The sequence below is a fragment of the Chryseobacterium sp. P1-3 genome, from assembly GCF_000738495.1.
Taxonomy (GTDB): domain Bacteria; phylum Bacteroidota; class Bacteroidia; order Flavobacteriales; family Weeksellaceae; genus Chryseobacterium; species Chryseobacterium gallinarum.
In genome coordinates this window covers 1-57,671 of sequence record NZ_JPEQ01000003.1, presented here as the reverse complement: position 1 = coordinate 57,671, position 57,671 = coordinate 1, and the positions used below count along the sequence as shown (strand labels likewise).

The following is a 57,671-nucleotide window of genomic DNA, read 5'->3' as shown; positions in this document are numbered from 1 at the left end:
TAGCAGTCTGGGAAGAACTCTTCCATAGCCACTTGAGTCAATTACAAATTTGGCATGGATTTCTTTGGTTTCCCCATTTTTATTTTTAACGGTGGTCACAGAATCTGTTCCGTCAAACCTGATATCTATAACTTCTGTTTCAAATTCAAGATCGATTCCTTTATTAATGACTTCCTGTGCCAATGTATTGTCAAAATCAGCCCTGGGAACCTGCCAGGTCCAATCCCATCCTTCGCCGAATTTATTACTGAAATCAAAAATGCAGACTTCATCGCCGCGGAGGAAACGTGCTCCTAGTTTTTTTTCAAAGCCCATCTTGTCCAATGCCGGAAAAAGTCCTGCTTCATCAAAGTGGTCCATTACTCTTGGAATTAAGCTTTCCCCAACAACAAGTCTGGGGAATTTTGCCTTTTCGACAACTTTTACGTTGACATTATTCTTCTTTAGATATGAAGAAGATACGCATCCCGAAGGCCCGGCTCCGATTACGAGAACGTCAACAAATTCTTTGCTCATCTTTGATTTTTTATTTTAATAATAACTTCTATCTTTGCCGCAAAATTAGTGACAAATAATTAATATTTTACAAAATTATCAACTATTACTTTTGATTAATGAAAATAAATAACTTTTTAGGACTGAAAGACTTTCAAAAAATTATCATTGGGAATGAGAAAATCGAACTGAATGAATCACTTTTATCAAGAGTGAATGCAAGTTTTCAGTTTTTAAAGGAATTTTCAAAAAATAAAGTAATATATGGTGTGAATACCGGTTTTGGGCCGATGGCCCAATTCAAGATCAGTGACGAAGATACCCATCAGCTTCAATACAACCTGATCAGAAGCCACTCTTCAGGAATCGGCAATCCTTTACCTGCGCAGGAAGTGAAAGCCTGTATGCTGGCAAGATTGAATACGCTGTCTTTAGGGAATTCAGGAGTGCATGAGTCTGTTATTTATCTTCTTAAAGAGCTGATCAACAGGGATATTGTTCCCTTAATTTTTGAACATGGAGGAGTAGGAGCAAGTGGAGACCTGGTTCAGCTGGCTCACCTGGCTCTGGTGCTGATCGGAGAAGGAGAAGTTTTTTATAAAGGAGAAAGAAAATCAACCCCTGAAGTTTTTCAATTGGAAGGATTGGAGCCTATCAAAGTTGAAATCAGAGAAGGCCTTGCCTTAATGAACGGGACTTCCGTAATGTCAGGAATTGGTATTGTGAATGCTTATAAAGCCAATCAGTTAACAGATATTTCCATTAAACTGTCCTGCGCAATCAATGAGATTGTCCAGGCTTATGACGATCATTTATCAGAAGTTTTAAACGGAACCAAGAAACACTACGGGCAACAGAAAGTTGCAGAAAAAATGAGGGCGCATCTGGCAGACAGCAAGCTGATCAGAAAAAGAGCAGATCATCTTTACACTCACTTTGAGGAACAGGAAAAAGTATTTAAAGAAAAAGTTCAGGAATATTATTCTTTACGTTGTGTTCCGCAGATTTTGGGACCTGTACTGGATACATTGGAGTATACGGAGAAAGTTCTTGAAAATGAAATTAACTCTGCCAATGATAATCCGATTATCAATGTAGAAGACCAACATGTTTACCATGGAGGAAATTTCCATGGAGATTATATTTCTCTGGAAATGGACAAGCTTAAGATTGTGGTAACCAAGCTGACAATGCTTGCGGAGAGACAATTAAATTATCTTTTAAATGCTAAAATCAATGAAATCTTGCCTCCTTTTGTAAATTTAGGTAAATTAGGTTTCAATTTCGGGATGCAGGGAGTCCAGTTTACAGCAACATCTACTACGGCAGAAAGCCAGATGCTGTCGAATTCCATGTATGTTCACAGTATTCCTAATAATAACGATAACCAGGATATCGTAAGTATGGGAACAAATGCTGCGGTTATCTGCAGAAAAGTGATTGAAAATGCCTTCGAAGTATTGGCAATTGAAGCAATTACAATCGTTCAGGCTATTGAATATCTTGATTTTCAGGATAAGGTTTCATCTTCTACAAAGGAGCTATATGATGAAATCAGAAAAATTATTCCTGCTTTCTCTGATGATATGGTGATGTATCCCTATCTGGAAGAAGTAAAGAAATATTTGAAGACCGTGTAATTTCTGAATGAGATTAATTGTCTTTACAAATAAAGCTAACTTAAAAAAAACTAACAACAACATAAACACTAACGCATGAAATGTGCAATCGTAACAGGAGGCTCCAGAGGTATCGGAAGAGCAATCTGTATAAAACTGGCTGAAGACAACAACTATCATATACTGATCAACTACGCTTCTAATGAAGCCGCAGCAAAAGAAACCCTGTCCAGAGTGGAAGAACTGGGGGCTACAGGAGAAATACTTAAGTTTGATGTGGGGAATGCCGAGGAAACAAAAGATGTTCTTACTGCATGGCAGGAAAGAAATGCCGATGCTGTAGTAGAAGTTATAGTCAATAACGCAGGTATTACCAGGGACGGCTTATTTATGTGGATGCAGAAAGAGGACTGGAACAGTGTAGTCAATACAAGTCTTAACGGATTTTTCAATGTAACCCATTTCTTTATTCAGAAACTTCTCCGTAATAAATATGGACGGATCATCAATATGGTCTCTGTTTCCGGAGTAAAAGGAACTGCCGGTCAGACGAACTATTCAGCTGCGAAAGGAGCTCTGGTAGGAGCCACTAAAGCCCTTGCCCAGGAAGTAGCTAAAAGAAACGTTACGGTAAATGCTGTTGCTCCCGGTTTTATTAAAACAGATATGACCCAGGATTTTAATGAGGACGAACTGAAGGCAATGATTCCTGCCAACAGGTTTGGAGAAGCAGAGGAAGTTGCAGATTTAGTAGCATTTTTAGCGTCTAAAAAATCTTCATACATTACCGGAGAAGTGATTAATATTAACGGAGGGATTTACTCATAAATAATATAACAATATACCAATGTACCAGTGTGCCGATATTGATTGATCTCAACAGATAGGGCTACTTACCAGATGATACATTGCTAAATTCAATAGGAACATATGGAAAATAGGGTTGTAATTACCGGAATGGGAATTTATTCCTGCATCGGGACGTCTTTAGAAGAGGTCAGGGAATCCCTATATCAAGGAAAATCAGGAATTGTTTTAGACAAAGAAAGAAAAGAATTCGGATTCAGATCGGGACTTACCGGAGTAGTTCCCAAACCGGACCTGAAAAACCTTCTTAACAGGCGTCAGCGTGTCAGTATGGGAGAGGAGAGTGAGTATGCTTATCTTGCAACAATGGATGCCCTGAAACAGGCCAATCTTGATGAAACTTTTCTGGACACCCATGAAGTGGGAATTTTATACGGAAATGACAGTGTTTCCCAGGCGGTAGTAGAATCTATCGATATTGCAAGGGAAAAGAAAGATACTACATTGATGGGGTCGGGCGCGATCTTTAAATCAATGAATTCAACGGTGACGATGAACCTTTCCACTATTTTTAAGCTGAAAGGGATCAATCTTACCATCAGTGCGGCATGTGCCAGCGGATCACATTCTTTGGGCCTTGCCTATATGATGATAAAAAATGGTTTCCAGGATATGATTATCTGCGGAGGAGCCCAGGAAACCAACAAATATTCTATGGCAAGTTTTGATGGCTTAGGAGTTTTCTCCGTGCGAGAAGATGAACCGGCAAAAGCCTCAAGACCTTTCGATGCGGGAAGAGACGGCTTAATCCCAAGTGGAGGAGCTGCCACTTTGATCGTGGAAAGCCTGGAATCTGCTCAAAGGAGGGGCGTTCCCATCATTGCTGAAATCATAGGCTATGGTTTCTCTTCGAACGGTGGTCATATTTCAACCCCGAACGTGGACGGACCTGCTTTGGCAATGGACAGGGCCCTGAAACAATCCGGGTTACAGGCTTCTGATATTGATTATATTAACGCTCACGCTACTTCTACCCCGATTGGAGATGCCAATGAAGCGAAGGCTATTTATGAGATCTTCGGAAGCGAAGTTCCGGTAAGTTCCACCAAATCGATGACGGGACATGAGTGCTGGATGGCGGGGGCAAGTGAAGTTATTTACTCTATCCTGATGATGCAGAATGATTTTATTGCTCCTAATATCAATCTGGAAAACCCTGATAATGAGGCGCAAAAGATAAATTTAGTCTCCAAAACAAAAAATCAAAAAATTGACGTATTTTTGTCGAATTCTTTCGGGTTTGGGGGAACCAATTCTGCACTAATAGTTAAAAAATTTGATTAAAAAACATGGAAAGGGAGAAAATTGTTGCCATCGTTAATGATTTTTTGGTAAATGAATTCGAGGTAGACGGGGACGAAATCAGTAACGATGCCAATCTTAAAAATACACTGGGCTTAGACAGCCTGGATTATATTGATATGGTCGTTGTGATAGAATCTAATTTCGGGGTGAAATTAGGAGAAGCCGATTTTAAAAAAAATGGTGACATTTGATGATTTCTATACAACGATTGAAACAAAGATTGCGGAAAAGAACGCTTAATTATACATTAAAATGACCAATGTAATGCTATAGCAATCTGTTAATCATACCGAATGGTATTGATACATTGGTATACTGTTATATCGGTAAATTATACATATGAACAAGTGGAAAGGTAAATCTAAAGGGACGGTTTTGGGGTACCAAATATTTGTCTGGTGTATTAGAAATATCGGGATCAGAAGTTCATATTTCGTGCTTTATTTTGTTGCGGCCTACTATTTTATATTTCAGAAAAAAAGCAACCTGCATATTCTTTATTATTTCCGGAAGAGGCTCAATTACGGATATTGGAAGTCCAGATTTTCCATATTTAAAAGCTATTTTACCTTTGGGAAGGTATTGATTGACAAGACTGCGATTTCTGCAGGACTGAGAGAGAAGTATACGTATGAATTTGATGGAATTGAGAACCTCAGAAATCTGCTGGCAGCAAAAAAAAGGAGGCGTACTGATCAGTGCCCACATCGGAAATTTTGAAGTAGCGGAGCATTTTTTTTGCCGATATTGATTTTGATTGCCGGATCAATCTGGTGACTACAGATCAGGAGGTTACAGTGATCAAAGAATACCTTGAAAGTGTTGCCGTAAAAAAGAGCAATATCAAATTTATCTATGTCAAGGAAGATATGTCTCATATTTTTGAAATTAATCAGGCTTTATCCAATAATGAGCTGATTTGCTTCACAGGAGACCGCTATTTTGAAGGATCAAAATACCTGGAAGCCGAGCTTTTGGGGAAAAGTGCAAAATTTCCGGCCGGACCTTTTCTCATTGCATCCCGGTTGGGAGTTCCTGTAGTGTATGTGTATGTGATGAAAGAAGAAAACCTTCATTATCATCTGTATGCCAGAGTCGCTCAGAATATTAAAAACCGCGATTCCCAGGGACTTTTGAATTCTTATGTTCAAAATCTTGAAACGATGGTAAAAAAATATCCTTTGCAGTGGTTTAATTATTTCGATTTTTGGGATGATGTTGATTAATTTTTCTATTTTTACCACATAAATTAATAAAAAACTAAAAACTATTGAGACTTATTGGGAATTTAAGATCGTTACATGCTGTTACACCAATAAGGTTTCTTTGCATAATAAAAATCTCAGAATCTTCTTAATTTCCTCAACTCTTAATTAAAAAACACATGCTCCTTTGAAGAAAGAATATGACATACTTGTAATCGGAAGCGGATTGGGAGGCCTTGTTTCGGCTCTTGTTTTGGCGAAAGAAGGTCTAAAGGTTTGTGTTTTGGAGAAAAATAATCAATATGGAGGAAATTTGCAGACTTTTTCAAGGGATAAACTGATTTTTGATACCGGAGTGCATTATTTAGGTGGGCTTTCAAAAGGACAGAATCTGAACAGGTTCTTTTCCTATCTGGAAATCATGGATGAACTGGAGCTTCAGAAGATGGATGAAGACGGATATGACAGAATTTCTTTTGGAGAAGAGGACTTTGAATATCCACATGCACAAGGCTATCAGAATTTTGTAGAGCAATTATCCAGATATTTTCCTGAAGAAAGAGAAAACCTTGAAAATTATTGTGAAGAAATCCAATATGTCTGCAGCCAGTTTCCAAGATATCATGTTGTAGGAAGAGAAAGCTATAATGAGGAAATTCTGCACCTGAATACCAAAAGGTTCATTGAATCGGTTACCCCCAATAGAAAACTTCAGGCTGTATTACTGGGATCTAACTTTTTATATGCCGGTGATTCTGAGAATATTCCTTTTTACGTACATGCCCTTACTGTGAATTCTTATATCCAGAGTGCTTACAAATGTGTAAAAGGAGGAAGCCAGATTTCAAAACTGCTGATCAGAAAGCTCCGGCAGTATGGTGCGGAAATACACAAACATGCTGAAGTTTCAGAATTTATATTCAATGAAAATAATGTGCTTGCTTCGGTAAAAACACGGGACGGAAAGGTATACAATGCCCGGCAGTTTATTTCTAATATTGAAATTCGTTCTACCATAAAACTCATTGGAGAAGAAAGATTAAAGAAGTCCTTTTTAAACAGGGTTTTGAGCTGGAAGCCGGTTTCTTCGTGCTTTAGTGTTTATCTGGTATTAAAACCTCATTCTATTCCGAATTTTAATTACAACATCTATCATTATTCATCAGAAGACCTGGTTTGGAATGCCTTTCATTATCAAAAGGACGCATGGCCGGAAACGTATATGCTTTCATCTACACCCTCGAAGACCCATGCTGAATTTGCTGAAAGCCTGACAGCCATTTCATATATGGATTTTGATGAGGTGAAAGAATGGAGCCATACTTTCAATACTGTAGCAGACGAGCATGAAAGAGGAGAAGCGTATGAGAAGTTTAAGCTGGACAGAACTGAAAAAAATGCTTAATGCACTGGAAAAAAAGATTCCCGGCCTCAGGCATTCCATCAAAAAAATATATACTTCCTCACCATTGTCTTATCGCGATTACATCGGCAGTTTTGAAGGAAACATGTACGGATACATGAAAAGCTCAGATAATCCCCTGAAAACAATGGTTTCCCCCCGCACTAAAATTGATAATCTTTTTTTGACGGGGCAGTCTGTAAATATGCACGGGATTCTGGGAGTAACGATCGGAGCTTTTAACACGTGCTCTGAAATTTTGGGAAAAGATAAGATTGATAAGCGCCTCAGGCAAATGACCTAATTAAGACTAACCGTGAAAAAAACTATTACCATTTACCTTTCTTCCAAGAGGCTGCTTCTTTACTTTATTTTAGCTTTTATTCCTGTTTCATGCGGGATATCAAAGTCTATTCATCATCTTCCCGATGTAAGCAGATATTCACTGGAGATCCCAAAAGTTACTCAAATCAATGACACGACTTTTTAGTTACAATCAAAATTTTCTGACTAAAAATAAACAGCAGCTGTGGGAGCTTTATATCAAAGGAAACCCTTTGCAACTAGGGTATAACAATGGTGCATTAACACAAAAATTAATGCAGGAACAGGAAGAAATTTTCTTTTCAAAAATAGAAGCATTTGTTCCGTCCAGATTCAAACAGAAATTATTGAACGGCTTTTTAAAATGGTACGGAAGGAAAATGTATCTGAATGTCCGGGAAGATTACCAGACTGAGCTATACGGATTATCGCAATATTCTTCTGACCGGTATGATTTTATAGCTCCAAGGTATTTAAGAAATCTTTACCTGCACGGAGCCCATGATATCGGGCACGCTTTACAGGACCTGGCTATGGTAGGCTGTACTTCTCTGGCTGTATGGAACGAAAATACGGAAGACGGTGACTTGCTGATCGGGAGAAATTTTTGACTTCTATGTAGGCGATGACTTTGCTAAAAATAAAACTGGTAGAGTTTGTACAACCGGAAGACGGAATTCCTTATATGTCTGTAAGCTGGCCGGGAATGATCGGCGTAGTCTCCGGTATGAATAAAAAAGGAATAACGGTTACCATCAATGCCGGAAAATCAAAAATCCCGTTGACGGCCAAAACGCCGATTTCTTTGGTGACCAGGGAGATTTTACAATATGCCCAAAATATTGATGAAGCAATTGCCATTGCCCGCAAGAGAAAAGTTTTTGTTTCAGAATCCATTCTGGTAGGAAGTGCAGAAGATAAAAATGCTGTAATCATTGAAGTCTCACCGAAAAAAACAGGGGTTTATAAAGTCCGGAATACAAACAAAGTTCTTTGCACCAATCACTTTCAGTCAGATGTTTATAAAGATGATCCAAGAAACCGGAAGCAGATTGAAGAAAGCCACTCGGTATACCGTTATGAAAAGCTTCAGGAGCATTTAGAAAAAGATGAGAAGCTCACTCCTGAAAAAATGGCGGCTATTTTAAGAGACAGATCAGGATTGAAGGATAAAAAAATAGGGTATGGCAACGAAAAAGCGCTGAACCAGCTTTTAGCCCATCATGCCGTTATATTTTCTCCCCAGAAAAGATTAGCCTGGGTATCATCAAACCCTTACCAACTGGGAGAATTTGTATGTTATGACCTCAATGAAATATTTTCTGACAATGGTCTCCTGAGACACAATCTTTCGAAATCAACATTGAATATTGCCCGCGATCCGTTTGCTGATTCCGGGGAATTTAAAAATTACGAAGAGTACAGAACTTTAACGGTACAGCTCAATGATGCACTTCACAAAAAAGAAATTCTCACAGATTCTTTTATCAACCACTATCAATCCTTAAATCCTGACTTCTGGAAAGTCTATTATCTGGCAGGGAAATACTATTTTTACCGGAAAGAATATTCAAAAGCAAAGAGTGAGCTTGAAAAAGCAATGAGTAAGGAAATTACAACGGTTCCTGATCAGAGAGAAGTTGAGAAATATTTGAAAAAAGCCGTAAAGAAGTTGAGATGATCCCGAGATATATAAAATTATTGTTCTGTATTCCTATTGCAGTGCTTCTGTATTATACCATTTACTTATGCACCGTATATGGCTCGGTTCCGGAAACCATACCGATTCACAGCTATGGAAATAATCCCGATAACTATGGTCATAAAATATTTCTCTTTTTACCGGTACTGCTGAATATTGTGGTTCTTATACTGGTCTGGAGAATTATCAGCAGGCCGGATAAAATTAAATTTACCTTTGAAATAAGTGCAAACGATAGAACGAAAGTATATCATACAACCCAATTGGCCCTGGTAATTATTGCTATATTCGTGACCATTATGATGGGCCCTTTGTCATTTTCTGATGTTGTTTATAAATAATTGATTATGAAAAAACTAGTAACCTTCTTTTTAATTGTATCATCATTATTCTCATTCTCCCAGGATAGAAAGGAGATTGGAAAAACTTTTATCAACACTTTATTTGTTGACAAAAATGCTGAGAAAGCACATTCGTTTTTTGATTCTTCGGTTGCCAATGAAATTCCGGTGGATCAGCTTAAATCTCTTACAGAACAACTTCAGACTCAGCTAGGAAGCCTGAAGAATATTCTCGAAGTCAACAATGAAGGAAATCTTTATTATTACTATTCTGAATTTGAAAAATCTAAACTGGATGTTCAACTGACTTTTGGAGATGATAATAAACTGCTTGGATTCTTTTTAGTTCCGCATAGAACATTTGAAAAAAGAGATGAAAAAACCACTCTTAGAATAAAAAGTGATGATATCGAGTTGAATGGAACAGTGCTGATCCCTCCTTCCGATAATAAAAAGAAGCTGGTGATTTTTGTTCATGGATCCGGAGCTTCTGACAGGGATGAAACTGTTGGAGAAAACAAACCCTTTAAAGATATTGCAGAATACCTCTTTGCGAATGGAATTGCCTCTTACAGATATGATAAAAGAACGTATTCCAATCCGGAGACTTTTAATGAACAGTCTACAGCAGAGCAGGAGACAGTAAATGACGCCGTAAATGCTGCTCTTTATTTCAAAAATAACAAGGATTACCAGGGATATCAGATTATCATGCTGGGGCATAGTCAGGGAGCTTATATGATGCCAAAGATTGCAGCGCGTGCACAAGCTTCAAAATATATTTTCATGGCGGGAAATGCAAGACCTTTACAGGACTTATTGGTTGAACAGTTTGAGTACATCCACCGCATTGATCCCACTAAAGTTTCCGCCGAAGCTGTTCAGGATATAAAAAAGCAGGTTGCCTTTTTAAATTCGTCACAATTCAACTTAAATTCACAGGCGTCAGATCTTCCGATGGGGCAATCTGCCGCATACTGGAAATATTTAAAAGAATATCATCAATTGGATGAGGTTAAGAAAATAAAAGCCCCGATGTTTTTTGCACAAGGAGGTAAAGATTACCAGGTAACAGAAAAGGACTTTAACCTTTGGAAAAACGAGTTGAAAAATGATAAAAATGTCGTATTCAGATTTTACCCTGATTTGAGTCACTTGTTTATTCCGGCTTCCGGAACACCTTCCCCAAAGGATTATGAAATCAAAGGTAAGGTGGATGAGCAGTTTTTAAAAGATCTGGTTCAGTTCATTGTAAAGTAGACTTACCATTGTTGAAAAAGTAAACGAAGATTGACGGAAATGTTTTGTAAAGATTAATTATTCTCCGGGGTCAGTTTGTTCAGAAACAAAAAAGTGGCTACGCCTGTAAGACATGATACTGTAGTGCTCAGGATAAAACTACCAATCACATACTGAAGCAGGTTATTCCTGATAAGGTCAAAATTCAGGTCTTGGCTGAGAACATTACTTTCACCCTCTACAAAAGGACCGCCCAGGAATAAAGAAGCTGCAATGATGAAAGGAATGAAAGGAGGAAGACTTATATTGGAAGCTACAAATGCAAGGACTTTATTCAATTTAAAAAGGACGGATAGACTGATGACAAGCAGTGTTTGAAAACCCCAAAACGGAGAAAGCCCGATAAAGACCCCCAATGCAATAGAAAAGGCCTTTGTACGGTTGCTTCCGTCACTTTCCAGCACATCTTCTTTTATGAATCTTTTAAAGCTTTTTTTTTTGAAATTATTCACAAAATTTCTCGGAATAATATAAAATAAAGTGATAGTCACCAGAATTGTATTCAGAATACTGATCCTTGTGAAATCTTTGAAGGGCCTGAAATGGGAAACCCTTTCTGCGGGATCATACAAAACTTTTATGGGAACATTCTTTACAGGAACATGCCTCCAGGCTGTCCTTACAATAATTTCGATTTCAAATTCAAATTTAGGTGTAAAGAATTTCTTCGGGATTTTGCGGAGAGGGTAAAGCCTGTAGCCGGATTGGGTATCTTCCAGTCTGATTCCGGTTTCAAACCAGAACCAGAAATTGGAAAAACGGTTTCCGAAGCTGCTTTTTTTAGGAATGCCATCCTGGGACATATTTCTGTTTCCTATCAAGAGGACATCCTCTTTTTCCTCTGTCAAGGCTTTTACAAATACAGGGATATCATCCGGATAATGCTGCCCGTCTGAATCAATGGTGATTGCATAATCATATCCTGATTCCTTTGCTTTTCTGAAGCCCGTTTTTAAGCCGTTTCCTTTACCTTTGTTTTCAGGAAGGCTAATAACTGTAATTTGAGGATATTGTGAAAGAATATGCGGAGTGGAATCGGTAGAACCGTCGTTAACCACAATAATACTTTCGGTATAGTCTAAAACACCGTCAATGACTCTTTTCAGAGTTTTTTCGTTATTATAGGTAGGGATTACAATGCAGATCTTCTTTTCAGAAATTGCATTCTGTACTTCAGCAAAGGACATGGTTTTATTTTAAAGTGGCTCTTTCCGCCTCTGTAATGGTTTTAGATTGCATCGCAAACCTTTTGATATAGTTTTTTAACGCTGCATTCTGTTTGTTGTAATTGTTCAGAAGAAATGCCTTATCATCTTTCATGCTTCCCCTGTATCCTACTATTTTCGGAATATTTTCCTGAACACTCAGTCTGATCAGTCGCAGTTCCGCATTATTCGGATTGCTTTTGATAATACTTTCAAGGCTTGTAGCTCCTGTTTTTACCAGTGCTTTTCTGTTTCCTTTGGTAACCTTCGCTTCCATGATTTTTGCAGCCGCTTTATAGCCCAGGGTAACAGGATCAGAACCGGGCTGCTTTTCTGCTGCATCAATAAAGCTTTGCGTGTTGGTACTGGAATCGTTGGCTTTAGCATAGCTGCTTCTTAGCGTTTCAAGGTCAGACTGGAAGAAAAAAAGAAAAGCTGCTACGAATGATAAGATAAGTTTCATGACATTATTTTTTATAGCTTACTGACATTTTTAATGCAATAGTCTCGCCAAATGAAGTGGTATTCTTCACTTTAACATCTTCTCCGTTTTCGGAAATATCAAGCTGGAGCTTCAGGTCAGGGGTTTCAAACGGGTTGATAATTGCCATAAACTTAACATTTGAAGCTGTTTTTAAAAATAATTTTGCCCCTGTAAATTCTTCAGTGAGTTCTTTCACAATCTGCATCATACAGACTCCCGGAGTTACCGGATTTCCCGGAAAGTGACCTTTAAAAATATCATGATCCTTATTTAACCGGATATGGGCAATAAAAATGCCATCGTCTGTTTTTTCGTGAGATTCTAAAGTGTAAAAGTCTGTAAGAATGGTTTGCATGATCTTATTTTTTAAGATTGAACGTATAATAAACTCCTGCCTGGAAGGTTACATTCGTATGTTCGCTGGTGATGTGTACAAAGCCTTTTTTTAATTCTGGCTTCTATTCCAATATTTTTTGTAATGTCATACCCTGCTCCCAGCAATACTCCTAAATCTGCCGAAGAAGGTGACTGAATATTTTTGTGGTCACTAAGGAGTTCCAAAGTCGGACCAAAGTGGATATTAAACTGGTTAAAATAAAATTTATTCACTACTGCTGCTCCCACATAAGAAACCGTTACCGTTTTGGAAGCTACTGCCGGATTTTGGCTTTCATATTTTGCTCCCTGGCGGGTATAGTAGATTTCAGGCTGAAGAGCATAGAATTTAGCAAATCGGATATTCGCCTGGAAGCCTATATAAAAATCGACCTTTGACTGTATGTCAAATACATTACTTCCATAATGGTAACCCTGGTTGTCATTATAATACCAATAATCATAAGCCGGTCCATTGGAAAAATGGGAAATATTAGCTCCCAATCTTATTCCGGGATTAAAAGTTACCTGTGCAAAAGACAGTCCGGAGATCAGTAGAATTAAAAGGAGGAATAATTTTTTCATGTGTATAGATTATTCAGTTTCGGTTATTTGAACTAGTTTTATATTAATCTTAAAATCCTTGTGATGAAGGTTTAAACTGTCCGCGAAGATAGGTTTTTTTTGCCTCAAAAGTAAAATCGATTTTTTCCCTGCTATTTCGGGTGTAGATGATCTGTTTCAGCAGGCCGTTGTCCTTGTTAAAGAATAAATAATAGCTTTTGTTGTCAATTCTGGAAAGATAGATTCTGGAATGGTCATTCACAAAGCTTTCACTCACAGGATATTGCCTTCTTAAAAGTTGCCGGAAATCATTTTTAAGGAAGTTGATAACAATCTTTTTATCCAGGTCTGGAAGTACGTAATTGAGTTTGAAGTTATTATCTGCAATTTCAAAATCAATCAGTTTATTTCCGAAGTCTGATGTCAATACCACCCGGTGAGTGGTTTCATTCAGTTTTTTGATGATCAGAATACCGCTTACATGATTTTTATAAATATCAATCTGGCATTTATACACATAATCCCCGTTAGAAGAGAAATACAGATTCTCCACTACTTTTTCAGCTGTTGAAACAGGCTTTACATCAGCAAGTGTATATGTTTTGCAGGAAGTAGCTAATACTAAAATAAGACTGCTATAAACTAAATTCTGACGCAGGAATTGAAGCATTGATCTTGGTGTTTTTGAAAACAATATTGGTAGTATCCCCGGAGGCTTCTGTCATATTAACCTGGGAAACCGTAGATTGGTTTTTTGGAAAATAAAGCTCAACCTGTTTGATATATTTCAGGAGCTGGCTTGTTTTCGGAATAAACCTGGCAATATTGTAATTTCCGCTTTTGAAGTAAGTTACGGTAAACTCCGGGTCATTGAACATGGTACCGTTTGAACTTCCTACGATAAGCTTATTGATCTTTTCAAAGGTTTTGCTTTTGGCATCTACTGAAGATTTTTTTCCCTGGTCATTGATGAAAATTTTGTTATTTTTAAAAACAATACTGTACTGATAAGGTTTTGTGTACCTCCAGCTCAACATATTAGGAGTTTGTAATGACATTTTCCCGTGGGTAACAATACTTTTATCCAGGAAATCCATTTTTTTCGTTTGGGTAAAGTCACTTTGCAGCGTTTTGATTTCCTTTGTTTCAGAAGAAACTTTTGTTACGAAAGCCTTCGCTTCCGCTCCGCTCATTGCTGTATTTTGGGCGAAAAAGAACCCTGATACCAATAAAAATGCTCCTAAAGCAATATTTTTAATCATTTTTTCTTTGAATTTGTAATGGAATCAACGGTGAATGTTGAATACTTTTTATCCTCCAAAAATACTAATAAATCTACCAGGACACGATATGTTTTTTCCGAAGTATCATGAAGAAGGATGATACTTCCTTTTTTCAGGTTTCTGGTGACTTTTCTGTAGATTTTCCGTTCATCATTGATGATGGTATCCAGAGAACGCACATTCCAGCCAATGCTTTTTTTACGAGTGTTCTTAATGGCTTTGGCAATATTAGGATTGGTAACCCCGAAAGGAGGGCGGTATAATGGAGTAGTTATATTGCCATACCGCTGTATTACTTCATCACATTGCTTTATTTCTTCCGTCATTTTAGCTGTAGATAAAAAGCCTGTGGAATGAGAATGAGATAAAGTATGATTTCCGACTGTATGTCCGTCAGCAATAATTCTCTGGAAGGTTTCAGGATATTTTTCGATTTGTTTTCCGATACAAAAGAAGGTTGCCTTTACCCGGTGCTCCCTCAAAAGATCCAGAAATTGAGGCGTAAATTCAGTGGGACCATCATCAAAAGTAAGTGCCACCTCTTTGATTTTTGTGCGTTTATGAGTAATGCTGTTGACAAAATAGCCAAGTCCTATATCGAAAGATCCCCAAATGATAACAGCAGAAAAAGCAAGAAAACAGGCCAGATATACCCAAAAACTTCCTTGAAACGCATAAATAAAAACGTTGCAAAAAAGATAGAATAAAACGAATGGGTAATGTTTCATTGTTGTGTATCGTTTATTGGTTGATAGCAAAAGCAAATTTGTTAACCATCCTTTTTATTTTTGTTCCGTTATGCTCTTTCCAACAAAACCAGACTATGATCACAGCCAGCCAGATGATTGTAAAGAAGTATGTTTTTTACCTCTTCTTTTTTCTCAGAATTGATCATCATTACCTCCGGGATCTTCTGTTCCTTCAGAATATGACAGGCCATAAAAACAGAAAAGCCACTCGCTGTATTAAATTCTCCGCTAAGATGCTTATAATATAATAAAGATGATTCCGGAAACAGTTTCATGGCTTCATTATAATATCCATCAGAAGCTGCATCTCCGCTAAACCCCAGAATAACTGCATCGATATCCTGCGACTGAAAATTGTTTCTGGTTAAAAAATCCTGGATAAAATCTTGTACTTCATTGATTTCTATCCTGTTTTTAATTTCAATATTGCTGAGCTTTGCGTAGGTGTTTTCGGTCTTGTTTTTTCCGACCACGAAGAAACTTGCTCCTTCGCCCCAGATGACACCGTTAGTCGTAGAAGTCAGATAATCTGCGGGTAAATCTCTTTCTTTTTTGATCGTATTGTGTAAGCAATAAAGCTCCATGGTTCTGTCCGTCTGCTCATCAGTAGATCCTACAAGAATATTTTCTGCCTCACCGTCACTGATCTGGAGTTGGGCATCCAGTAACGAAAATTCCAGTGAAGAAGAAGTATTTACATAAGTGAAGTTATAAGCATGACATTGCAAGGCCAGGGCAATCTGCCCGGCAACGGTATTATGTGTAGACTGGATAAAAAATGTAGGTGTTAAAAACTCTTCATGATTGTCAATTACATTTTTCAGGAACTTTTCAGAATCCTGGGAACAGCCCATACCGGTTCCTACAATAATGGCATCCGGCTGTGAAATTCCTGCTTCCTGAAGTGCGTAATGTGATGCTACGGAACTCATTTTTACGGTTTTAGACATTCTCCTGATCATAGCAGCAGGAATGAATTCTTTGTATTGGGGTTCTATAGCTTTTACAATCTGTACTGTATTTTCAGGAACCAGGTTCTGGAAAATATTTTCCTTCAATGTGTCCTGGGCTGAGATACAGGATGCACTGTTGATGTATACTGCACTCATGGTTTTGAGAATATTAACGTTGAACAATTTCCTCCGAATCCGAATGAATTGGAAAGTACATGCCTGATATCTTTTTTCTTTAGTTCAGTAACAGGAACCAGATCAAATTCTTCCATTTTGGTTTTGAAATTAAGATTGGGAAAAATGAGATTATGCTGCATAGCTAAAATTGAAAACACCGCTTCAATTCCGGCGGCTGCTGCCAGAGTATGCCCCGTAAAGGCCTTTGTAGAGCTGAATTCCGGTACCTGGTTTTCCCCGAAAATACGGATCATGGCAATACCTTCAGACAAATCATTATTGGGAGTAGCTGTTCCATGAACATTAATATAATCGATTTTTTCCCTGGCTAAACCGGATATTTTCAAAGCCTGCTGCATCGCGAGAAAAGCGCCCTGTCCATTCTCCGAAGAAGCCGTCTGATGATGAGCATCATTGGCATTTCCATATCCGGAAAGATAGGCTAAAACAGGCTTGTTTTCCTTTGTCACAATTTCCTCAGATTCCATAACTAAAAAAGCGGCGGCTTCTCCTAAATTTAAACCTTTCCGGTCATTGTCAAAAGGAGTGTTATAGGAATCCGTAAGAATCATCAGGGTATTGAATCCGTTCAGGGTAAATTTGGACAGGGAATCTGTTCCGCCAACGATAACGCGATCTAAAACGCCGTTTTTAATCAGTTTGGCTCCCATCATAATGGCATTGGCGGCTGATGAACAGGCAGTGCTGATCGTAGAAACCATTCCTTTTAACCCCAGATAATCTGCAATGGCTAAAGAAGAATTACCGGCATCATGAGCATCAATATATTTTTGCTTCTCAGGAAAGTCTTCATAGGAGTAGAAATATTTTTCGGTAACATCCATTCCTCCTACACTGGTAGAAGAGATCAGGCCGGTCCTGTATTGGTTGATATCCGGAATTCCGGCATTTTCTACTGCTTCCTTTGCGGCAATCATTCCTAATAAAGAGGTTCTTGTAGCGTTGTTGTCTTCATCAAGCTGAAGCTTTTCTACAAGTTCTTCATTGGATAACTTTATTTCACCTGTTTTAATAGATCCTCTATGGCGGGTTTCAAACATGTTGATCTCTGAAATTCCATGCTTTCCGGACTGTAGTGAAATAAAATTTTCCTCCACATTGTTTCCTATGGAGGAGATGATACCCATTCCTGTTATGGCAATTTTCTGGCTCATGGTATTATATAATGTGCCAATTTAACGATGTACTATTTACAATGATTATTCCTTTAGCATTGGTACATTATTAAATTGGTACACTGTTATATTAATTTTATTTTGTTCTGTTGTCTTCGATGAATTTAGCCATCGTGTCGATAGATTGAAAAATTTCCTTTCCTTTTTTAGGATCGGCTAATTTTATTCCATAATCTTTATCAAGAAGAACGATTAGTTCCAGGGCATCAATAGAATCAAGTCCCAATCCGCCTCCGAATAAAGGATCTGTATCTTTGATTTCTTCTACAGAAACGTCTTCAAGGTTAAGGACATCAATAATTTTGTGCTTTAGTTCAGTTTTTAAATTTTCCATAAATATTATTTTAATGTAACAATATATGAATGTACCAATTTACCAGGCATTGTTACTGTAGTACTGGTACATTGTGAAATGGTACATTGTCAGATTATAATGTGAGCAAATATACAAAAGCTTTATAATTTTCCTGATACAATTCCACCCAGCCACATAATACTTTCCCGGCCTTTCCGGTGTGAAGGATTTGCTCAGAATAATCATTTAAAAAATTTTCATCAAATTCATCCAAAACAAAAAAAGCATTCTCTGTCTGCATTTTGTGTTTGATGCTGATCTCTCCTACACATATATTAGGCAGAGTGTATACAAAAACGGCAGGACTGGGAAAATAGTTTTCCGGAGAATTGATACTGTTTTGATATTTAAAATCCGTATCGAGGCTTGAGGACTTATTGGCAAAAACCAAGGCTGTCCTGCTGTGGTCCTCTTCTTTTAAAAGCATTTCGGCAGCCAGAAAAGCCAGTTTGCTCAGGTTATCCATTTTATGAAATTTGGGATAATTGAGTTCCAGGGTTTTGTATGCATTTTTTGCAAAATCCGGGAATGCTTCGTTATCGCTTTCAAAAATAAGATGTCCATTTACCGTTATTTTTGACTGTTCTATGGTACAGGTTTCAATTGTCTTCATCGTCTTTTAACATTTTTCCAAGATAATGGCTGCATTACATCCTCCAAAACCTGAAGCTGTTTTCAGAATATAACGAATGTCAGCAGATTGATTTTCCCGAATAATATTCAGCGGTTGGGAAACTCCCGTTTCTTTAAAGTTTTTAGATGGAATCAGGGTAGCATGAAGAGCGCTTTCGATAGAAATAATGCTTTCCAGCAGCCCGGATGCTCCCAGGCAATGGCCATAATAGCCTTTCATACTGTTGAGAGGGACATGCTGCAATTCCATTCTGTTGAAAGCAATGGCTTCCATTTCATCATTGTACAATGTAGCTGTTCCATGAGCAGAAATAAAATCAATCTGTTCAGCAGGAATATTTGCCTCAGTCATTGCATTTCTGATACTGGCATATAAGCCGTCTCCTGTCCTGGAAGGTCCTGAAATATGATTGGCATCATTTACGGCAGAATCTCCCAATACTTTAAATTGTAATTTTTCATTTCCCGAAGGCTCTGAAGTTATATAAACAGCAGCCGCAGCTTCCCCTATATTGATCCCGGCCCTGTTTTTATCATAAGGTTTACAAGGTTCCGGTCCGATAGCCTGGAAGGAATTAAATCCTGATATCACAAATTCTGAAATCTCATCCGCTGCAATGACAAAAGCATCGGTATATCTTCCTGTCTGAATCATATTTTTGGCAACAGCAATAGCCATTACTCCCGATACGCAGGCATTTGAAACCACTATCGGTTTTGTCTTAACTCCCAAAAAATCAGTGATCTTGCGGGCAAGGTTTGAGAGATATACACCTTCCGGCAGTTCAGTCCGGTTTTTTAATAAGCTGATATTTCCTTTTGTTGTAGAGAGGATAAAAGCGGTTTTTTCCGTAATATGATGGTTTTTGATCAGGGGCAGCAAGCTTAAAAGCAGCATTTTTTCCAATCTTGTAAATGACTGATGACCAAAGTTTTTGCTGAATTCTTTTTCCAGTTCTTCAGTATTGATCACAGAAGCATAAAAAGGATCCTGATTTTCTATGATATGATGCAGGGCAATTCCTGATTTCCCTTCCAACAATGCATTCCAATTGGCCTCCACATCAAAGCCTAAGGGAGTCACACAATTGTAATCCGTTATATAAACTTCCTTCTTCATGATAATCCTGTTTTATCTTTCCAAGCCTGAAAAAAGTCAGGATTATACAGGCATAGATTTCCTTCACTATCTAAAAACACCTGAATGGTTTCTCCGCTGCAGACCAGCTGCCCTTGTTGGTTAAACAGTTCATATTGATAGATGAGCTTGGCAGCAACCGAATTTACAAAAGTCGTTACAATGGTAAAAGTTTCGCCATATTTTAAAGGAAGAAAATGTTCACAGGTACTTTTAACAATAGGAGTAACATATCCCGCTTTTTGAATATCAAGGTAGGTAAGACCGTGCTTTCTGCCAAATGCTTCCCTTCCATCTTCAAAATAAACGATATAATGGCCATGCCATACAATGCCAAGAGGGTCTGTCTCGTTGAATCGTACTCTTACTTCTTCAGTACAGGTTAATATGTTATCTTTAGATTGCATTTTGTTTTTTTTTCGTAAAAAATGGAAACAGATACTGTGGCGATATAAAATAAAAGCAGGAAAGCCAATTCCTTGGCAATTCCCCCGATCCCGCTGTTTCTTAAAATAATATCATAATAAGCATTCAGTCCCCAGTTCATAGGGGAGAAACTGGCAATAGTCTGCATAAATTCGGGCATCAGGAATACCGGGACCCAGATTCCGCCGATAGCCGCCAATACTACTACTGAAGTGGCCCCGAAAGGTGCAGACTGTTCCTGGGTATCGGCAATTGTTCCTAATAAGACCCCAAACCCGATAGCAGCCAATCCGGCAAATAAAGTTACTATAATAAGCTGAAACATCTTGCCCGAAACATCAAACGCCGGAAGATCCATGTAGGGGAAAAGGTAAATTCCGACTGCAACCATCAGCAAAAACTGGATGATGCAGATAATAAGGTATGTAAATGTCTTTCCTAAAATATGAACGAAATAAGGAGTAGGGCTTATCCTGGCTCTTACACTGGTACCCTGGCTTTTCTCTTTTACCAGATTGATAGACAAAGGAACCACAATAAAAAAGATGGCAAAAAGCGTCCATGCCGGAACATTGTGCTGAACGGAATTCGGCATTACATCCATTTCTCCTTTTTGGGGAGTGATTTCTTTAAAACTGATCAGGTTTTTGTTCTGATCGAGTTTCTCGGATGTCCCCAACTGATCCTGAAAAGCCTTATAAATTTTTTTATTTTCGATTTCAAAAACCATCTTGTTGACGGAGTTCATCACTGAGTTTTTGAATCCGGCGTTGGTAGCAGGGTCAAAGTACAAATGTATATCTCTGGCTTTCGGAGCTTCTGTTTTAGTTTTCACGGAATCACTTTCCAGGCCGAATGAGCTTACAATAGTCTGAACCTTGGATTCAATATTGGAGTTTAAATCCTTTGTCAGGTTTTCAGGGATGACAATCGCCATCTGGTAATCTCCCGAAAAAACGGCTTCCTGAGCTGACTTTTCATTAAAACCGGTTAACAATTGAAACGTTTTACTGTTTTCCAGCTCACTTTTTATATTTTTTGAAACCTCAGATTTATCATGATCAATGAAAATAATCGGAATTTTTGATCCTTCAAGGTTTTTGAAAGTAGAATCCTGAATAAGAGTAATGGTGATGATAAGGAGCAACGGCATTACGAAAATAATGACAATCCCACCGATATCTCTTTTCAGCAGAAGGACTTCCTTCATAAAACTTCTCCACAATTTATACAACAACATCTCTTAATTCTTTTCCGGTTAATGAAATGAAAACATCTTCAAGGTTTTCTGCGTGGGCAATCTGAGAAACAAGTTCTTCAGGGCTTCCTACAGCATGAATTTTACCTCTGTCTATAATGGCGATTTTAGTACAGAATTCTTCTGCTTCAGAAAGGTGATGGGAAGTATAAATAATGCATGTCCCTTTTTTATTCAGACCCTGAAGGAAATCAATGATTACTTTCTTAGACTGAACATCTACTCCTACAGTAGGCTCATCCAGAAATAACACCTTCGGGTTATGAAGGGTGCCGGCGATCAGGTTACAGCGGCGTTTCATCCCTCCTGAGAATTGTCCTACCTGTTTATCAGCAAATTTTGAAAGCCCCATAATCTCAAGGGATTCATCGATAGCACGGGTAAGCTGTTTATGCTTTAAACCATACAGGCTTCCGAAAAACATCAGGTTTTCTTTCGCGGTAAGGGTAGGATACAATGCGTATTCCTGTGGTACAATCCCAATGATCTGTCTTATTTTGAAATGGTCTTTATGCGGGGATAAACCATTGATCGTGAATTGCCCCGAGGTAGGTTTAATCAGTCCTGAAAGCATGGAAATCAGTGTGGTTTTACCGGCCCCGTTAGGACCAAGAATTCCATAAATCTCATTTTTGCCTATCTCCAAAGAGATATCATTGACAGAAAATTCATCGGAATTTTTGTATTTTTTATATAGATTTTTGATCTCAATCATTTTCTCCGTCATATCAGATCGCCTTTCTCAGTTTTTTGTAAAAAGCTTCTTCCAGATCTGCAATATGCAGCATTGTCCTGGACAATTCATGATAAATATTGCTCTTTGAGTTTCTGTTTTTATACACTCTGGCAATGTCTACCGCAAAGTCTCTCCAAAGGTCACCGATGGAAGTGATTTCTTTTGATAATTCTTTCAACTCATCATTTTTAAGAATGACAGCAGCTTCCTGTAGAAAAGCCCCGTAAATAAAACGGAAACCTCCTCCGCCGGTACCAATTTCCTCCTGCATTCTGATTAGCTGACCAAGGTAATGATTGGTCACTTTGGTTCCTTTCTTTTCTGCCCATTTTGGAATGCTTTTCGCCACCCATCTCATTGCTTTTACTCCGATGAGAGGCACCGGAGCAAGCATATTTTTGCAGGTGTCTTTAATTCCTTTTTTGATGGCTTCCTCAAGATGGATATTTTCAGGTACATAAATAGGATAATACATATGTCCTTTTGGAGGAAGTGCTCCTTTTGCATATCTTACCTTTTCCAGTTCTGCTTCGGAAAGAGAAGTTACATAATCCATTACAGGATCGCTGATCAGGAATCTTCCGTCTTCTTTACCATAAACAACAAGATTATGGGCATTGAAGTGAAATTTATATTCTTCAGGAAAGTAAGTAAGGTTAAAAACTCCTACCTGAAGCCCTGTAGGTATATTTTGTTCCAGATTTCTTTCAAGAGCCTTTTGGGCATCTTTAGGATTTGAAAATTTTTCTCTTTTTATTTTAATTCCTAATCTCTTAGCTGCTTTGCTAAAAATGGCACCCGGCATCGGACGATAACTGAAACCCGGGGCAAAGTTTACCTTTAAAAAAGGCAGGTAGACGAAAAACAATCCGGAACCGATTCCGAAAATCATAGGTTCGCTTAGCTTAAGTCCTTTATTGAGCAGTAAATTGGAAGCAACACCGTTTTCGCAATGTGCAGTCTGATGGTGTTCAAAGTTTAGTTTCATTTGCAGCTTTTATCTTTTCATTGGTTAAATGAAGTCACATAACAGTATGCTTATTTCATTTATTTCCCGTCGAAGTTTTTTAATTCATCCACTGAAATTCCAAATGCATCAGCATATTTTTTCAGTACGGTTTCACTCAGTGTTTTAAATTTTTTGGGGCGGAAGTGTCTTTTTACCCTCCATTGCCACATTCCTACATAAGCGGAAAGCACTCCTAAATCCATCTTATTCAGTTCCATAAAATAAACGATGGGACTTACCTTATTATTGGCAACATTTTGTCTGGCTTCTTCAATTCTTTCATGAATAAGCTCCATGGATTCATCCAATGCTGCTTTTTTTTGCATCCCAGCCTGTGCTGTTTGCTGTCGTATAATTATCATTTTCATCCGTAACGTACAAGACTTCAGTCATGTTGGCGGACTTTAGATTACTTTCGTCTTGAGGCAGGTCTTGCTTTTTCATCTAAATAATATTATTTTTTAGATTTCAGATAAATATAGGGTTCACCTGTTTTGATTTTTAATCAGGTGGCTAAAATAGTGAAAATACATTATATGTAAATCATATTAAAAAGGAAGGTATTAATGTGATCCCAAAACCGGCTGTATCAGAGATTCCCGGCATTTTTCAGGTAAAATATAGTAATGTTTCCGGCCCAAAATGATGTCTTATTTTCCTAGGCTATTTCGGATTGTTTCCAGTTTTTTCATCTGATGTTTAACTAACCTGAAAGATTTTAATCTTAAATAGCAGTATTGTGATTAATGTTTACATGTGTAATAGATGAATTGTAACAAGTGTATGATTAATAAGACTAATGACTTAGAAATTTGGATATTAAAATAAATAACAACTATGAAAAAGTTTTTTTATTTCTGCTTCGCTTTTCTGTATGCTAAGTGTAATGGCACAGAAATTCGACACACAAAAGCTTACCGATGCCCAGGGGTATACCTATGAAACGGTAAAAAAACGACCAGGCTGGTGTAAGGGTATATACTTTAAAAAACGGCCTGAAGGTTTATCTGGCAAAAAATGAAGATGCCCCAAGAATCCAGACCTACATCCCTGTAAGAACGGGTTCTAATAACGACCCGAGTGATAATACAGGATTGGCTCACTATCTGGAACATATGGTTTTCAAAGGAACCTCACGTTTGGGAACACAGGACTGGGCCAAAGAAAAAGTGCTGTTGCAGCAGATTTCCGACCTATATGAACAGCATAAGGCAGAAAAAGATCCGGCCAAGAAAAAGGAACTTTACAAAAAAAATTGATGAGGTTTCCCAGGAAGCATCCGGATATGCTATCGCCAATGAATATGATAAAGCTATTTCTTCATTAGGGGCTACGGGAACCAATGCCCATACCTGGCTGGATGAAACCGTTTATAAAAATAACATTCCTTCCAATGAACTCGAAAAATGGCTGAAGGTAGAGAAAGAGCGTTTTTCAGAATTGGTATTGCGTCTTTTCCATACGGAACTGGAGGCGGTGTATGAAGAGTACAACAGGGCGCAGGATAATGATGGACGTCTTGTCAATTATGCTTTAATGGAAGCTCTTTTCCCTAAACATCCGAATGGGCAGCAGACTACAATCGGAACATCCGAACATTTGAAGAATCCTTCAATGGTAGCTATCCATAAATATTTCGATACTTATTATGTGCCTAACAATATGGCCGTGGTACTGGTGGGAGACCTGGATTTTGACAAAACTATAAAATTAGTTGATCAATATTTCGGTTCTTTCAAATATAAAGAACTGCCAATGAAAAAGAGGGTAACGGAGGAACCTATGACCAAGATCGTTACCAGAACGGTGAAGAGCCCTTCAACACCAAGAATGACCATGGCCTGGAGAACGGATTCTTATGGAAGCCAGGAAGCCAGGATAGCAGATGTAATTGCTGAAATTTTGAGTAACAGGGGTGGTGCAGGTCTGATTGACCTTAATATTAACCAAAAACAAAAGACCCTTGGAGCGAGTGCTTATGAATCACCATTCAAAATGTATGGTTACTTTGGATTATCTGTTACGCCTAAAGACGGACAAAGTTTTGATGAAGCTAAAAAAATTATTATTGGATCAGCTTGACCTGGTGAAGAAAGGGCAGTTTCCGGACTGGATGCTTGAAGCCATCGTGAATGATAAGAAGGTTCAGCGGATGAAGGGATGGGAAACTGCAGACGGACTGGCCACTGAGCTTTATAATGCTTACATTAACGAAAGGTCATGGGAGCAAGAGTTGGATGATATCAATCAGTATGAGAAAATCACCAAAGCTGATGTTGTAAAGTTTGCCAATGAATTCTTTAAAGATAATTATGTTGTTGTTTATAAAGAAAAAGGAGTGAATGATAAATTGGTTCGGGTAGAGAATCCGGGAATTACCCCGATCAAATTGAACAGAGAAGCCCAGTCTCCTTTCCTGAAAGATATTTTAAATGCGAAAGTAGCCGAAATCAAGCCTGAATTTATTGATTATAAAACAGCAATCCAGACCTCACAGATTAAGGACAAGACAGTAAGCTTTGTGAAAAATAAATATAACGGGATCGCTCAGGTAAGTTATATTTTCCCTTTCGGAACGGATAATGATAAAGAACTTTCTATTGCAGGAACCGTATTTAAATACCTTGGTACAGATAAATACACTCCGGAACAGCTGAAGGAAGAATTTTACAAATTAGGGATTTCCAATTATGTGAGTACTTCCAATGATCAGACCATTATTACATTAAGTGGACTGGAAAGTAATATGAAGAAAGGAATAGAACTGATGAATCACTGGATGACCAATGTGAAAGCAGATAAGGCAATCTACGATCAGACTGTAAAAACGATCCTGGAAGCACGGGCGGCAGCTAAAAAAAGATAAAAACAGAATCATGGCAGCGCTTTCCAATTATGCAAAATATGGTAAAGATTCAAGAATGACGGATATTGTTTCCAGGGAGCGTCTTCAGAGCATTGATGTGAATGAGCTGATGAAAAAGGTGAAAACATTGAACCAATATCCATATCAGGTATTCCTTTACGGACAGGACCAGGCCGGATTGGAAAAAGCAGTAAAGCCTTACATCGTCAATGCGAGTTTACAACCGGCTAAAGCTAAAGAATATGCAGAGCCTTCCGCAGAAGGAAAAGTATATTTTACCAATTACGATATGGTACAGATGGAAATGGCTAAAGTGGCAAAAGGAAGTAATGTAAATCTTAGTAATTTCGGTGCATCCAATGTATTCAATGAGTATTTCGGAAGAGGCTTGTCTTCCATCGTTTTCCAGGAGATCAGAGAAAGTAAATCATTGGCGTATTCAGCCTATGTTTCTTATGCCAATGCATCGGAAAAAGGGCGTGCCAATTATATTACCAATTATATCGGAACCCAGGCTAATAAATTGCCATTGGCAGTAAATGCAATGAATGACCTGATGGTTGCTTTACCACAGATCCCTGCACAATTTGAAAATGCAAAAGGATCTGCATTGAAACAAATCGCTTCCAACAGGATCAACAGAACCAATATCTTCTTTAGCCAGTTGGCACTGAAAAAACTTGGTGTTGATTATGATCTTAGGAAAGATACATACGCTGAAATCCAAGGCCTGACTTTACCGAAACTTACAGCATTCTATAATTCCGAAGTGAAGCCCGTAAAATATAATACAGCTATTATTGGTAAGAAAGAAAACCTGAATATGGAATCCATCAATAAGATGGGGGAATTCCAGGAAGTGTCTCTTGAAGAAATTTTCGGATATTAATCTTTTTCGGATAAAATGACAATAAAAAGATGGGGCAGAAATGTCTCATCTTTTTTGTTGGAGTATGCTTATTCTTTAGTGATGAATGTTTCACGGATCCGGGGAATGTTTCACGTGAAATATACTGCAGGGAAATAAATGAAAGTCCGTTAAATATTCAATAGCGGCGGGCTTTAGCCCGCCTAATGGGTAAAAATTCAATTGGCTTTAGCCAAAACATATAATATTAAAATATTAAAAGCTGTACAAAAAATGTACAGCTTCCAATGTATTTTGAATAGATCATTATGATTTGATTTCCTGGATAAACAGGTTGATATCTGCTCTGATCAGTAGTTCATCGTTATAAAATGTTTCACAGAAGATATGACAAATATTTTCAAACTGAGAAATAAGTTCTGCTTTGGAAATAATAGTGTCGCCTGCTTTAGGAAGACCGAAAATTTCAATCTTCTTGATGCTGGTAATAAAACCGATAACTTTGGTGTCGGCTCCAGGGTTTTCAAAAAAGTTTTGCCCAAGGATTGAGGAGCAGGTCTGAGCCAGATTTTCAATTAAGCCGGCTTCAACAAATTCATTATGATGAACAAATATATTGTCCTCCTTTATATCAAAGGAAGTCACAACTTTCTCCCGGGTTAATTCCAGAATATAATCTGCCATAAGCATAGGTTCACGATGCGGTAGAAAGTTATGTATATTGATCATATTATCTTCCCTGGTTTTCATACAGTTATTTTACAGCGGTTTTCATTTGTGATCTTGCAATAATCTCACCATTCAGTTTGGTAACAATATCCACCAGGGTTACTCCCATGATTTCATTAAGGATGGTAACCTCCGATTTTAGTTGATCTCCTATTGCAGGTAAGGTTTCAGCCTCAAAAGATTTGATGGCACCGATATATCCGGTAGGAGCTTCTTTTCCTAAAAGATAATACTTGTATCCGGTGTGCAGGGCAACACTTTGAGCCTGGTGTTCAATAAGACCCGAAGCCTGGAAAACCCCATCCTGAACAAAAATATTATCCTCTTTCACTTCAAATTGAGAAATAAGATGGTTTTCAGAATATTCCGTAAGCTCATGTACCATTACAAAAGGATGTCGTTGCGGAATAAGTCTTTCCACAAAGTCTTTATCGGATGTGGGCAGTCTGTTTTTCATTAGCAGACTGTTAATAAAGAACAAGAGTAAGCGAATCTTCCACTTTCAGGAACACAAAGGAGTACTTTTTCCCCTTTTTTAAGTCTTCCGGAATTCATCAGTTCTTCAAGAGCAATAAAAATAGATCCTGCTCCGATGTTTCCAACCTCAGAAAGGTTATAGAACCATTTTTCTGCAGGGAAATCCATGCCTTTTTTAGCAAACTCTTCCCTAAGGCCATCTTTAAAATAACCTGATGAAATATGAGCCAGAACGTGATCAATTTTTTCCGGATCTAAATGATGTTTATCAAAAGAGGCTCTCAAGCTTTCCGCTCCTTTTACAAGAATATACTGGTCCAGGATTTTAGTATCCTGTTTGATCGCAAATATAGACTGCTTTAGCCATTCGTCTGAAGGATAGTCTGCCCATGATTTCAGGCTTCCGTCTTCCTGTTTATCACATCCGGCATACATACAGGCTTCAATTTCGTGGGCGTAAGAATAGAAGTCAATAAACTCTATCTTTAAAGAGGTGCTGTTTTCTCTTGGTTTATTTTCCAGCAGGAAAGCACCTGCTCCGTCTGACAGCATCCATCTCAGGAACTCTCTTTTAAAAGCAATAATGGGTCTTTCCTCCAATAGCTTTAAATTTTCAGCCTCGTGGTTGAACTTATCAGCAGTCATCCATGCAGACATTCTTTCAGACCCTGCACATACTGCATTTTCGTTAACTCCGGCTTTTACAGAAAGGAAACCGTAATTTAAGGCATTCATTCCTGAATTGCACAGGCCTGTAGCCGTATTAATCTCAATAGATTTCCCAATGTTCAGTTCACCATGCACCATAGAAGCATGTGATGGTTGAATCTGGTCCGGAGAAGTGGTTCCTACTGATAGTAATTTCATGTCTTCCTTCCTGAAATTTTCATCAAAAAGGCCTTCAATAGCTTTTGCTGTAAGCTGTGCATTCGAGTGGGTAGGATTTCCTTCCTTATCTAAAGCGTAATATCTTGTTGTAATTTTATTATTTCTTAAAATAAGTGATTTTGCTTTAGAAGGAGCGTCATTGATAAGCCCAAGATATGTCTCCATTTCAGCATTCGATACCGGCTCATTAGGTAAATATTTTGAAGCCTTTGTTATAAATACGTCGTACATTCTATTTTAAATTAATTCCTTGTAAATAACTTTTTTGTTTTTGTCTTTTAGCCCAAAATATTGGGGTTGTAAGCAAATGTAATACTAAAACGATTGGTGAAATAATCCAGATCGCTGCCATCAAATATACCTTAAAGAATTTTATCAGCAATGGACGTTTCTCTTTTTTCTTGATAATCAGGTTAGACCATACGGTAAAAATTTTATTTCCTACCTTTTCCACCCGTACCAGAAATGGACGGATCTCAACAGCACCATTTTTCACCAGGTCTGGCTGCAAATGGCTCATGTCATTATTTTTAAAGTGTTTTTCAATGATATCTCCATATTTTACAGAACCCGCAATTTCTTCATCAGAAACTCCGGCAGCAGGAAGTAGGCCTGATTTTTCTTTCTTTCCTGTAGTAAGCCATCTAAGAATTGTCAGTACACTTGTATAATTGTCATGTCGGTCTACCAATGCAATATTTCCAACAAGCTTTGCCTGAAGATTTTTTTAAATATACTTTCAGTTTTTCCTGGGAAAGCATCCACATATTTCTTGTTGCGGAAATGGTAACAACAGGAGTGTCCTTAAGGATCTTTTCTGCATAGCCACTCTTCAGGAATGAAATAATAGGAATAGAAGGTGTAAGATACCATACCTGATATCCGAACAGGATAAGGTCATATTTTTTATTCAATACCTCTTCTGAAGGAGGAAAGATCTCTTTGGGAATCTGCAGGTAAGATTCCGGAAATGTATTAAAAAAAAACGTCACCCGGCCAGGGAAAAGGAAAATCTTCCTTCAGCCGGATGTTATAATAGGTAATATCATATTCCTCCTTTCTGGATTCAAAAGACCTGGCTATATTTCTCACAATTTCCTCCAACTGGCCGGTTTGAGAATAATATATTACAAGTATATTTTTTTTCATTAATATTTTTTAGCGTTTACAAAAATATGTTTTTCATATGTATTATTTGCTTTTAAATACTTTTAATGATTCAGAGCTGAAAATTAATGTATAATCAGCACTTTCTATTACAGCATTTTTGATATTGATAAAAATGATGGTTTCAGGAAGTGATTGAATTTTGTTTATATCGAAACGATCATCAGAAATCAAAAGAACATCAATATTCTTATTCACCTCAGACAGTTCTTTTATATATTGTATTTTCCTTTTCTTAACCAGGTAATTATGTTCAGCCGTTGCCCTCTTTTCCCCATCCTGAATAAAGGAAAATATTTTTCTGCTTGCCTGGTAAAGGGTCAGTAAAGCATCTTTTTGCCCAAAATCATCTGCTATATGCAAAATATGGGCATCCCTGGAAATGTGTTTATTCAGTTCGAAATAAACACATTTATTAATGTTGAAGTCATTTTTTACTTCCTGTACTACTTCAGTATTCTTATATAAATAACTTAGGAATAATTTCTTTTTAAAATAATTCTCATCCTCAAGTTCTTCCCTCAGTCTGGCAAATTCAGTCCTGAAATAAGCATTGATTTTTTTTGTCCTTTCTGAATAATTTTTTCCAAAGCTTACATCATCTTTACTGATTCTGCCCCCTACTTTTACCGTAATACTTCCATCATAGATAATGAAGTCGCCTTTAGGAAGCACTTCAGAATTTCCATGGATATAAAGAGGAAGAATGTCTAACCCGAATTGTTCTGCAAGGTAGAATGCACCCTTATGGAATCTTTTAACATCGTTAGTGTAAGAACGTTCAGCTTCAGGAAACACTACCAGAGAATACCCTTGGTCAATCTTCTCTTTCAGCTGATCCATCCCGTTTTCAATACCTTGTGAAACCGGATAAAAACCCAATGCCCTCACCAGTTTCCCAAAAACAGGAGACTGGTATACCCAGTCATTCACCAGATAAATAATCTTATGGGTTGTCATGGCAATGGCAAGAGTATCCAGAAAAGACGTATGGTTCGCAATGATGACAGCCGGTTTGCTAAAATCTTCAGAGTTGTTTTTAATAACCCTTTTCTTTACAAAAGGGTTGGAATACAGTACGGACGTCAGGAATTTTGCTAAAATCAGCTTGATGATATCCAGCGTCCTGCCTTTAGAGTTTTTTACAAAGAAGCTTCCGAAAACTGAAAATAAAAAGCCTCCCAAACCATAGTAAACGAACGATAGCACGGAATGCAAAAACAGTCTCAGGGTAATCGGGGAGAGTCCCTTTTTAGCCCGGTTGGTAATGAGCAGCCTGAACCAGAAAGGGTATAGGGTAGAAGTAATGATAATTACCGAGAACATTCCGATCAAAGCTACCAAAGCCAGGGAATGCAGGGCTGGATGTTTGGCAAAAATCAAGGAACCAATGGAAAGGATTGTAGTGAAAACAGCCAGGATAATTGATATTCTGTAGGTAGGCAATTCATTTTTACCGGTTGTGTGTTCTTTTTGCATTGCCTGGGTAAGGAAAATGCTAAAATCGTCACCTACTCCAAAGACTAATGTACAAACTACAGTGCTGAAAATATTCAGTTCCAGTCCGAGAAAATAAAGAATGCCCGCAGTTACCACTCCCGTTAAAACAATCGGAAACATGGTAAGAATGGTAAGCTCAAAATTCCTGAAGAACACGATGATGGTAAGAATAATAGCCAGCAGGGAATAATTGATCAGGGTATTGAAGTCCCTTTTTAATAACCCCAGGAAATTTTCATTCATCTGCTGACGGTCAATGGCCAGTACGTCATGTTTTTTCTCAATATCTTTAATAAAAGCATCCCTCTTATGCTCATCCACTTTTACAACATTGGAAACCGTATAGAAACCCTTTTCATTGCTCAGAAATTCTGGAATTTGCAAGGCCTTTACCTGCTCATAATCTTTAAGGCTCAGTGTGGAATAATCTTTATAAAGGGTTTCGTTGAAATGATCGAAGGCCGCACTGTTGAATCCGAATTTGTTCCCGTTATTAATCAATTCAGAGAGGACCTCCTGCTTTTTATTACGATTCCAGAAGTGCTGCCATTCTGCAATTTTCTTTTGCTGGTCTTTTTCAGAAAGTACAATATTCCCAATGGAATTATAGCTTAGAATTTTGCCTTCTTTTTTCTCTTTCTCAAGAAAACCGCTCAATTGTGAATTTCTGGCTAAAGCTTCTTCCTCAGAATTTCCGTACGAGATTGTATAAATAGATTTTGAAGTGATATCAGATAGCTTTTGAAGTTTTGCTTCACTGATTTTTAGTTCTTTAGGAATGTAATTGAGGTCTCCGATATCTTCATTGAACTTTACGTGTCTGAAACCAAACAGGCAGGCGAGGATAATGATGGAGCACCCGATAATTAGCGGTTTGTTTTTCTCATAAGGATAAGAGCCAATTTTATCAATAAAGTTGGTATTAAGTTTTTCCTCTGCATGCTTAGGATGATAAAGCTGAGGTACGATAATTAAAGCTGTGATAGAAGATAAAATGACTGTGATGGCAGCAAATAGGCCTAAATCTTTTAACGCCTCGGAACGCACGAATATCAGGCATAAAAATGATACAGCAGTTGTAGCACTGCTTAATATGATGGGTTGGGTGATCTCTTTATAAAGTTCTTCAATATTGTTATTGTGCTTATAATGAGTAAGGATATGTAAAGCATAATCAATGGTAATCCCAATGAGAATGGCACCCACACTTAATGAAATGGCAGAAATTTTATCCTTGATAAAATATAAAACCAATAATGCCAGTAAAACAGAAAATACAGTGGGCAGGAAAACAATAACCGGAGTAAAGAGGTTTCTGAAATAATAGATCAGTAATATCAAAAGTACAGTCATGGAAATCATTACTGTATTCTGAATATCTTTTTTAATCTGTTGGGCATTGGCAACAGCAATAACCGGTGATCCGAAGTAACTGATCTCGGTTTTCCCTCTGAATTGTTTGTTGATACTCTCTTTTATTATGTTAAGCTGATTGATAAAATGCTCATTGGATTTGGTGTCATTGCTTTTGTTTTTTGGATCGATAAAGAGCAATAGGTTCTTGCCGTCTTTAGTAACGATATAGCTGTCTTCAAGCTTAAAATCCTTACTGATATTAAGGGCATTCAGTTTTTTGATTCCTAAAAAGGTAAGGCCTAGCGGATCTTTTTTGATAAATTCTTTTGTAACCAGGCTGGCAGGTGATACCAATGAGACATAATTACTCTCAACCTGTCTGGCAATGCTGTCTTTTTGAAGCTTTTGCTCAATTTGTTTATAATCATCCCCGTTCAGAAATAAAGGCAGGTTTTGGTTGACAAAATCAAAGGTTTCCGAGATTTCCTGCTCATTTACTTTCCCCTGGACCGAAGCTATGTATGTTTGAAGGGGCTCAATTTTTTGCAAGAAAGTATCTGCAGTTTCAGAAAGCTGAAAATCGTTTTCAGCGGATTGATTTTCGATAATTACGATAATTTTGTCCGAAAAATTAAGTTGCTTAAGAACTTTGGCGGTAAGATCAGATTTTTCATTTTTGGGAATAATCTGATTGATATCTTCCTCAAAGTTGATTTTTGAAGCAAAGAAAAGGCACAACAAGGTTATTCCTAATGCAGTAAATACAGAAATAATCCTGTTTCCGGAAATCAGATAATATAAAAATATAAAAAATCGATGCATTACATGGTTAATCAAGTCTGCAAATTTAAATTTTTAAGTATTAGTTCAAAATAGTATGCTATAAGTTTTAACTGAAAATCAATAAAATATTCTAGGCAGAATAAAAAAAAAATTCTACTTTTGCAAAAGTTCCCTTTTAATGAAATGTATTTTAAACCACAATTATTATTAAGAAAATAAGAATCTGTTTAGATATGTTGAAAAAAAATGATGAAAAAATAAACGGATTTCTATTGATGATAGAACTTCCGCTTCTGCTGTTTGCCATGTCTTATTACAGCTTCGGATCTATCTGTACCAGGTTAAAAACCTCAGAAAAAATTTGGGACCTTCTGTTTTCATCAGGATTGCGGACCGTAATAGAACAGAAAAAAACAGCCTTTATAGAAGTTTTTTATATCAGCCGGAATTTCTCCAGCCCATTAAATAAAGTTGTTTTTGAAAAATATCTTTTTTTCAATATCTTGCCTTCTTATGATTACTTGTTTTCCTCTAATTTTGACAGGAATTATAATCGTGTATTATCAGTAAAAAAAATAGCAGAAGCTTAGCATGAGTTTATTACATCCATATTATATTATTGCGATTATCTATATGCTGATCTTCAGTATTCGGGAGGTTTTCGGGAAGAAAGTAGATAAAAAGTGGTTCTGGTTCCTGGGGATTTATCTGATCATTCTGGCCGGACTTAGGAATCAGGTAGGCCCTGATTACGGAAGTTATCTTGGAATCTATATTTATTCTGATACAAAAAGCTACTATAGTATCTTTATGAAGATGCTTCATCTGGAGGGTACAGAAACCCTGGATGTAGAATGGCTGTATACTTTGATTAATAAGATACTCCTCAATATTTTCAATGCCCCTTATTATGTATTGACGCTGATAATTGCCATCTTTGCCATTATCTTTAAAGTGGAATATACTGAGGATAATACTTTTTATCCGTTTACGTTTACTTTGTTTATGTTTATTCCCAACTTTTTTTATTGGGGAAAGCGGGCAGATAAGACAGAATCTGGGAACTTTTATGGTTTATTTTGCGATACGCTATATTAAAGAACGGAAACTCTGGCATTATCTGTTTTTTATATTTTTGGGATCGGGTATACATAGTGTCTGTTATTTGTTTTTACCAATGTACTGGCTGGCAAGAGTTCCGTTAAACAAAACCATTATGTTGATTTTGATTATCGGGTCTGTCTTCCTGTCTCCGTTTGAGGTGTATAGGTTTTTCGGAAACTTTTTATCCGGAATGGCTGAGGAAAGTTCACTTGTAGACGGTTTTAACGGATATATGGATGAAACTGTACAGAGAATAAACGGAGGTTTCGGAATTCCTGAAGCCATGATGGCCATTCTGACATTCTTCCTTTTTGTTTTTGATACCAAGATGAAGGAGCTGTATCCCTATTATGAATACCACAGGAATTATGCCGTTATCGGAATATGCTTTTACTTTATCTTTAGAAATAATCCCATATTTTCATCCCGTTTGGTGGGAGCATTTGTCGGATTCTCCTATATTATCATTCCTAACGCAATGTACGTTGTTTCAGGAAGGGTCAGAAATATGATTTATGCATTTATTATTACATTGGTAGTTTTCAACTTTGTGGTTTTCTCAACGTTTAATAACATTAGAGCGGGAAGGTTTACCATTGATCTTTATCAAAACCATTTACTCCCGTAAATTATTGATACCTATAAATTAAAGACAGCTTTGAGGAGCTGTCTTTTTGCTTTGTAAGATAATTGTACTGATTAATATTTATTCAGTCAGGCTTTTTTAACAAACCCTGACTGAATCCTTTATTTTCATTTGATGATTATTGTTTATTTGTAATGATTTAAATTTAAATTATTTATATTATAATTTGAATATGTTATATTTATTTATAAAATAAATCTGTTTTTATTGATGTAGGCTTAAATGTTGTACTCCGGTAACTGTACTTACAAATCCATAGATTATGAAAAGGTTAATTAAAAAGTTTGTAGCCGTTTCTTTTCTGCTATTAACAGGAATATGTTTTAAAGCTAATGTCGGGAAAACAGACTCATTGCATCGGAAATTTATCAATGCAGCTCCGGTTTTACTCCCTGATTGGAGGAAAGCTCCGAACAGTTATATTTTTGATCCTTCTCTCAATAGTGAGGGACTCCTTATTCCGGTAAGAAAGGCCTATGCAATGTGGGAAGGAGGTGATTATATTAATGGCAATGGTATTCCGGCAGGAACAGCGACGGCAGAAGTGCTATGGGAAGATGAGCATGGACTGATTAAATCAGGAATAAATTATACATTGGAAATTTTAGGCTCAGGCCCGACAGCAAAAATAAAAGTGCCGATTAATAAAGCTAAAGAAGGAAACGCAGTGATTGCTTTTAAAATTAATGGAGAAATTTATTGGAGCTGGCATATCTGGGTAACTGATGACCCTACTAACGGGCCTTCCTATAAAAGCTTTAATAACCTTAAAAGGCAAAAATCAGACGGTACTATTGAAGTAATTCCCGATGCAGACTGGAAGTGGATGGATAGAAATCTTGGAGCCCTTACAGGTTTTATTACTTCCTCAGACTGGAACAGAAATACGGGGCTTCTCTATCAATGGGGAAGGAAAGACCCCGTTCCGCCATTGGTAACCCGGGGAAATGATTTTTATGAAGTTTCAGGGTCTATAGGTCGTATAAGGCACAGAGGTGCGAAGAATTTTGTAAATGCACAGAGTATTGACAATCTCACGAAAACAGTTCTGCTTTCCAATGCAACAGTTACCAACAATATCCGGCTTTCAATAAAGAACCCTTTGAGTCTGATCTACGTTAATAAAGATGATAATTCCGGACAGGCCTATTATAACAATAACCCAAATCTACCGGTCAATTGGTTTGGAAAAACAACAGACTTGCCGGATAACAGGCTCTCGGAGTTAAATCTATGGTCAGATAATTCACAAGGAAAAATAGAGCCCGGCTATAACAATGATGCCAGTGCCAGACCTTACAGGGATAAATCTCCTTATGACCCTTGCCCTAACGGATGGAGAGTGCCCTCTATGCTGGTAGCCAATCTGGCTTCTTCCACTTATATTGATGATATCAGGATTGACTTTTCACCTTTCGGGCTCAGGACAGATATGAACAAAAATGCTTTTGAAGCCAGTAAATACCATATTGTTAAGCCAACAGATACAGGAGTTCCCGGCTTTATGGCTGGCTTTAAAGTATATCCTAATATGGGGTTTGATCTGTCAAATGTCGGAGGATATAATATGGGACTTTTCCCAGGGAACGGACAGCTGATCAGATCTGCCCATTTGGGACAATACAGTGACCAGCATCATGTTGCATTATGGACAGCTACTATGACCAGGCATTTTGATGCCACACCATCAGTAGGAGCGAGAGGATTAACCATGATTCCGGATAAAACACAGCCGGATGTTCCGGATCCTAATTACCCGGATATTAAAGGGAGATATTTTTATTTCCCATTGGCAGGCATGTATACTTCGGATGCCAATGGCTGCAGATGTATAAAAGACCCATTATACGTTGTCAATGATTATGATTTTCCAACAGAATACCTGCCTTTGGTTACGGAATTCAGGGAAGGAATTAATAACCCCAATACTTACCAGGCCGTTAAGAGTACTACCCCCATGGTAATTGAAATTCCGGTAACCAAAGCATTTGCAGTACAGAGCCAGTTACTGAATAATACAGAGATCCTGAATGTTTCAAATTTCAATAATTTAAAAGCAAATGTACTCTGGACAACAAATACAAATCTGATCAGTAAGGTTACAGTGGCGAGCCCTTCTCCATCTTCACTTCAGGAGCTTGCCAATACCAGAATTTCTTTGGAGATTGCCCCTAATCAAAGCGGAAATGCAGTATTGACCTTACATAATGGCAGTATTTCAAATCCTGTTTATTGGAGCTGGCATATCTGGATCACGGATACCCCTCTGCAATCCTATACCTATACCACGGAGCTTCCTGCTCCGGAAGCGGTAAAGTATATCAATTATGTGAATAAAGCGGATGTAGCATTGCAAACTGTTTTTATGGACAGAAACTTAGGGGCTCTGGATTCATTTCCCATTGTAGTAAACCCTCTTACCCCTACTGCAGCAGAATTAGCAAAAATACGGGCATCCACAGGCCTGCATTATCAATGGGGCAGAAAAGATCCTGTTCCTATATTTCAAAATGCTGATAACAGAAGCTCGTACAATGTGTTTTTAGGAACAGTATCATCTAACGGAGCAATTACTTATACAGCGTTGACACCAGCTGTGTATAATAGCTTGCCGGGAAATTACATTATACCTTACAATACATATGCTGCAACTGCAAACGTACAAACTACAGACAAGCCAGGGGACAAAATTGCTAAAATATTATCTTATTCTGTTAAAAACCCTTTGGTATACATGATTCCAAGCACATGGGCCTCTTTCAACAGCAGTGTACCTAATTATACCAATGGTACTGACTGGCTGGCTGCTGAACCTAATCTGGCACCGGACAGGTGGGGAAGAGGAGGTGAAAAGTCTCCTTTTGATCCGTGCCCTGAAGGATGGAGAATTCCGGATGTTACGAATGTAGCATTGGTTTCAGGTTTGGATTTTGGCCAGACTCCCTGGTATAGAAAAGATAAAAATATTGCGGCTTCTTATAATCTTATCACAGATTATGCCGGACTTAGGGTAAGAAACCCTTCAACTACATCTACGATTGGATATATGTTTATTGATCCTTCATACAATACAGGAAATTATCCTAATTCAGGATCACGGGGATTCAGAAATGTTTTGTCTAATCAACCAGCTCAGGGAACCTTTACTACGGTTAATTTTCAATATCCGGGAATCTGGACCGGTGCCCTGGTTTCAAATTACCTGGGAAGACCGGTGAATGTGCTTTTCGATGCCGCTTCTTCAGCTAATCGTATGATTGCTTTTCACGATAATAATGATCCTTATTTTGGAATGAGTTGCAGATGCGTAAAAATAGAATATGACGTTAACGAAAATGAAGAAGGACCTGCGTCAAGAATACCTGTCAGTGCCGGAGGTCCTGTATTAAATACTTCTGAGGCAGAAAGCAAAACCCGGGACAATGGAATAAATGTGTTTCCTAATCCGGCTACAAATGTGCTTTATATCGGCACCTCTGAAAATAAGGACTACTATTATGATATTTATAACGTGGTAGGGCAACTTGTGAAACAGGGAAAGTTTCAAAATAAACAAGCGGATATTGCCTCTTTAATTCCGGGAATTTATGTAATGAGAATAAATAATTCTGAAGCCGTCATAAAATTTATAAAAAAATAACTTTCTGAATGAACAGGCAGGCAATACCTGAAATTTATTTTGGATACACATTTTCTGCGTCTATTGCTATCGATGAAAAATTCTATATCATCAATATAAACAAACAAATAACACGCTAAAACATACAGTATAAAGGACTTGGTTAGCCGGCAAATGCCTGTCGGTACGCCATGTAAACCCTTCTGATTGATAAATTAAACAAATACAACAAAAAGTATATAATAAAAAAAGCTTTACTTTTTGCAAAAAAAATTTTTAGAATGTCGAAAAATTTAGTAATCGTAGAGTCCCCGGCAAAAGCAAAAACTATTCAGAAATATTTAGGAAAGGATTTTGAAGTGAAATCCAGTTTCGGGCATATCCGGGACTTGCCTAAAAAAGGAATGGGGATAGACCTTGCCACTTTTAGCCCAGATTACGAAGTTTCAGCAGACAAAAAGAAATTAGTAACAGAATTAAAGGCTGCAGTAAAAAAAGCTGACATGGTATGGCTGGCTTCCGATGAAGACCGCGAAGGAGAAGCTATTGCCTGGCATCTGGCAGATGAGCTGAAGCTGAAACCTGAGAACAGGAAAAGGATTGTCTTTCACGAGATTACTAAAAATGCCATTCTAAAAGCCATTGAAAATCCCAGGGATATTGATCAAAACCTGGTAAATGCCCAACAGGCAAGAAGAGTATTGGATAGGATTGTAGGTTTTGAAATGTCACCGGTTTTATGGAAAAAAGTAAAACCAGGATTGTCAGCAGGTAGAGTACAATCGGTAGCGGTAAGACTGATTGTAGAAAGAGAAAAAGAAATCCGTGAATTTGTACCCAGGGCAAGTTTCAAACTGGATGGGATATTCTTAAATAAGACAGAACAGGAAATTGCAGCCAAGCTTAAAAAGGATTTCGAAAAAGAAGAAGAAGCTGAAAGATTTCTTGAACAGGCAAAAACTACAGAATTCAAAGTTCTGAATGTTGAAACAAAACCTGGAACACGTTCTGCTTCTGCCCCATTTACAACCTCTACACTACAGCAGGAAGCTTCTTCCAGATTGGGATATAATGTGACGAACACCATGCGTCTGGCACAGAGATTATATGAAGAAGGATTTATTACCTATATGAGAACAGACTCGGTCAATCTTTCCCAGGAAGCAATTGAAGGTGCGAAAAAGCAAATTATCTCCGAATATGGAGCAGAATACTCTTCACCAAGAAATTATACCACAAAATCAGCTTCAGCACAGGAAGCTCACGAAGCGATCCGCCCTACGGATTTCGGAGTGAAGAGCATTGGTGATGCCCAGCTGAATAAATTGTATCAGTTAATATACAGGAGAACCCTTGCCTCTCAGATGGCAAACGCCAAAATTGAAAAAACAGTTATCGAAATCGGTAACAAATCCTTACCGCACCATTTTGAAGCACAGGGAGAGGTGATCATTTTTGACGGTTTCCTGAAAGCTTATGGTATTGTAAAGACAGAAGATGATGATGAAGAAAACAATGAAAAATTATTGCCAAAGGTAAGTGTAGGAGAAATATTGAACTATAAAAGTATTACTGCTACTGAAAAGTTTACGAGGCCAAGTGCAAGATATACCGAAGCCGGACTGGTAAGAAAACTGGAAGAATTAGGTATCGGACGTCCGTCCACTTATGCCCCTACTATTCAGACCATTCAAAACAGAGAGTATGTGGATAAAAGAGAAATTGAACCGCAAACCCGTGAGGTGATCAAAATGTCTTTAGTAAAAGATCAGATAAGGAAAGTGGTTCTGGATGAAAAGTTTGGAGGGGATAAAAATAAATTCGTTCCAACCGATATAGGAGAAGTTGTGAATGATTTTTTAACTGATAATTTCAGGGAAATTTTAGATTATGGATTTACAGCAAGAGTAGAAGAAGGCTTTGATGAGATTGCTAATGGTGATCAGAAGTGGAAAGAAATGATGACTGATTTTTACTCCAAATTCCACCCGAGAATTGAAGATGTAGAAGAAAATGCCGACCGCGCAACAGGAGACAGATTGCTGGGGATAGACCCTAAAACAGGCAAAAATGTCCACGCCAGAATCGGAAGATTTGGAGCAATGATTCAGATCGGTGAAACGGATGATGAAGAAAAACCAATTTTTGCGTCATTGATGGCAGGGCAGAATATTGCTACCATTACTCTTGAAGAAGCACTGGAATTATTTAAATTACCATTTGATCTTAAAGAATTTGAAGGGCATCCGGTTTCTGTGGGCGTAGGAAGATTCGGACCTTATGTGAAATGGGGAGAGACTTTCATCAGTATTCCTAAAGGAGAAGATCCGCTTTCCGTAGATCAGAACAGAGCGGAAGAAATTATCAATGAAAAGAAAAAAGCAGACGCCCCGATCGCTACCTATAAAGGAGAGCCGGTAACTAAAGGAACCGGTAGATTCGGTCCGTTCATTAAATATAGAGACATTTTTGTGAATGTTCCGAAAAAATATAATTTTGACAATCTTTCTCAAAGCGATATTGATGAACTGATTGATGCCAAGCTTGAAAAAGAAGCCAACCGGTATATCCAACAATGGGAAAAAGAAAAAATCTCCATTGAAAACGGAAGATGGGGACCTTTCATCAAATTTGGGAAAGCCATGTTCAAGATTCCAAAGAAAAAAGATGAGACAAAATACGATGCTGAAGAGCTGAAGGAAATTTCTCTGGATGAGGTGAAAAAATGGATCACTGATCAGGATAAAAATGCCTTTGCAGAAAAGAAAAAAGCCGACAGCAAAAAAAGCAACAACTGCTAAAAAAACTACAGCAGCAAAAAAGCCTGCAGCTAAGAAGAAATAATTATATCTTATAATGAATAAAACCGTTAACAATTTTGTTGACGGTTTTTTTTATGAACAAAAACAATATATGGTGGCAAGTTGCTATGGTTTTTTGTATGTTTGTTGCATCAAGCAATTAATAAATTATACATACTCAAATATTCAAATTAAAATATGGATTTTGAAGATTTTATCATTCCACCAAGAAATTTCAAAACAGAAAGCTGGCAGATTGGAAATCGGATTACAAAAGATATAAAAGAAGACAGCATTGTGCTTTTGTTTGTATCTGATTACAGAGGTGCAGGCGGAGAGGCAGAAGTGCAGGATTTTACAGCCATCAGAAAAGAATTTTACAGGCTTTCCCAGCTTGATTTTGAAATCCCGGTCGTAGACCTCGGGGACCTGGTTTCCGGAAAATCGGTTCAGGATTCCCATTATATATTGCAGGAAGTTTTATCGGCATGCCATTATAAAAGAGCCCTTCCGGTAGTTATCGGTGGCTCCAATGATTTCGCGTTTTCATTATTCTCAACGCTGAACTTTCATCAGAAAAATATCAATTATACCCAAATCAGCAATATTATCTCTCTTAAGCAGGGAGAGGAAATCAATGAGCATACTTTTTTTAAGCAAAAATGTTCGGGGCTAAAAAATTTTTCTATCAAAAACTATCATCACCTGGGATATCAGAAACATTTGAATGAAATGGACTCTGTCCGCCTGATTAAAGAAGTAGAATTTGATATTATCCGCCTGGCAGAAATGATGAATTCCACAGAAAAAACAGAGCCTTTCTTCAGAAAAGCAGACCTGGTCACGGTAAATTGTGATGCTATTGAAAGTTTTGGAGAGCCTTTTTCTATGAATCCACAGGTAAATGGCCTGAACAGAAGAGAAGTCTGTGCCTATATGAAAGAGATCGGACTCAGTGAGAATCTCAAATCCGTAGGAATTTTTAATTATAATATTTATTCTGAAAACCAGCTGAACCATCAGCTATTAGCTCAGATGTTGTGGTATCTGATCGAAGGAATCAATATCCAGCGATCTCATCCCAAAGAAAGGCATTATGAATTGTTTTATGTTCTGATTGATGACAGGCAGTATGCATTCAGACGTGATACTTTCAGTAATTTGTGGTATTTTGGTGACGAAGAAAACATAGATAATTGCATTCCGTGTTCCAGGAAGGATTTTGATGATGCTAAGAAAGGATGGTTGAATGCAAGACTGACGAAAATTTAATGTATGACAAATGTTCCCTCAAATGTTTCCATCATTGTTCCGGTTTATAATGTCGAAAAGTATCTGGCAAAATGTCTGGATTCTCTGGTTAACCAAAACCTTCAGGAGGTTGAAATTATTGTAGTGAACGATGGAAGCAAAGACGGCTCTGAAGAAATTATCAGGAATTACGCTCAAAAATTCCCAGAAAAGATAAAAGCTTTCTCCAAAGAAAACGGGGGCTTAAGTGATGCCCGTAATTATGGGATTGATAAGGCTACAGGGAAATACATTGGTTTTGTAGACAGTGACGATTTTGTGACGAGGGAAATGTTTGAAGATATGTTTCTCCTGGCAGAAAAGCATCAGGCTAAAATGGTTGTCTGCAATATTCAGAAAGTGAATGAAGCAGGAGAAATTACTCAAAAATTACCCCAGCTTCCCAATATGCCTGAAAAAATAAATCTTAAGGAAAATCTTTCCGTTTTCTCAGATCTCAGTTATTTTGCCTGTAACAAATTATTCAGAAAAGAATTGTTTGATGGGAAAAGATTTAAAAAAGGAGTGCATTTTGAAGATATTCAGCTCATCCCACAGCTTTTACTGGAATGTGAAGCCATTGCCCAGACTCAAAAATTCCATTATCAGTATCTTGAACGCACAGATTCCATTACTAAAACCCATACGGAAAAAGGACTCGATATACTGAAAGCAGTAATGGATGTAGAAAATGCGTTTGACAAATCGCCATACGCATCCAGAAAAAAAGAATTAAAAAATTTTCAGATTTTTGAAGGCGTATATTCCTTTCTGGCTTATTTAGCCTTCGTGAAAGAGGATGAAATATTTCATAGAATGGCCGTTCAGCTGGCTGTTTTCAGACAAGAAAGACAAATAAAAATTCAAGATATATTGAAGTATAGTCGTTTTGGTAAGAATTATCTTTTATCTTTGCCGTTAAAGAAAAAGATTTTTTATCTATTGTTTTTTGCCGGACAAAAGAAATTGATAAGAAAGTTGATGTAAACACAAATGTAGGTACTATTGTTTCGGTCTATGGAAGGTTATGACGATTAATGTTCCTTATAAGCATTATGATGCTTTTAATAGAAACATATGTGCTGGATAAGAAAAAAATGAAAAATTTTGAATTGTTCTTAAGCGGATCGGGGATACCTATTTTCTACGTGAAAATAGGTTTAGGATTTCTATTTTCCTTTTTAATTACTTTTTTCTCCATTCCTACCATTGTAAAGATTTCAAGAAGGAAAAATCTTATGGATGAACCGGGAATAAGAAGTTCGCATCTCAGAAAGATTCCCAATCTGGGAGGTATTGCCATTTTTTATTCCATTGGAATCTGCGCTTCTATTTTTGCGTACGAGCTTTTTGACTTGTATAAATTTTTTATTTGCTTCATTAATTATCCTCCTGTATGTGGGAGTAATGGATGATATTGTGGTAATGAGAGCCTATAAAAAACTTGTAGCCCAGATTGTCGTTTCCTCATTGGTGGTAATAGGCTCGGATATCAGAATCAGGAGCTTATTTGGTATATTTGGCATATATGAATTGAGCTACTTTGTAAGTATTTTATTCAGTATTATAACTTTTATTGTGCTTATTAATGCTTTCAATCTTATTGATGGAATAGACGGATTGGCAGGCGGGTACTCAGTAATCTGCAGTGCATTATTTGGAATAAGCTACTATCGGTTAGGAGAATATAATTATCCATTGGTTGTTTTATCTGTAATTATTATAGGAACGGTACTGGCTTTTTTTATATTACAATCTCTCAAACTACAGGACCAATAAAATATTTATGGGAGATACAGGTTCTATGTTGCTGGGCTTTCTGCTAGCCTTTACATCTATTTGTTTTATTGATATTTTTATTGATAAAAAGCTTGCGGATGTACCAAGATATCATTTGCAGTCGGCTCCTGCGGTAGCCGTGGCTATTTTGATCCTTCCGATTGTAGATACTTTAAACGTGATTCTGGTAAGGCTTTATCACAAGAAATCTCCGTTTGATGCTGATAAAAACCACATCCATCATAAGCTGTTAAAACTTGATCTTACCCATAGGAGATCTACTTTTTATATTATTTTGTACTATCTGATGATCGTTGGGGTAGCCTATTATTTCAGACATACGAATATCAATTTCTTACTGATGGTTATCATTTTATTAGGCTTTTTGGGAGCTTATCTCCCGGATTTGCTATATCGATTAAAAAATAACAAAAATTAACAATTTAATATTACTTTTGTAACCAATATTCAAATATGATGAAGAACTTTAAGTATTTATTTTTAATATTACCCTTTTTCGTGATTTCCTGTATCACGTCGAAAGATGTAAGGTATTTGCAGCCAAGTGAAAGCCTTGTAATTAATGAAGAAGGTCTTGTTCCCTACAATATCCCTATTTACAGGATTACAAAAAATGATATACTGAACCTTAATATTGTAACAACGCCTAAGGGAGATGCTGCACAGTTTTATTCATCCTACAATACTTCGGGAGGAGTAGGGACATCCGCTGTAAGTACCGCTGTTTCCGGAGGAAGGGCTGGGGGGAATGGTGGAGGATCCAGTTTCGGAGGAAATATGAACTTTTATTTTAACGGATTAAAAGTAGACTCCAATGGTGACATTAATGTTTTCGGAATAGGGTATGTAAAAGCAGAAGGAAGAACATTAGATGATGTTACAAAAGAAATACAGCAAAAAGTTAATGAAAACTTCCAGGATGGTAAATCTGAAGTAAGGTTAAATACCGACGGAATTACCTATTATATTCTGGGCGATGTGGAAACCACAGGTCTTTCGGGAGAGAAAGTAGCTCATAAAAATACAATGACTATTACTGAGGCACTGGCAATTAATGGTGGATTAAACAGAACGGTTGACAGAAAGAATATCGTGATCCATAGAAAACTGCCGGAAGGAATTAAAATTGCCAAAATTGACCTTACCCGTGAAGATCTTATGAATTCTCCTTATTATTACGTACAGAACGGAGATGAAATTTATCTTAATACAAGAAAGAAAAGCTTGAACGGGTTCGGTAAAGATCCTTCACAGACTTTAACCACAGTTGTTGGCTTAGTGTCAGCATTAGCAACAGTTTATCTACTCTTTAAGACTCTTTAATCATGATTCCAGAAAAAGATACTAAAGTAGGTAAAAGTGAATCTCTGAAAGAAAAGTACGGAGCATTTGCATTGTTTGACGTTGAGCATTTTTTAAGGAGGATTCTTAAAAAATTGGTACTGGTTTGTACTGATGCTGTTGATTGGATATGCCATTTCTTGGGTATATAGTAAATATTACGCACAAAACATATTTGCTTCAGATATTTCTTTGAGTACTTCAAGCAATACCGCCAGCTTTTTGCAGCCTACACAGGCCAACCAATCTATTAATTTTATTTGGGGACAAAGCGGAAATCAGGATGGGTTATATCTAAAAAAGATGTTGTTGTCAAGGTCTCATAACGAGTTTTTGGTAAAAGAACTGGATCTTTTTGTAAACTACTCTACAAAAGGACTTATAAAATCAACATATCTGGATAAAGATGATTCCCCTGTTTTCGTACAAATTGATAAAAAACATTTACAACAAATCAACTACCCATTTACGCTGATTCCAAAAGGAGGTGGTGCTTATGAAGTAGTTTTACCTGAAGAAGGAGAGTCTACCAATCTATATAATTTTGAAACAGAAAGCTTTCAGAATATCAGTACTTACAGCAAACCTGCGAATAAAATTATCAGGATTAATGAATGGTATACTTCACCTAATCTGAGATTCAGGTTACTCCATAATCCTGTTACCCCCAAAATTAAACTGGATAATATTATTGTAAGTCTGAATTCTGTAAACCAGAGTGTTAATGAGATTATTTCTACTACCAGTGTTGATTTCGATAAAGAAATCAGCAGTATTATGGTGATCACCAAGAAAGGGTATAACCTTAACAGTACGGTTAACTTTCTGAACAAATCTGTTGCAGAACTTCAGAAAAAAAAGACTTGCAGATAAAAATATAGTCAATAAAAATACAGATCTTTATTTGCAGGCAAACCTGGATAAGATCCGGAAAAAGCTGGATTCCAGTGCGAATGTTCTGAATTACCTCAAAACATCCGAAAAACTATATAATATTAAGGACAGGGATGAAAAATCACTGGTTAAAATAAAAAGAGCTTGAAGCAAAAAAAAGCTGATATTCTAAGTAAAATCAGTTCGCTTAATAATATCAAAAATACCCTTCAGTCTCAGGATTTTGATAAAATGATCGGTACCAATGCTGCAGGTTTTGAAGACGGGTTGTTTACTGCCTCTGTAACTGAACTTAAAGCATTGTATGCTAAAAGAGCAGAAATGGTATTAATATATAAGCCAAATTCCGAGCCTATCAAAGAAATAAACAGGCTTATTAACGAAGCTAAGATGGGTTCATATAATAGTCTGAGAAATTATTATACTAAATATTATGACGAAATCAATAAGATTGATCGTGAAGTCGTAGAAGCGAATTCAGATCTGGCCTCATATCCTGAAAAAGAAAGAAGATACCTGGATGCAGAGAGAGGGTATAATATGATTGAAGCAACATATAACAGCCTGTTAAGCAGACAGAATGATACCCAGATGAGAATGGCGACCAACCAATCGGATATCACTGTAATTGACCCTGCTAAAAATCTTGGACAGCACCCGATAGGTCCCAATATTAAGCTCGCTAAAATCGGAATTATTTCTGGTATGCTTTTACTTCCGGTATTATTTATCCTGATAGGAGAGCTGCTTGATAGTAAGATCAGAAATATTAAAGAATTATTGAGCGCTACCAAAATTCCGCTTCTTGGAGTAATCGGAAACAATAGCAATGAAAACATGCTTACCGTTTTGGAACAGCCAAAATCATCCGTATCTGAAGCCTTCAGGGGAATAAGGGCAAATATGAGATTTTTGATGGATAATCATGAAGAAGGTAAAGGAAAAGTAATTCTGATTACTTCTTCCATTGGAGGAGAAGGGAAGATCTATATTTCCATCAACTTATCTTCCGTAATAGGATTAAGTGATAAGAAAACAATTCTGCTGGGGATGGACCTTAGAAAACCTAAGATTTTCGGGGATTTTAAAATTGATAATAAATATGGTATCTCCAATTATCTGACAGGAGAAGTGGGAATTGACCAGATTATCAACAAAACAAAAATTCCTAATCTGGATGTAGCGACTTCAGGGCCTATTCCACCAAACCCGTCTGAGCTTTTGATGAGCCAGAGAAATATTCAGTTTATAGAAGAACTGAGAGAAAAATATGACTTCATTATTATAGATTCACCACCTGTGGGATTGGTTGCAGATTCCTATGAATTGATGAAGCTCTCGGATGCTAATATTTATGTTGTCCGTCATGAATATACAGAAAAGTATATGTTGAAAATGATTACTGAAAAATATCATAACAATGAGATCAGCCACTTAGGATTGATCTACAATGATTACAACACGAAACAAGGTTATGGCTACGGATATGGCTATGGTTACGGGTATGGTTACGGATATGGTTATTTTGATGAAGACAAAAACTATAAAGAACCATTGTTGATCAGAATAAGGAATAAAGTGCAGACGATGTTTAATAAAAAATAGAGCCTTAAACCCTCATCCCATGGGGGTTTTTTCATACTTGTTGTGTTTTCAATCTATGAAATAAAGAATATTTTTGCCACTTTGTCGTTTACTTTATAACAAATTATGTTTTTTTGTTTATTTTTAACTAAACATTAAGATTATCATTAATATAAAAATGTTTTATATTTGCAAAAATTAAATTTTAAAATAACCATAAATCCATATTCTTTTATGAATAAAAAATTATTGTTTAGCTTCCTTGCCTTCCTTGGAGTGGTAAGTGTTAAAGCACAAAGAAACGAATTGGGAGTTCGTCTAGGGATGAGTAACCTAGTGGGAGATGTAGGAAGGACAAATTATATTTTACAAAAGCCGTTGGATTTAAATAGAGTTTCAGATTGGGGAATCCCATTTTATGGAGGGTTATTATATAGATTTAATTTTAACCCGCATCAGACTGTCAGATTGGATTTAGGATATAACCAGATCCAGTTTAATGATAAAGTTGCGAAAGAAGAATATAGAAAAAATAGAAACTCATACGGGAAAAACAATGTGTATGAGGCAAGTTTAATGTTTGAATACAATTTTTTTCCAATCAATAATGAGCAGATAAGTATGGTAAGCCCGTATATTTTTGGGGGGATTGGTGCTCTGATGTTTGATGCCCCTAAAGCAACATTGGAAAATGATTTTAGAAGAGACGCTGATGGTGTAGCATTGGCTCCTATAAATGAACTGGACTTTACTACCAGAACAAACTATTCATTAGGAAAGAAAGTAACAATGCATATCCCTTTTGGTGTAGGATTGAAGTACAAATTTAATCATACATGGGCTATATTTGCAGAAGCTACCTTCAGATATACATTGACAGATCAGCTGGATCACAGTAAGATTCTCGCTGAAGATGTAAAAACTTCTTTTAATGCAGATATTTTAGATCCATCTACAGGGGCTTCCCTGTTGCAGTCAGGGAGCTATTATGCTGTTGCAAAAGAAAGACAAGAAGAGTTTATTAATAAGAGAAATATTGGAGACAGCAGATCCAAAGACTGGATGAATACATTCAGTTTAGGACTGACTTTTTCGTTTGGAAGACCTCCATGTTATTGTGATTAATATGTCGTTGATTAAAGATAAAATAAATTCTGAGAATTTACCAAAGCATGTAGCCATCATTATGGATGGTAATGGAAGATGGGCAAAATCTCGTGGCGAAGAAAGAACGTTCGGTCACAAAAATGCCATTAATGCCGTAAGAAATGCGATTAATGCCTGTAATGAGATCAATATTCCCTATTTAACCCTTTATACATTCTCCTCTGAAAACTGGAGCCGCCCAACCGAAGAAGTGAATACACTGATGAATCTTCTGGTGGAAACCTTACTGTTGGAAGCGGAAGAAATTTTTAGCAAAGGGTTGAGAATGCATGTAATAGGAAATATGGAGAAACTACCGGTACTCGTAAGAGAACAATTGCAGCGTGTGGTAGATCTTACAAAAGAAAACACAAAAGGAAACTTAGTATTGGCGATAAGCTATGGCTCTCAAAATGAAATTCTGAATGCCGTGAGAAATATAAGTTCTGATGTAAAAGAAGGAAAAATAGAGGTAGAGAATATTGATGAAAAATTATTCGAAAATTATTTGTATACCAAAGATTTTCCTCCTGTAGACCTACTGATCAGAACCAGCGGTGAAATAAGAATAAGTAATTTCCTTCTTTGGCAGATTGCTTATGCAGAATTACAGTTTTTAGATGTCCTATGGCCGGATTTTACCAAAGATATTTTCTTTCAGTCTATCGTAGATTATCAAAATAAAGAAAGAAGATACGGTTTAACCGGAGAACAGGTACAAGGCCAATAAATTTTTAAGAAAAGAAAGACTCGATAAAATGAAGTTTAGACTATTACCCATCATTATGTTTGCTGCTTCTGCGCATTTTTATGGACAAGTAACTCCACAGGACAGCACTAAAGTAAATAATGCTGTACATGCAGAAAGTGAAGTAGGCACTTATACACTTAAAGACATAGTTGTAGATGGGGTAAAAAAATATACACCCGCGCAGATTCTGCGGTTTACAGGCTTATCCAAAGGAGAAAGTGTAGACATTCCGGGACAGAAAATCAGTAATGCTGTGAAAAAGCTTTGGGATACCCAATCATTTTCTGAAGTGGAAGTATACGTTCAAAGCATTGAAGGCCAGACCGTAGTCCTTAGATTTTACCTGCAGGACCTGAAAGAACTTGGAGAAGTTAAATTTGCAGGAAAAGGGATCGGAAAATCTAAAGGGGAAAAACTGGCTAAGGATAATAACCTGAAACCAGGAACCAAAATTACTCAAAACTTAGTTTCAAGCCTGAAAACAAACATTCCGAAAGACTATATTAAAAAAGGTTTCGCAGATGCTAAAGTCAGTATTGAAGATAAAGTAAATGCTGGGGACCCTGCTTTAGTAGACTGGACGATCACGGTAGATAAAGGAAAAAGAGTCAAAATCGATCATATCGAATTTGAAGGAAATCAAAAATGTATCAGACAGACAGCTCCGGAAAAAAGCCTTTAAAGAAACCAAACAAAAGCGTTTCGGAATCGGTGGTATTCTGAAGTCTTCAAAATTCATAGAAGAAAAATATCAGGAAGACAAACAAAACCTGATCAGCTTTTATAACTCTTTAGGATACAGAGATGCAAAGATCGTATCAGATTCTGTATGGAGGAATAAAAATAGAAACTACGAGATCAATGTAAAGCTTAACGAAGGTAAAAAATATTATATTGGTGATATTACGTTCACTGGTAATACCGTTTATTCTACAGAGGCCTTACAAAGATTATTAGGATATAAAAAAAGGTGATATCTACGATGCTGTAGGATTTAATAAAAAAGTAGGAGAAGACGGAGGTAAAGAAGACGATTCGGATATCAAATCCATGTACATGAACAACGGATACCTTTTCTCCAATGTAACCCCTGTGGAAAAATCAGTTTCAGGGGATGCTGTTAATCTGGAAGTTAGAATTAATGAAGGGGAACAGGCTACATGGAATAAAGTTACCTGGCAGGGGAATACCACAACCCATGATCATGTGATCCTGAGATCATTAAGAACAAAACCGGGAAATCTCTTCGCAAAAAGCGATATCAAGAGAACTTATTTTGATCTTGCCGGAATGTCTTTCTTTGATCCGCAACAGATCGGACAAGATATCCAGCCGAATCAAACAGATAATACAGTTGATATCAACTGGAAACTCGTGGAAAAAGGATCTTCACAGGTTCAGCTACAGGCAGGTTACGGAGGTAACAGCTTCATTGGAACCTTAGGATTGACGTTCAATAACTTCTCATTAAAAAATTTCCTTAAGTTTAAAGACTTTAAACCTGTTCCGCAGGGAGATGGTCAAACCTTCTCTATTCAGGTTCAGGCCGGTCAGTATTTCCAGAACTACGGGATATCATTTACAGAACCTTGGTTATTTGGAACTAAACCTACTGCCCTTTCTGTAAGTTTAAATAACTCCAGAGTAAAGTATACAGATGCCTACGGAAGTTCTCAGAAGCTTAATATTTTCTCTGCGTCAGTAGGTCTGAACAGATATTTACACTGGCCGGATGATTATTTTTCATTATATACCGGGCTGCAGTTTCAAAAGTACGACTTCAATAACTATCCGTTCCAGTTTGGGGATACAACAGAGTATTATGGAAATGCCAATAACTTTAGTATCAACTTAGGCTTAAGCAGAAACTCTGCCGGGATAGATCCAATCTTCCCTACAACAGGCTCCAATATTGAACTTTCTGCCAAATTGACCCCGCCATATTCATTGTTTAGCAACAAAGACTATTCTACAATGAAACCTGTAGATAAATATAAATGGATGGAGTTCTATAAAATCAAGTTTAAAGCTGACGTATATAATGAAATCGTTGGAAAACTGGTGTTGAGATCTTCAGCTGAAATGGGATTCATGGATGGTTATAACAAACAATTGGGGGCGCCGCCTTTCGAAAGATTTTATGTAGGAGGTACCGGACTATTCGGCGGTAGATATGATGGTAGGGAATTGATTCCTTTAAGAGGGTATGAAAATGCCAGTACTTACGGTGGAGAATCTGCCGATATTACACAAAGAGGAGGAGGAACCATCTACAACAGATTTACACTGGAACTGAGATATCCGATATCTTTAAATCAAACTGCTAAAATTTATGCATTAACATTTGCTGAAGGAGGTAACGTATGGAACTCATGGGGCAACTATAACCCATTCCAGCTGAAGAGATCAGTAGGAGTAGGGGTAAGAGTTTATATGGGAGCATTTGGATTGATCGGATTTGACTTTGCATACGGATTTGATAAAACAATTTCAGGAAACCCATCCGGATGGCAAAACCACTTCTTAATGAACCAATCATTATAATTATAACTATGAAGAACTTTAAAGTAACTTTCACATTGGTATTCCTGCTGTTTTTTTGGGCTAAGCAATGCTCAGAAAATAGGAGTGGTGGATACTAATGAAATTTTAAATAAGCTTCCTCAGTATAAAGAAGCCGAAGCGAGGCTCAATGCGCAAATTGATACCTGGCAGTCAGAACTTCAAAACCTGCAGTCGGAATATGAACGCAAAAAAGCAGCTTTTGAAAGTGAAAAAGTTTTATTAATAGGAGATCAACTGAAGCTGAGAGAAAAGGAAGTAGTGGATCTTGAGAAAAATATTAAAACAACAACCAGCTTACGTTTTGGTGCCAATGGCGAAATCACTAAACTTAGAACAAATCTGGTTCAGCCATTCCAGGATCAGATCTGGGAAGCCATCAAAACAATGTCTGAAAAAAATGGGTTGGGCATAGTTCTTGATAAAAGCAATAACATTAGTGTTATTTTTCTTCAGGGAAAATATGATTACACAGAAAAAGTGCTCAGTATTTTACTGAAAGGAACTGATAAAAAAGAAAAAACTAATAACAAAAGTAAAAAGTAATTATTAAATTAACTTTTTTAAAAAAATTAAATCTAAAAACAAATTAAATTATTTATTTACCAATTATGAAAAAATTAAGTGTATTATTTGCAGCAGTAATGATGATTGTATCTGTAGGTATGGCTAAAGCTCAAAAAAATTGCTACTTTAGATGTAATAGGAGTTCTTAACGCAATGCCTGAGAAGAAAAAAAGCAGATGCTGATCTTAAAACATTCTTGGACACTAAACAAGCTGAGATTAAGAAAAAAAGCTGATGCCGGACAAGCTAAACTAAAGCAATACAGCGAAGAAGCTCCTAAGAAAACTGCAGAAGAAAACAAAGCCAGAGAAGCTGAATTACAAAAAAATTCAGGAAGAAATCGCTCAAATGCAAGACAAAGCTCAGAAAGACTTACAAGCTAAACAGGATGTAGCTTTTGGACCAATTGAGAAAAAATTGAATGATGCAGTAGAAAAAGTAGCTAAAGCTAACGGGTACGAGTACGTTATGGATGCAAACTCACCGGCATTCCTTTACAAAGCAGGAGCAGATGCTACTCCGGCTGTAAAGAAAGAATTAGGAATTCAATAATTTCTGCAAATTAACAAAGATTTATAAAACTAACCGCCTCTTTTAGAGGCGGTTTTTTTATTTTTGCGGAATGGAAAAAGAAGTATCAACCACGGTAAAGGTTAGATTTAGTGATTGTGATCCGATCGGACATTTAAATAATGTGAAGTATCTTGATTATATGTTCAACGCCAGAGAAGATCACGTGGAAACATTTTACGGGTTTACCTATGAGGAATATACTAAACAGACAGGCTGTACCTGGATTGCAATTCAAAATGAAATTGCCTATTTGAAAGAAGTAAGATACAATACCCAGGTGGTGATCAGCAGTAAAACTATAGAGATACAGGACAGAACGGCTAAAGTGGAAATCCTTATGAAAAGTTTGGATGAGAAGACAATTCATGCTGTACTTTGGGTAACAGTTATTTATTTTAATATCAAAACCAGAAGATCTGAAGTGCACCCGGAAGATATAAAAGAAACATTCCAGAAATTTTATGTGGATTTAATACAAAAGGATTTTCAGTCGAGAGTTAAATTTTTGAGATCTCAAAATGCGAAAAACTCTTAATTAAAATCTTTAATAACCTATAATTAATAATTAGATGAAAAAAATACTAGTAATAGGGAGTAATGGCCAATTAGGTAACTGTATCAGAAAAATAGCTCCTGACTTCGAGAATCAATATGAATTTTTATTTACAGATTCCTCAACTCTTGATATTACAAATGAAGAAGAGATTAATGACTATTTTTACGATAATAAACCAGATTATTGCATTAATGCTTCTGCTTATACAGCCGTAGACCTTGCTGAAAAAGAAAAAGAAAAAGCTTTTGCAGTAAATGCTGAAGGAGTAGCTCATCTTGCCCAGGCTTGTGTAGACTTTAAAAGTATTCTGATTCACGTTTCTACAGACTATGTTTTTGATGGAAATACAAACCTTCCTTATTCTGAAGATGATTTTACCAATCCGATAGGAGTATATGGAAAATCAAAACGAAAAGGGGAAGAGCTGGCCTTGGAAATCAATCCCCGGACAATCATTTTAAGAACCTCGTGGCTTTACTCAGAGTTCAACAAAAACTTTGTTAAAACAATGCTGAACCTATTCTCTCAGAAAGATGAACTGGGAATTGTAGCAGATCAGTTTGGACAACCTACCAATGCTAATGACCTTGCAGAGGCTATCATGAATATCATTAATACTCCAAATAAAACCTTTGGGATCTTCCATTTTTCAAACTATCCTGAAACAACCTGGTTTGAATTTGCTCAGAAGATCGCAGAATTCTCAAAATCCTCAATCAAATTAAATCCGTTGACAACTGAACAATATCCCACTCCGGCAAAAAGACCTGTGAGAAGTACGATGTCACTGGATAAGATTGAAGAAACTTATAATATAGAACCAAAACATTGGGAGAACAGCCTAGAAGAATGTGTTGATATCCTTTCACAACAATAATTATTATGAAAAATATCGCCATTGTCTTTTTTGTATTATGTGTGCAATTATGGAATGCACAAAATGTTTTTCTGACCAGAATAGAAAAAATAAACGATAACACGGATAAATTTTTATATAAAAAAGATGATGCAATAGCTGATGCCATATATTTGGGAATTGTAGATGTACAGGGATTTTCAAAAGATGATGCCGCTGTTTTTTCTTTGTTATATAAGAAAGCAAAAGAAATTGGTGCCAATACCTTTACTCTGAAACCTTTTGAAAACGTAGATGGAACACCCCAGCCATTTAATCCTGCAAATTATAGGCTGGCCTTATATTATACTCCGAAAGAAAAATTAAAGGTTCAGAATGGAATGATTTACATATTTGCATCATCAGAAAAAGATCAGAAAATAAATGTCAACAAAAAAAGATTACACGTTATCACCCAGGACATTTATAAAAATTAAAATAGAACCCGGTGAAGTTTACACCATATCTACTAAAAAAACTTTTAGGATCAACTGTAAAAATACAGCCTAAAACCAATGAAGATAATTCATATTTTCAGATTTCATCTTTGAAAGTAAAATCGGATACTTCAGGCTATGGTGGATTAAATTTGAAATCAGGAGATATTGTAGGACTTGAGAAGTCGTATGCAGAATTTTTAAGTGTGATCTATAAAGAAGATAAACCGTAAAATAAAATTCCCCCTGAATTAAAATAAAATTCACTGACAATCCCTTCCGTAGGAATCTGCTATGTTAGGTTCCTACGGTTTCTATTTCATTTTTAAGAATAACATAAGGATCAAATCCTTGTCTACTATTCTTACTCCATGCTTTTCTACTTCCTATTCCAGACTCTTTTTGTTCTCCTCTACCAGGAATTCAATTCTGCTATCAATCCAATTCCCCCAGACGACGGAAGATTTGAGACAATGGATAATAGATGGATGACAATACACGATTGATAATAGATCCCGGATACGTATACATTTTGGCTAAAGCCGGTGGAATTTTATGGTTTTTATTGAGCCCGGGCTAAAGCCCGGGCCTATTGAATAGGTATATTTATAATATTCTCAAAGCTTAAAAACAATGATTAATTTACCATCCAGCCGTCATTGATAAAAAAATTACTCCAACTTTTAATTTTCCAATTGCCCCCTTTAAACATTTGTTTATAATTTTTATCGCTAATTGCCAGCCTTTTAGCTTAAAATAGGAATGGAAAATGAATTTTATGTTAACTAGACTTGTTTTGCGTTGTATAAAGTTGTTATCTTTGCCCCACTGAAAACGAGAGAGTATCAGTCAAGCGCAGAAGAGCTTTTAGGTAAGCAAGAACATTATAATACTTCATAAGATAAAGACAAAAAAACTTTAAATTTTTTTTAACAAAAAAGATTGTGAGTTAAAATAAAGTTTGTATCTTTGCAGTCCGAATAAATCGGAGCGCAGGAGTAGGGGTGATTGAGGTTTTGAGAAGGATTAAGGTTACTTAAAAAAACTTTAAAATTTTCTTCAGGAACATTTGGTCATTACAAAATAAAGTTTTACTTTTGCACTCGCAAATACGGAGCGGATATAGACAGAAAGATTGCTTCGTTAAAAAGCGGAAGATATAAAGATCATTGACATACAATATAACAACCAAGTAAGGAAAAACTAAAGCGTTAAAAACTTTGAGTGAGTCAGACAAACATACAATGGAGAGTTTGATCCTGGCTCAGGATGAACGCTAGCGGGAGGCCTAACACATGCAAGCCGAGCGGTAGATTGCTTTCGGGCAATTGAGAGCGGCGTACGGGTGCGGAACACGTGTGCAACCTGCCT

The 57,671-nt window shown here is 37.0% G+C and carries 48 protein-coding genes, 1 rRNA gene and 8 pseudogenes (1 of these 57 running past the window's edge); 32 read left to right on the top strand and 25 right to left on the bottom strand.

What is annotated here, in order from left to right; all coding sequences use genetic code 11:
* A protein-coding gene (locus HX13_RS02305; RefSeq protein WP_050019752.1) for an NAD(P)/FAD-dependent oxidoreductase crosses the window boundary here: on the bottom strand, positions 1 to 516 show its beginning. The gene continues 741 nt to the left of window position 1, outside the view; 516 of the gene's 1,257 nt are visible here — the first part of the coding sequence; it begins with the start codon at positions 514 to 516; its stop codon lies off the left edge, out of view.
* A 98-nt stretch (positions 517 to 614) separates the two neighbouring features.
* Here HX13_RS02305 and hutH point away from each other — a divergent pair, with 98 nt between their 5' ends.
* The 9 genes and pseudogenes from hutH to HX13_RS02260 all read left to right on the top strand — a co-directional run bounded on the left by hutH (position 615) and on the right by HX13_RS02260 (position 10,520).
* Positions 615 to 2,135 carry a histidine ammonia-lyase gene (gene hutH / locus HX13_RS02300; RefSeq protein WP_050019751.1) on the top strand — a complete coding sequence of 507 codons (1,521 nt, stop codon included), beginning with the start codon at positions 615 to 617 and terminating at the stop codon, positions 2,133 to 2,135.
* A 75-nt stretch (positions 2,136 to 2,210) separates the two neighbouring features.
* Entirely contained in the window at positions 2,211 to 2,942 is a 732-nt protein-coding gene (gene fabG / locus HX13_RS02295; RefSeq protein WP_050019750.1) for a 3-oxoacyl-ACP reductase FabG, read from the top strand.
* A 102-nt stretch (positions 2,943 to 3,044) separates the two neighbouring features.
* The gene (locus tag HX13_RS02290; RefSeq protein WP_050019749.1) at positions 3,045 to 4,265 is read left to right on the top strand and encodes a beta-ketoacyl-[acyl-carrier-protein] synthase family protein; all 1,221 of its coding nucleotides are present in this window, start codon (positions 3,045 to 3,047) and stop codon (positions 4,263 to 4,265) included.
* Positions 4,266 to 4,270: 5 nt separating this feature from the next.
* Positions 4,271 to 4,477, top strand: a complete 207-nt coding sequence (locus tag HX13_RS02285) for an acyl carrier protein (RefSeq protein ID WP_316931219.1) — start codon at positions 4,271 to 4,273, stop codon at positions 4,475 to 4,477.
* Positions 4,478 to 4,625: 148 nt separating this feature from the next.
* Positions 4,626 to 5,512 (top strand): annotated as a pseudogene (locus tag HX13_RS02280) (lipid A biosynthesis acyltransferase).
* A gap of 166 nt (positions 5,513 to 5,678) precedes the next feature.
* Positions 5,679 to 7,188: pseudogene (locus HX13_RS02275) on the top strand (phytoene desaturase family protein); the annotation flags it as partial.
* Positions 7,189 to 7,209: 21 nt separating this feature from the next.
* Positions 7,210 to 8,898 (top strand): annotated as a pseudogene (locus HX13_RS02270) (C45 family autoproteolytic acyltransferase/hydolase).
* Complete coding sequence (locus HX13_RS02265) at positions 8,895 to 9,260, top strand: hypothetical protein (RefSeq protein WP_050019748.1); 366 nt, start codon at positions 8,895 to 8,897, stop codon at positions 9,258 to 9,260. The pseudogene HX13_RS02270 and the gene HX13_RS02265 overlap by 4 nt, the downstream one beginning before the upstream one ends.
* 6 nt (positions 9,261 to 9,266) lie before the next feature.
* Entirely contained in the window at positions 9,267 to 10,520 is a 1,254-nt protein-coding gene (locus HX13_RS02260; RefSeq protein ID WP_238554969.1) for a DUF3887 domain-containing protein, read from the top strand.
* Positions 10,521 to 10,573: 53 nt separating this feature from the next.
* Here the strand turns inward: HX13_RS02260 and HX13_RS02255 are convergent, their stop codons facing one another.
* The 17 genes and pseudogenes from HX13_RS02255 to HX13_RS02180 form a co-directional block, all read right to left on the bottom strand.
* A complete protein-coding gene (locus HX13_RS02255) occupies positions 10,574 to 11,746 on the bottom strand; it encodes a DUF2062 domain-containing protein (RefSeq protein WP_050019746.1) in 1,173 nt (390 codons plus the stop codon).
* A 4-nt stretch (positions 11,747 to 11,750) separates the two neighbouring features.
* Positions 11,751 to 12,227 (bottom strand): hypothetical protein, encoded by a 477-nt coding sequence (locus HX13_RS02250; protein WP_050019745.1) that lies wholly within the window; start codon positions 12,225 to 12,227, stop codon positions 11,751 to 11,753.
* Between the two features lie 4 nt (positions 12,228 to 12,231).
* Entirely contained in the window at positions 12,232 to 12,603 is a 372-nt protein-coding gene (locus HX13_RS02245; RefSeq protein WP_082129150.1) for a 3-hydroxyacyl-ACP dehydratase, read from the bottom strand.
* Positions 12,604 to 12,614: 11 nt separating this feature from the next.
* Positions 12,615 to 13,208, bottom strand: a complete 594-nt coding sequence (locus HX13_RS02240) for an outer membrane beta-barrel protein (protein ID WP_050019744.1) — start codon at positions 13,206 to 13,208, stop codon at positions 12,615 to 12,617.
* Between the two features lie 49 nt (positions 13,209 to 13,257).
* Entirely contained in the window at positions 13,258 to 13,857 is a 600-nt protein-coding gene (locus tag HX13_RS02235; protein ID WP_238554968.1) for a hypothetical protein, read from the bottom strand.
* A complete protein-coding gene (locus HX13_RS02230; protein ID WP_050019743.1) occupies positions 13,823 to 14,449 on the bottom strand; it encodes a LolA family protein in 627 nt (208 codons plus the stop codon). Before HX13_RS02230 ends, HX13_RS02235 begins: the two co-directional genes overlap by 35 nt.
* Positions 14,446 to 15,198, bottom strand: coding sequence for a polysaccharide deacetylase family protein (locus HX13_RS02225; RefSeq protein WP_050019742.1), 753 nt, complete (start codon positions 15,196 to 15,198; stop codon positions 14,446 to 14,448). Before HX13_RS02225 ends, HX13_RS02230 begins: the two co-directional genes overlap by 4 nt.
* A 68-nt stretch (positions 15,199 to 15,266) precedes the next feature.
* Positions 15,267 to 16,328 (bottom strand): beta-ketoacyl synthase N-terminal-like domain-containing protein, encoded by a 1,062-nt coding sequence (locus tag HX13_RS02220; RefSeq protein WP_050019741.1) that lies wholly within the window; start codon positions 16,326 to 16,328, stop codon positions 15,267 to 15,269.
* A complete protein-coding gene (locus HX13_RS02215; RefSeq protein WP_050019740.1) occupies positions 16,325 to 17,524 on the bottom strand; it encodes a beta-ketoacyl-[acyl-carrier-protein] synthase family protein in 1,200 nt (399 codons plus the stop codon). Before HX13_RS02215 ends, HX13_RS02220 begins: the two co-directional genes overlap by 4 nt.
* 97 nt (positions 17,525 to 17,621) lie before the next feature.
* The gene (locus tag HX13_RS02210) at positions 17,622 to 17,879 is read right to left on the bottom strand and encodes a phosphopantetheine-binding protein (protein WP_050019739.1); all 258 of its coding nucleotides are present in this window, start codon (positions 17,877 to 17,879) and stop codon (positions 17,622 to 17,624) included.
* A gap of 94 nt (positions 17,880 to 17,973) precedes the next feature.
* On the bottom strand, positions 17,974 to 18,513 hold the full coding sequence (locus tag HX13_RS02205; RefSeq protein ID WP_128572161.1) for a 3-oxoacyl-ACP synthase: 540 nt from the start codon (positions 18,511 to 18,513) through the stop codon (positions 17,974 to 17,976).
* 6 nt (positions 18,514 to 18,519) lie between these two features.
* On the bottom strand, positions 18,520 to 19,653 hold the full coding sequence (locus HX13_RS02200; RefSeq protein WP_050019738.1) for a beta-ketoacyl synthase N-terminal-like domain-containing protein: 1,134 nt from the start codon (positions 19,651 to 19,653) through the stop codon (positions 18,520 to 18,522).
* Positions 19,650 to 20,078 carry an acyl-CoA thioesterase gene (locus HX13_RS21805; RefSeq protein WP_053327458.1) on the bottom strand — a complete coding sequence of 143 codons (429 nt, stop codon included), beginning with the start codon at positions 20,076 to 20,078 and terminating at the stop codon, positions 19,650 to 19,652. The genes HX13_RS02200 and HX13_RS21805 overlap by 4 nt, the downstream gene beginning before the upstream one ends.
* Entirely contained in the window at positions 20,054 to 21,337 is a 1,284-nt protein-coding gene (locus HX13_RS02195; protein WP_050019737.1) for an ABC transporter permease, read from the bottom strand. Before HX13_RS02195 ends, HX13_RS21805 begins: the two co-directional genes overlap by 25 nt.
* Complete coding sequence (locus tag HX13_RS02190; protein WP_050019736.1) at positions 21,324 to 22,082, bottom strand: ABC transporter ATP-binding protein; 759 nt, start codon at positions 22,080 to 22,082, stop codon at positions 21,324 to 21,326. The genes HX13_RS02195 and HX13_RS02190 overlap by 14 nt, the downstream gene beginning before the upstream one ends.
* A 1-nt stretch (position 22,083) precedes the next feature.
* On the bottom strand, positions 22,084 to 23,079 hold the full coding sequence (locus HX13_RS02185) for a BtrH N-terminal domain-containing protein (RefSeq protein WP_050019735.1): 996 nt from the start codon (positions 23,077 to 23,079) through the stop codon (positions 22,084 to 22,086).
* A gap of 59 nt (positions 23,080 to 23,138) precedes the next feature.
* Positions 23,139 to 23,544: pseudogene (locus tag HX13_RS02180) on the bottom strand (hypothetical protein).
* Positions 23,545 to 23,974: 430 nt separating this feature from the next.
* On the opposite strand from HX13_RS02180, the pseudogene HX13_RS26235 reads away from it, so the two are divergent.
* Positions 23,975 to 26,855, top strand: a pseudogene (locus HX13_RS26235) (M16 family metallopeptidase).
* 285 nt (positions 26,856 to 27,140) lie between these two features.
* Here the strand turns inward: HX13_RS26235 and HX13_RS02170 are convergent.
* The 7 genes from HX13_RS02170 to HX13_RS02150 are packed head-to-tail and all read right to left on the bottom strand — an operon-like array spanning position 27,141 to position 33,773.
* Positions 27,141 to 27,584 carry an ABC transporter permease gene (locus HX13_RS02170; RefSeq protein ID WP_050019734.1) on the bottom strand — a complete coding sequence of 148 codons (444 nt, stop codon included), beginning with the start codon at positions 27,582 to 27,584 and terminating at the stop codon, positions 27,141 to 27,143.
* 4 nt (positions 27,585 to 27,588) lie between these two features.
* Positions 27,589 to 28,020, bottom strand: coding sequence for a FabZ (locus HX13_RS02165; RefSeq protein WP_050019733.1), 432 nt, complete (start codon positions 28,018 to 28,020; stop codon positions 27,589 to 27,591).
* On the bottom strand, positions 28,020 to 29,159 hold the full coding sequence (locus tag HX13_RS02160) for a beta-ketoacyl-ACP synthase III (RefSeq protein ID WP_050019732.1): 1,140 nt from the start codon (positions 29,157 to 29,159) through the stop codon (positions 28,020 to 28,022). The genes HX13_RS02165 and HX13_RS02160 overlap by 1 nt, the downstream gene beginning before the upstream one ends.
* Before the next feature lies 1 nt (position 29,160).
* Positions 29,161 to 29,619 carry a hypothetical protein gene (locus tag HX13_RS23195; protein WP_238554967.1) on the bottom strand — a complete coding sequence of 153 codons (459 nt, stop codon included), beginning with the start codon at positions 29,617 to 29,619 and terminating at the stop codon, positions 29,161 to 29,163.
* Complete coding sequence (locus HX13_RS23190; RefSeq protein WP_238554966.1) at positions 29,603 to 29,920, bottom strand: hypothetical protein; 318 nt, start codon at positions 29,918 to 29,920, stop codon at positions 29,603 to 29,605. The genes HX13_RS23195 and HX13_RS23190 overlap by 17 nt, the downstream gene beginning before the upstream one ends.
* Positions 29,904 to 30,077: a hypothetical protein gene (locus HX13_RS23185; protein ID WP_238554965.1), complete on the bottom strand. Its 174-nt coding sequence runs from the start codon at positions 30,075 to 30,077 to the stop codon at positions 29,904 to 29,906. Before HX13_RS23185 ends, HX13_RS23190 begins: the two co-directional genes overlap by 17 nt.
* 42 nt (positions 30,078 to 30,119) lie before the next feature.
* A complete protein-coding gene (locus HX13_RS02150; RefSeq protein ID WP_050019731.1) occupies positions 30,120 to 33,773 on the bottom strand; it encodes an MMPL family transporter in 3,654 nt (1,217 codons plus the stop codon).
* A gap of 194 nt (positions 33,774 to 33,967) precedes the next feature.
* Here HX13_RS02150 and HX13_RS02145 point away from each other — a divergent pair, with 194 nt between their 5' ends.
* The 22 genes and pseudogenes from HX13_RS02145 to HX13_RS02060 form a co-directional block, all read left to right on the top strand.
* Complete coding sequence (locus HX13_RS02145) at positions 33,968 to 34,324, top strand: hypothetical protein (RefSeq protein ID WP_050019730.1); 357 nt, start codon at positions 33,968 to 33,970, stop codon at positions 34,322 to 34,324.
* A gap of 1 nt (position 34,325) precedes the next feature.
* A pseudogene (locus HX13_RS02140) lies at positions 34,326 to 35,466 on the top strand (EpsG family protein).
* A gap of 280 nt (positions 35,467 to 35,746) precedes the next feature.
* Positions 35,747 to 39,124, top strand: a complete 3,378-nt coding sequence (locus tag HX13_RS02135) for a T9SS type A sorting domain-containing protein (RefSeq protein ID WP_050019729.1) — start codon at positions 35,747 to 35,749, stop codon at positions 39,122 to 39,124.
* 260 nt (positions 39,125 to 39,384) lie between these two features.
* Positions 39,385 to 41,904, top strand: a complete 2,520-nt coding sequence (gene topA / locus HX13_RS02130; RefSeq protein ID WP_128572160.1) for a type I DNA topoisomerase — start codon at positions 39,385 to 39,387, stop codon at positions 41,902 to 41,904.
* Positions 41,905 to 42,102: 198 nt separating this feature from the next.
* A complete protein-coding gene (locus HX13_RS02125) occupies positions 42,103 to 43,176 on the top strand; it encodes a formimidoylglutamase (RefSeq protein ID WP_050019728.1) in 1,074 nt (357 codons plus the stop codon).
* A 3-nt stretch (positions 43,177 to 43,179) separates the two neighbouring features.
* Entirely contained in the window at positions 43,180 to 44,181 is a 1,002-nt protein-coding gene (locus tag HX13_RS02120) for a glycosyltransferase family 2 protein (RefSeq protein ID WP_128572159.1), read from the top strand.
* Positions 44,182 to 44,291: 110 nt separating this feature from the next.
* Positions 44,292 to 44,609, top strand: coding sequence for a hypothetical protein (locus HX13_RS25870; protein ID WP_316931215.1), 318 nt, complete (start codon positions 44,292 to 44,294; stop codon positions 44,607 to 44,609).
* Positions 44,602 to 44,973, top strand: coding sequence for a hypothetical protein (locus HX13_RS25865; RefSeq protein WP_316931214.1), 372 nt, complete (start codon positions 44,602 to 44,604; stop codon positions 44,971 to 44,973). The genes HX13_RS25870 and HX13_RS25865 overlap by 8 nt, the downstream gene beginning before the upstream one ends.
* A gap of 7 nt (positions 44,974 to 44,980) precedes the next feature.
* Complete coding sequence (locus HX13_RS25860; RefSeq protein WP_410493099.1) at positions 44,981 to 45,412, top strand: hypothetical protein; 432 nt, start codon at positions 44,981 to 44,983, stop codon at positions 45,410 to 45,412.
* A 35-nt stretch (positions 45,413 to 45,447) separates the two neighbouring features.
* The gene (locus tag HX13_RS02110; protein ID WP_082129148.1) at positions 45,448 to 46,317 is read left to right on the top strand and encodes a polysaccharide biosynthesis/export family protein; all 870 of its coding nucleotides are present in this window, start codon (positions 45,448 to 45,450) and stop codon (positions 46,315 to 46,317) included.
* 2 nt (positions 46,318 to 46,319) lie between these two features.
* Positions 46,320 to 48,834: pseudogene (locus HX13_RS02105) on the top strand (polysaccharide biosynthesis tyrosine autokinase).
* Positions 48,835 to 49,047: 213 nt separating this feature from the next.
* The gene (locus tag HX13_RS02100) at positions 49,048 to 49,938 is read left to right on the top strand and encodes a DUF6089 family protein (protein ID WP_050019726.1); all 891 of its coding nucleotides are present in this window, start codon (positions 49,048 to 49,050) and stop codon (positions 49,936 to 49,938) included.
* A gap of 1 nt (position 49,939) precedes the next feature.
* Complete coding sequence (locus tag HX13_RS02095) at positions 49,940 to 50,689, top strand: isoprenyl transferase (RefSeq protein WP_050019725.1); 750 nt, start codon at positions 49,940 to 49,942, stop codon at positions 50,687 to 50,689.
* A gap of 28 nt (positions 50,690 to 50,717) precedes the next feature.
* Positions 50,718 to 53,254 (top strand): annotated as a pseudogene (gene bamA / locus HX13_RS02090) (outer membrane protein assembly factor BamA).
* Between the two features lie 87 nt (positions 53,255 to 53,341).
* Entirely contained in the window at positions 53,342 to 53,818 is a 477-nt protein-coding gene (locus tag HX13_RS02085) for an OmpH family outer membrane protein (RefSeq protein ID WP_238554963.1), read from the top strand.
* Positions 53,819 to 54,015: 197 nt separating this feature from the next.
* Positions 54,016 to 54,222: a hypothetical protein gene (locus HX13_RS23175; RefSeq protein ID WP_238554962.1), complete on the top strand. Its 207-nt coding sequence runs from the start codon at positions 54,016 to 54,018 to the stop codon at positions 54,220 to 54,222.
* A complete protein-coding gene (locus HX13_RS23170) occupies positions 54,125 to 54,391 on the top strand; it encodes an OmpH family outer membrane protein (protein ID WP_316931220.1) in 267 nt (88 codons plus the stop codon). The genes HX13_RS23175 and HX13_RS23170 overlap by 98 nt, the downstream gene beginning before the upstream one ends.
* 70 nt (positions 54,392 to 54,461) lie before the next feature.
* Complete coding sequence (locus HX13_RS02075; RefSeq protein ID WP_050019723.1) at positions 54,462 to 54,947, top strand: acyl-CoA thioesterase; 486 nt, start codon at positions 54,462 to 54,464, stop codon at positions 54,945 to 54,947.
* A 34-nt stretch (positions 54,948 to 54,981) separates the two neighbouring features.
* Positions 54,982 to 55,845, top strand: a complete 864-nt coding sequence (gene rfbD, locus HX13_RS02070; RefSeq protein WP_050019722.1) for a dTDP-4-dehydrorhamnose reductase — start codon at positions 54,982 to 54,984, stop codon at positions 55,843 to 55,845.
* A gap of 5 nt (positions 55,846 to 55,850) precedes the next feature.
* Complete coding sequence (locus HX13_RS02065; RefSeq protein ID WP_238554961.1) at positions 55,851 to 56,300, top strand: hypothetical protein; 450 nt, start codon at positions 55,851 to 55,853, stop codon at positions 56,298 to 56,300.
* 11 nt (positions 56,301 to 56,311) lie between these two features.
* Positions 56,312 to 56,533: a hypothetical protein gene (locus HX13_RS23165; protein WP_238554960.1), complete on the top strand. Its 222-nt coding sequence runs from the start codon at positions 56,312 to 56,314 to the stop codon at positions 56,531 to 56,533.
* A 1,008-nt stretch (positions 56,534 to 57,541) separates the two neighbouring features.
* Positions 57,542 to 57,671, top strand: a 16S ribosomal RNA gene (locus tag HX13_RS02060); the annotation flags it as partial.

Bases quoted from the DNA above. Each gene is read 5' to 3' on its own strand.
- hutH (WP_050019751.1), top strand. From the start codon at position 615: ATGAAAATAAATAACTTTTTAGGACTGAAAGACTTTCAAAAAATTATC.
- fabG (WP_050019750.1), top strand. From the start codon at position 2,211: ATGAAATGTGCAATCGTAACAGGAGGCTCCAGAGGTATCGGAAGAGCA.
- HX13_RS02290 (WP_050019749.1), top strand. From the start codon at position 3,045: ATGGAAAATAGGGTTGTAATTACCGGAATGGGAATTTATTCCTGCATC.
- HX13_RS02285 (WP_316931219.1), top strand. From the start codon at position 4,271: ATGGAAAGGGAGAAAATTGTTGCCATCGTTAATGATTTTTTGGTAAAT.
- HX13_RS02265 (WP_050019748.1), top strand. From the start codon at position 8,895: ATGATCCCGAGATATATAAAATTATTGTTCTGTATTCCTATTGCAGTG.
- HX13_RS02260 (WP_238554969.1), top strand. From the start codon at position 9,267: ATGAAAAAACTAGTAACCTTCTTTTTAATTGTATCATCATTATTCTCA.
- HX13_RS02255 (WP_050019746.1), bottom strand. From the start codon at position 11,746: ATGTCCTTTGCTGAAGTACAGAATGCAATTTCTGAAAAGAAGATCTGC.
- HX13_RS02250 (WP_050019745.1), bottom strand. From the start codon at position 12,227: ATGAAACTTATCTTATCATTCGTAGCAGCTTTTCTTTTTTTCTTCCAG.
- HX13_RS02245 (WP_082129150.1), bottom strand. From the start codon at position 12,603: ATGCAAACCATTCTTACAGACTTTTACACTTTAGAATCTCACGAAAAA.
- HX13_RS02240 (WP_050019744.1), bottom strand. From the start codon at position 13,208: ATGAAAAAATTATTCCTCCTTTTAATTCTACTGATCTCCGGACTGTCT.
- HX13_RS02235 (WP_238554968.1), bottom strand. From the start codon at position 13,857: ATGCTTCAATTCCTGCGTCAGAATTTAGTTTATAGCAGTCTTATTTTA.
- HX13_RS02230 (WP_050019743.1), bottom strand. From the start codon at position 14,449: ATGATTAAAAATATTGCTTTAGGAGCATTTTTATTGGTATCAGGGTTC.
- HX13_RS02225 (WP_050019742.1), bottom strand. From the start codon at position 15,198: ATGAAACATTACCCATTCGTTTTATTCTATCTTTTTTGCAACGTTTTT.
- HX13_RS02220 (WP_050019741.1), bottom strand. From the start codon at position 16,328: ATGAGTGCAGTATACATCAACAGTGCATCCTGTATCTCAGCCCAGGAC.
- HX13_RS02215 (WP_050019740.1), bottom strand. From the start codon at position 17,524: ATGAGCCAGAAAATTGCCATAACAGGAATGGGTATCATCTCCTCCATA.
- HX13_RS02210 (WP_050019739.1), bottom strand. From the start codon at position 17,879: ATGGAAAATTTAAAAACTGAACTAAAGCACAAAATTATTGATGTCCTT.
- HX13_RS02205 (WP_128572161.1), bottom strand. From the start codon at position 18,513: ATGAAGACAATTGAAACCTGTACCATAGAACAGTCAAAAATAACGGTA.
- HX13_RS02200 (WP_050019738.1), bottom strand. From the start codon at position 19,653: ATGAAGAAGGAAGTTTATATAACGGATTACAATTGTGTGACTCCCTTA.
- HX13_RS21805 (WP_053327458.1), bottom strand. From the start codon at position 20,078: ATGCAATCTAAAGATAACATATTAACCTGTACTGAAGAAGTAAGAGTA.
- HX13_RS02195 (WP_050019737.1), bottom strand. From the start codon at position 21,337: ATGTTGTTGTATAAATTGTGGAGAAGTTTTATGAAGGAAGTCCTTCTG.
- HX13_RS02190 (WP_050019736.1), bottom strand. From the start codon at position 22,082: ATGACGGAGAAAATGATTGAGATCAAAAATCTATATAAAAAATACAAA.
- HX13_RS02185 (WP_050019735.1), bottom strand. From the start codon at position 23,079: ATGAAACTAAACTTTGAACACCATCAGACTGCACATTGCGAAAACGGT.
- HX13_RS02170 (WP_050019734.1), bottom strand. From the start codon at position 27,584: ATGAAAACCAGGGAAGATAATATGATCAATATACATAACTTTCTACCG.
- HX13_RS02165 (WP_050019733.1), bottom strand. From the start codon at position 28,020: ATGAAAAACAGACTGCCCACATCCGATAAAGACTTTGTGGAAAGACTT.
- HX13_RS02160 (WP_050019732.1), bottom strand. From the start codon at position 29,159: ATGTACGACGTATTTATAACAAAGGCTTCAAAATATTTACCTAATGAG.
- HX13_RS23185 (WP_238554965.1), bottom strand. From the start codon at position 30,077: ATGAAAAAAAATATACTTGTAATATATTATTCTCAAACCGGCCAGTTG.
- HX13_RS02150 (WP_050019731.1), bottom strand. From the start codon at position 33,773: ATGCATCGATTTTTTATATTTTTATATTATCTGATTTCCGGAAACAGG.
- HX13_RS02145 (WP_050019730.1), top strand. From the start codon at position 33,968: ATGTTGAAAAAAAATGATGAAAAAATAAACGGATTTCTATTGATGATA.
- HX13_RS02135 (WP_050019729.1), top strand. From the start codon at position 35,747: ATGAAAAGGTTAATTAAAAAGTTTGTAGCCGTTTCTTTTCTGCTATTA.
- topA (WP_128572160.1), top strand. From the start codon at position 39,385: ATGTCGAAAAATTTAGTAATCGTAGAGTCCCCGGCAAAAGCAAAAACT.
- HX13_RS02125 (WP_050019728.1), top strand. From the start codon at position 42,103: ATGGATTTTGAAGATTTTATCATTCCACCAAGAAATTTCAAAACAGAA.
- HX13_RS02120 (WP_128572159.1), top strand. From the start codon at position 43,180: ATGACAAATGTTCCCTCAAATGTTTCCATCATTGTTCCGGTTTATAAT.
- HX13_RS25870 (WP_316931215.1), top strand. From the start codon at position 44,292: ATGAAAAATTTTGAATTGTTCTTAAGCGGATCGGGGATACCTATTTTC.
- HX13_RS25865 (WP_316931214.1), top strand. From the start codon at position 44,602: ATGGATGATATTGTGGTAATGAGAGCCTATAAAAAACTTGTAGCCCAG.
- HX13_RS25860 (WP_410493099.1), top strand. From the start codon at position 44,981: ATGGGAGATACAGGTTCTATGTTGCTGGGCTTTCTGCTAGCCTTTACA.
- HX13_RS02110 (WP_082129148.1), top strand. From the start codon at position 45,448: ATGATGAAGAACTTTAAGTATTTATTTTTAATATTACCCTTTTTCGTG.
- HX13_RS02100 (WP_050019726.1), top strand. From the start codon at position 49,048: ATGAATAAAAAATTATTGTTTAGCTTCCTTGCCTTCCTTGGAGTGGTA.
- HX13_RS02095 (WP_050019725.1), top strand. From the start codon at position 49,940: ATGTCGTTGATTAAAGATAAAATAAATTCTGAGAATTTACCAAAGCAT.
- HX13_RS23175 (WP_238554962.1), top strand. From the start codon at position 54,016: ATGCTGATCTTAAAACATTCTTGGACACTAAACAAGCTGAGATTAAGA.
- HX13_RS02075 (WP_050019723.1), top strand. From the start codon at position 54,462: ATGGAAAAAGAAGTATCAACCACGGTAAAGGTTAGATTTAGTGATTGT.
- rfbD (WP_050019722.1), top strand. From the start codon at position 54,982: ATGAAAAAAATACTAGTAATAGGGAGTAATGGCCAATTAGGTAACTGT.
- HX13_RS02065 (WP_238554961.1), top strand. From the start codon at position 55,851: ATGAAAAATATCGCCATTGTCTTTTTTGTATTATGTGTGCAATTATGG.